Raw genomic sequence first — 54,414 nt, forward strand, 5'->3', positions numbered from 1 at the left:
GCCGATGGTAGTGTGGGGTTTCCCCATGTGAGAGTAGGTCATCGTCAAGATTAAATTCCGAAACCCCTATCTGCGTACGCAGGTAGGGGTTTTGTTTTGCCCGCAGGAAAACTGACGTTTAGGGTTTCTATGCAACTGCTCGGTGCATGGCTATCATGCGGGCCTCATTGTGAGGCGAGACTTGCATGCTGACGTTGTTAAAGCTTCTTAAGGATGGTCGATTCCATTCGGGCCAGGCCCTGGGCGTCGCCTTGGGCGTCAGTCGTAGCGCTGTATGGAAGCAGCTTCAGCATTTGGAGGCTGAGCTCGGCTTATCCATTCATAAAGTGCGCGGTCGCGGCTATCAGCTGGCTGCGCCATTGACGCTGCTTGATCCTGTCGAGATATGCGCGCGTGAGCCTTCCTGTGAGTGGCCCATCCTGGTCCTCGACTCAATTGACTCTACCAATGCTGAAGCTTTGCGCGCTATCGAGCGTGGCCAGATCGCGCCATTTCTGGTGCTTGCCGAGCGGCAAACGGCCGGTCGCGGACGGCGTGGACGCAAGTGGGTGAGTCCGTTCGCAGAAAACATCTATTACAGCCTGGTGTTGCGCATTGAGGGTGGGATGCGGCAACTGGAAGGCTTGAGTCTAGTTGTTGGGCTCGCCGTACTGCAGGCCTTGCGAGAGCTTGGTATTTCAGGCGCGGGTTTGAAGTGGCCTAATGATGTTCTGGTTGGTCAGAAAAAAATTGCTGGAATATTGCTCGAATTAGTGGGCGATCCTGCAGATGTGTGTCACGTAGTGATCGGTGTCGGGATCAATGTGAACATGCAGATGACTGATGAGGTTGACCAGCAGTGGACGTCCATGCGGCTCGAGTCGGGTAAGGCGGTTGATCGCAATCACCTGGTTGCGAAGTTGGGGGTGATGCTCCGGGCCTACTTGAGTCGCCACCAGGTCGACGGATTTCCGGCTATCCGGGCGGAGTGGGAGCAAAATCATCTATGGCAGGGGCGCGCCGTGTCGTTGATTGCTGGAGCTAGTCAGATAGATGGAGAGGTGTTGGGTATCGATGGTCAGGGTGCCTTGCGCTTGAAGGTGGATGGCGTGGAAAAAGTCTTTAGTGGTGGTGAGCTCAGCCTGAGGTTGCGTGATGATACTTGAGCTCGATTGTGGAAACAGTTTCATCAAGTGGCGTGTGCTCGGCGCGGATGTCGGGCGGGTGGTTGGTGAGGGTGTCGTTGATTCGGATCTCGCGCTGCTTGAGGGTTTGAAGGGGCTCAAGGGGCTCGCTCTCAAGCATTGTCGGTTAGTGAGTGTCAGAACCGCTGAAGAAACCGGAGCCTTGATCTCTTCGTTGACAGAGGCTTTCGGCGTTTCCGTGGTGTGCGCCACACCGGCTCGCGAAATGTCCGGGGTTCGTAATGGCTATGAAGAGTTCGAGCGGCTAGGACTTGATCGCTGGCTTGCAATGCTCGGAGGATTTCACCTGGCTTCAGGTGCTTGTCTGGTGCTCGACTTCGGTACCGCGGTCACTGCTGATTTTGTCGCTAGGGATGGCGAGCATCTTGGAGGCTTCATCTGTCCGGGAATGCCCTTAATGCGTAACCAGTTGCGTACTCATACCCGTAGAATCCGCTATGGCGACCTTGCTGCCGAGCGTGCTTTGGAGAGTCTTGTTCCTGGGCGTACTACCGTCGAGGCGGTCGAGCGAGGTTGTGTGCTGATGTTGAGGGGCTTTGTTCAGGCTCAGCTAGATTTGGCGCGCAGTTATTGGGGGGAGGATTTCGCTGTATTCCTCACAGGAGGAGATGCTGATCTGGTCTCCGAGATTGTGCCTGGGGCCAGGGTGGTTCCAGATCTGGTGTTTGTAGGGTTGGCTATGGCGTGTCCCTTGTCTTGAGGTTTTTATGCGTTGGTTGTTCCTGCTGCTGCTTGTTCTCAATGTGTTCTATTACGTCTGGCACCAACAGGAGGCCCCGCTTCGCGCGAAGGATGTGACCCCCTTGAGTATGTATCGGGGCTCTCAGCAGGACATTCGTTTGTTGAGTGAGGCGACTGATACGACCCGAGATAAAGGAAAATCCACGCAGACAGAAAGCAGTTGTCTCTATCTGGGCGGTTCTGCCCGGCAGGAAGTCGCTCAGGCAATCGAGCATCGATTGAGTGGCATGGACATCAAGTTTCAGCCCTTGCCGAAGGATCTCCCTGAATATGCGGGTTACTGGGTGCGTGTGGCGCCGGAAAGCCGGCGTTTGCTGGATGACTTGCAGTTGCAAAGCCTTTCTAAAGAATTCAACGAGTTAAAACATAAAATAATGCCGTGTGAGGGGGTTGCACCTGTCGAATAGTTTGCATAGAATGGCGCCCGCTTCGCAGTGAAGACCTTTTAAAGGTTGACGGTGCGAAGCGAGGTCAACGCAGCTAACCTCAGGTTTTTAATGAGAAAATGCTTGACAGAAGGCTGGCATAGTATAGAATGCCGGCTCGCTTAGGAGGGGTTCCCGAGCGGCCAAAGGGATCAGACTGTAAATCTGACGTCTACGACTTCGAAGGTTCGAATCCTTCCCCCTCCACCATTTTTAGCGAGAGCTGCAAGCTCCGCGGGTATAGTTTAGTGGTAGAACCTCAGCCTTCCAAGCTGATGATGCGGGTTCGATTCCCGCTACCCGCTCCAGGTTTGCAGGTCCTGCAAAGTGTTACGCTCTTGTAGCTCAGTTGGTAGAGCACACCCTTGGTAAGGGTGAGGTCAGCGGTTCAAATCCGCTCAAGAGCTCCATATAACAAGGCAGATATGAAAATATCTGCCTTTGTTTTAATGGCTTGTAGATGCGCGTTGTTGCCTGAGAGGGTGTTGTGCATCTTTGGTGCTGGTGTGCATGGCCAGGATCGATGAGTAAATTGTTGTAAAGTCTTTTTCGGGCCGGCATAATGGTCGGCCTGATTTTGTTTTAGGTCAGTAGCTCAATTGGCAGAGCGACGGTCTCCAAAACCGTAGGTTGGGGGTTCGATTCCCTCCTGACCTGCCAGATTCACCAGGTGTGTCTGGCTTTCTTTTCACAGGATCTTCATAGATGACTCCTAAAGCTGAAGCTCAAGGCTCTCGCTTCGATCTACTCAAGTGGCTGGTAGTAGTTGCTTTGGTGATTGTTGGCGTTGTTGGCAATCAGTATTACTCTGCTTCGCCGATCCTGTACCGCGTGCTCGCTTTGCTGGTCATTGCTGCTGTAGCTGCCTTTGTAGGCCTGCAGACGGTTAAGGGCAAGTCTTTCTTTGTACTGGTTAAGGAAGCGCGCACCGAGATTCGTAAAGTCGTTTGGCCAACTCGCCAAGAAACTACGCAGACCACGTTGATCGTTGTGGCTGTTGTTCTGGTTATGGCGTTGCTGTTGTGGGGGCTTGATTCCCTGCTCGGTTGGCTTGTTTCCTTGATCGTCGGCTAAGGGTGTCCCGTGGCTAAGCGTTGGTACGTTGTGCATGCTTACTCCGGTTACGAGAAGCATGTCATGCGTTCGTTGATCGAGCGCGTAAAGCTGGCTGGCATGGAAGATGGCTTCGGCGAAATTCTGGTTCCCACTGAAGAAGTGGTTGAGATGCGTAATGGCCAGAAGCGCAAAAGCGAACGCAAATTCTTCCCTGGTTATGTGCTGGTTCAGATGGACATGAACGAGGGTACTTGGCACTTGGTCAAGGATACTCCTCGGGTGATGGGCTTCATCGGTGGTACTGCCGACAAGCCTGCACCAATCACAGATAAAGAAGCAGAAGCGATTCTGCGTCGCGTTGCTGATGGTAGCGACAAGCCGAAGCCGAAGACGTTGTTCGAGCCGGGTGAGTCGGTACGTGTCAACGACGGGCCGTTTGCCGATTTTACCGGCACGGTTGAAGAGGTTAACTACGAAAAGAGCCGGATCCAAGTGGCGGTGCTCATTTTCGGTCGCTCTACTCCGGTAGAGTTGGAGTTCAGTCAGGTCGAAAAGGTCTAGCTGAGCAAGCATCCCAACCCCGCAGCCCTAGGCTGTGGGGTTTTGTCGTCACTGGGATAAACGCGCAAGTAACCGGGGAGCCTTTCGAGGCGTTTGAACCCGTAATTGGAGTGCCTCATGGCCAAGAAGATTACCGCTTACATCAAGCTGCAAGTGAAGGCCGCTCAGGCTAACCCAAGCCCACCTGTTGGTCCTGCTCTGGGTCAGCACGGCGTGAACATCATGGAATTCTGCAAGGCTTTCAACGCCCGTACTCAGGGTCTTGAGCCAGGTCTGCCGACTCCAGTGATCATCACTGTCTACAGCGACCGTAGCTTCACGTTCGAAACCAAATCCACTCCTGCTTCGGTTCTGCTGAAGAAGGCGGCTGGTCTGACTAGCGGTTCCGCTCGTCCGAACACCGTTAAGGTTGGCACTGTGACTCGTGCTCAGCTGGAAGAAATCGCGAAAACCAAAAACGCGGATCTGACTGCAGCTGATATGGAAGCAGCCGTGCGTACTATCGCCGGTTCTGCTCGTAGCATGGGCCTTAACGTGGAGGGTGTGTAATGGCTAAGCTGACCAAGCGTCAAAAGGCTATCGCCGGCAAAATCGAAGCAGGCAAGGCCTACAACTTTGTAGACGCTGCTGCTCTGCTGTCCGAGCTGTCGACTGTCAAGTTCAGCGAGTCGTTCGACGTAGCTGTGAACCTGGGTGTTGACCCGCGTAAATCCGACCAGGTCGTTCGTAGCGCTACCGTGCTGCCGCACGGTACCGGCAAGACCGTTCGCGTTGCTGTGTTCACTCAGGGTCCAGCTGCCGAGGCCGCTCTGGCTGCCGGCGCTGACCGTGTAGGTATGGACGACCTGGCTGCCGAAATGAAAGGCGGCGACCTGAACTATGACGTAGTGATCGCATCCCCGGATGCAATGCGCGTTGTAGGTCAGTTGGGTCAGATCCTCGGTCCACGTGGTCTGATGCCTAACCCTAAAGTCGGCACAGTAACTCCAGACGTAGCTACCGCGGTTAAAAACGCCAAGGCTGGTCAGGTTCGTTATCGCACCGACAAAAACGGCATCATCCACACTTCCGTTGGCAAAGTCGGCTTCGATGCCGTCAAGCTGAAGGAAAACGTTGAAGCCCTGATCGCTGATCTGAAGCGTATCAAGCCAGCTTCCTCGAAAGGTATTTACGTCAAGCGCGTTACCCTGAGCACTACTATGGGCCCAGGTCTGGTCATCGACCAGGGTTCGCTCGACGCGTAAGACGCAGGTTGGCGCAAGTAATTGCGCCAATTGAAAGATTGGGGTCCCTGCCTGGCGGGGGCTATCCAAGACCGTAGGCGACGCAAGTCTTAAACCTCAAGCCTACGCAGATGGTGCTCCCGGTTCCTTACCGAATCAGACACCAAAACGACATCCGGTTTCGACTGGATGAAACGGTAACAAGCAGGAGTTAAACCCGTGGCAATTAAACTCGAAGACAAGAAGGCCATCGTCGCTGAAGTCAACGAGGCTGCCAAAGTCGCTCTGTCCGCTGTCGTGGCTGATGCCCGTGGCGTAACAGTAGGCGCGATGACCGGACTCCGTAAAGAGGCTCGTGAAGCTGGCGTTTATGTACGTGTCGTACGTAACACCCTGCTCAAGCGCGCTGTTGCTGACACTGAATTCAGTGTCCTCAACGACGTGTTCACCGGCCCTACCCTGATTGCATTCTCCAAAGAACATCCAGGCGCTGCTGCCCGGATTTTCAAAGAGTTCGCCAAGGGTCAGGACAAGTTCGAGATCAAGGCAGCTGCGTTTGATGGCAAGTTCCTTGCCGCTAACCAGATCGACGTGTTGGCTACCCTGCCGACCCGCGACGAAGCTATTGCGAAACTGATGAGCGTGATCCAAGGCGCTACCAGCAAGCTGGCTCGTACCCTGGCAGCCGTTCGCGACCAGAAAGAAGCTGCTGCTGCCTAAGGCACAGCGAGACCTTTCAAAATCATATGTTTAATTTGATGGCTGCGTAAGCTGTCACCCCAATACAGGATTCAAGTCATGTCTCTGACTAACGAACAAATCATCGAAGCAATCGGCCAGAAAACCGTTCTGGAAGTTGTTGAGCTGATCAAAGCAATGGAAGAAACCTTCGGCGTTACCGCTGCTGTTGCTGCTGCTGGTCCAGCTGCTGCTGCCGCTGTTGTTGAAGAGCAAACTGAATTCAACGTCATGCTGACCGAAGCTGGCGAGAAGAAAGTTAACGTGATCAAGGCTGTACGTGAACTGACCGGTCTGGGCCTGAAAGAAGCCAAGGCTGTAGTTGACGGCGCTCCTGCCATGGTTCTGGAAGCTGTTGCCAAAGACGCAGCTGACAAAGCCAAAGCAGCTCTGGAAGAAGCAGGCGCTAAAGTCGAGCTGAAATAAGCATCGACTTTGCTCCTCCAGCCCGAGCGTTAAGCGAAAGGCTGATGGCTGGTGGCTCTTGCCACCGGCCTTTTTCCGTTATTGGCAGCCGACTGGGTCGGTGCTGGTAACGAGCTGTATCCACCCGATGTGGTGGCGCAAACCATGGGGTTTGCACGATTTTCTGGCTGCTCCCGTCGGGAGGGGCCAAACAAGCAGGTGACCAAGCTGGGGAACGCTGATGGCTTACTCATATACTGAGAAAAAACGTATCCGCAAGGACTTTAGCAAGTTGCCGGACGTCATGGATGTGCCGTACCTCCTGGCCATCCAGCTGGATTCGTATCGTGAATTCTTGCAAGCGGGAGCGACTAAAGATCAGTTCCGCGACGTGGGCCTGCATGCGGCCTTCAAATCCGTTTTCCCGATCATCAGCTACTCCGGCAATGCTGCGCTGGAGTACGTCGGTTATCGCCTGGGCGAACCGGCATTTGATGTCAAAGAATGCGTATTGCGCGGTGTAACTTACGCCGTACCTTTGCGGGTAAAAGTGCGCCTGATCATTTTCGACAAAGAATCGTCGAACAAAGCGATCAAGGACATCAAAGAGCAAGAAGTCTACATGGGTGAAATCCCCCTGATGACTGAGAACGGTACCTTCGTAATCAACGGTACCGAGCGTGTAATCGTTTCCCAGCTGCACCGTTCCCCGGGCGTGTTCTTCGACCACGACCGTGGCAAGACGCACAGCTCCGGCAAACTGCTGTACTCCGCGCGCATCATTCCTTACCGCGGTTCGTGGCTGGACTTCGAGTTCGACCCGAAAGATTGCGTATTTGTGCGTATCGACCGTCGCCGCAAGCTGCCTGCATCGGTACTGCTGCGCGCGCTGGGCTATACCACTGAAGAAGTGCTGGACGCGTTCTACACCACCAACGTCTTCCATGTGCAGGGTGAAAACCTCAGCCTGGAACTGGTGCCTCAGCGCCTGCGTGGTGAAATTGCTGTCCTCGATATTCAGGATGACAAAGGCAAGGTTATTGTCGAGCAAGGTCGTCGTATCACCGCTCGCCACATCAACCAGCTGGAAAAAGCCGGGATCAAAGAGCTGCAAGTGCCTCTGGACTACGTCCTGGGTCGCACTACCGCCAAGGTCATCGTGCATCCGGCTACCGGCGAAATCCTGGCAGAGTGCAACACCGAGCTGAACACCGAAATCCTGGCAAAAATTGCCAAGGCGGGCGTTGTTCGCATCGAAACTCTGTACACCAACGATATCGACTGCGGTCCGTTCGTCTCCGACACCCTGAAGATCGACTCCACCAGCAACCAATTGGAAGCGCTGGTCGAGATCTATCGCATGATGCGTCCAGGCGAGCCGCCAACCAAGGACGCTGCCGAGACACTGTTCAACAACCTGTTCTTCAGTCCTGAGCGCTATGACCTGTCTGCGGTCGGCCGGATGAAGTTCAACCGTCGTATCGGTCGTACCGAGATCGAAGGTTCGGGCGTGTTGTGCAAAGAAGACATCGTCGCGGTTCTGAAGACTCTGGTCGACATCCGTAACGGTAAAGGCATCGTCGATGACATCGACCACCTGGGTAACCGTCGTGTTCGCTGCGTAGGCGAAATGGCCGAGAACCAGTTCCGCGTTGGCCTGGTACGTGTTGAGCGTGCGGTCAAAGAGCGTCTGTCGATGGCTGAAAGCGAAGGCCTGATGCCGCAAGACCTGATCAACGCCAAGCCAGTGGCTGCGGCGGTGAAAGAGTTCTTCGGTTCCAGTCAGCTGTCCCAGTTCATGGACCAGAACAACCCGCTGTCCGAGATCACCCACAAGCGTCGTGTCTCTGCACTCGGCCCAGGCGGTTTGACTCGCGAACGTGCAGGCTTCGAAGTCCGTGACGTACACCCGACTCACTACGGTCGTGTATGCCCGATTGAAACGCCGGAAGGTCCGAACATCGGTCTGATCAACTCCCTGGCCGCCTATGCGCGCACCAACCAGTACGGCTTCCTCGAGAGCCCGTACCGCGTGGTGAAAGACGCTCTGGTCACCGACGAGATCGTTTTCCTGTCCGCCATCGAAGAAGCTGATCACGTGATCGCTCAGGCTTCGGCCACGATGAACGACAAGAAAGTCCTGATCGACGAGCTGGTAGCTGTTCGTCACTTGAACGAGTTCACCGTCAAGGCGCCGGAAGATGTCACCTTGATGGACGTGTCGCCGAAGCAGGTAGTTTCGGTTGCTGCGTCGCTGATCCCGTTCCTCGAGCACGACGACGCCAACCGTGCGTTGATGGGTTCGAACATGCAGCGTCAAGCTGTACCAACCCTGCGTGCTGACAAGCCGCTGGTAGGTACCGGCATGGAGCGTAACGTGGCTCGCGACTCCGGCGTTTGCGTCGTGGCTCGTCGTGGCGGCGTGATCGATTCCGTCGACGCCAGCCGTATCGTGGTTCGTGTTGCTGATGATGAAGTTGAAACCGGCGAAGCTGGTGTCGACATCTACAACCTGACCAAGTACACCCGCTCCAACCAGAACACCTGCATCAACCAGCGTCCGCTGGTGAGCAAAGGTGATCGGGTTCAGCGCAGCGACATCATGGCCGACGGTCCGTCCACCGATATGGGTGAACTGGCTCTGGGTCAGAACATGCGCATCGCGTTCATGGCATGGAACGGCTTCAACTTCGAAGACTCCATCTGCCTGTCCGAGCGTGTTGTTCAGGAAGACCGTTTCACCACGATCCACATCCAGGAACTGACCTGTGTGGCGCGTGACACCAAGCTTGGGCCAGAGGAAATCACTGCAGACATCCCGAACGTGGGTGAAGCTGCACTGAACAAGCTGGACGAAGCCGGTATCGTTTACGTAGGTGCTGAAGTAGGCGCAGGCGACATCCTGGTAGGTAAGGTCACTCCGAAAGGCGAGACCCAACTGACTCCGGAAGAAAAACTGCTGCGTGCGATCTTCGGTGAAAAAGCCAGCGACGTTAAAGACACCTCCCTGCGTGTGCCTACCGGCACCAAGGGTACTGTCATCGACGTACAGGTCTTCACCCGTGACGGCGTTGAGCGTGATGCTCGTGCACTGTCGATCGAGAAGACTCAACTCGACGAGATCCGCAAGGACCTGAACGAAGAGTTCCGTATCGTTGAAGGCGCTACTTTCGAACGTCTGCGTTCCGCTCTGGTCGGCCACAAAGCCGAAGGCGGCGCCGGTCTGAAGAAAGGTCAGGAAATCACCGACGAAGTTCTCGACGGTCTTGAGCACGGCCAGTGGTTCAAGCTGCGCATGGCTGAAGATGCTCTGAACGAGCAGCTCGAGAAGGCTCAGGCCTACATCGTTGATCGCCGCCGTCTGCTGGACGACAAGTTCGAAGACAAGAAGCGCAAGCTGCAGCAGGGCGATGACCTGGCTCCAGGCGTGCTGAAAATCGTCAAGGTTTACCTGGCAATCCGTCGCCGCATCCAGCCGGGCGACAAGATGGCCGGTCGTCACGGTAACAAGGGTGTGGTCTCCGTGATCATGCCGGTTGAAGACATGCCGCACGATGCCAATGGCACCCCGGTCGACGTCGTCCTCAACCCGTTGGGCGTACCTTCGCGTATGAACGTTGGTCAGATCCTTGAAACCCACCTGGGCCTCGCGGCCAAAGGTCTGGGCGAGAAGATCAACCGGATGGTCGAAGAGCAGCGTAAGGTTGCTGAACTTCGCACCTTCCTGGACGAGATCTACAACCAGATCGGCGGTCGTAACGAAGATCTGGATAGCTTCTCCGACCAGGAAATCCTGGATCTGGCGAAGAACCTGCGTGGCGGCGTTCCAATGGCCACTCCAGTGTTCGACGGCGCCAAGGAAAGCGAAATCAAGGCCATGCTGAAACTGGCAGACCTGCCAGAAAGCGGCCAGATGCAGCTGACCGACGGCCGTACCGGCAACAAGTTCGAGCGCCCGGTTACTGTTGGCTACATGTACATGCTGAAGCTGAACCACTTGGTAGACGACAAGATGCACGCTCGTTCTACCGGTTCGTACAGCCTGGTTACCCAGCAGCCGCTGGGTGGTAAGGCGCAGTTCGGTGGTCAGCGTTTCGGGGAGATGGAGGTCTGGGCACTGGAAGCATACGGTGCTGCTTACACTCTGCAAGAAATGCTCACAGTGAAGTCGGACGATGTGAACGGCCGGACCAAGATGTACAAAAACATCGTGGACGGCGATCACCGTATGGAGCCGGGCATGCCCGAGTCCTTCAACGTGTTGATCAAGGAAATTCGTTCCCTCGGCATCGATATCGATCTGGAAACCGAATAACACGTGACGCGAATCGAGAGCGGGGCAGGATTGCCCGCTCTCTGCTCCGCCAGGAGGAAAGGCCTTGAAAGACCTACTGAATTTGCTGAAAAACCAGGGTCAAGTCGAAGAGTTCGACGCCATCCGTATTGGATTGGCATCGCCTGAGATGATCCGTTCGTGGTCGTTCGGTGAAGTTAAAAAGCCGGAAACCATCAACTACCGTACGTTCAAACCTGAGCGTGACGGCCTGTTCTGCGCCAAGATCTTTGGCCCGGTAAAGGATTACGAGTGCCTGTGCGGTAAGTACAAGCGCTTGAAGCACCGTGGTGTGATCTGCGAGAAGTGCGGCGTTGAAGTCGCGCTGGCAAAAGTTCGTCGTGAGCGCATGGCGCACATCGAGCTGGCCTCGCCAGTAGCCCACATCTGGTTCCTGAAATCGCTGCCGTCCCGTATCGGCTTGCTGATGGACATGACCCTGCGTGATATCGAGCGCGTTCTCTACTTCGAGAGCTATGTCGTTATCGATCCAGGCATGACCACCCTTGAAAAGGGTCAGCTGCTCAACGACGAGCAGTACTTCGAAGCGCTGGAAGAGTTCGGCGACGATTTCGATGCCCGCATGGGTGCCGAAGCTGTCCGTGAACTGCTGCACGCTATCGACCTGGAGCACGAGATTGGCCGTCTGCGTGAAGAGATTCCGCAAACCAACTCCGAAACCAAAATCAAAAAGCTGTCCAAGCGTCTGAAGTTGATGGAAGCCTTCCAGGGTTCCGGCAACCTGCCAGAGTGGATGGTGCTGACCGTTCTGCCGGTTCTGCCGCCAGATCTGCGTCCACTGGTCCCATTGGATGGCGGTCGTTTCGCGACTTCCGACCTCAACGATCTGTATCGTCGAGTGATCAACCGTAACAACCGTTTGAAGCGCCTGCTTGATCTGTCCGCTCCGGACATCATCGTGCGCAACGAAAAGCGTATGTTGCAGGAAGCCGTCGACGCACTGCTCGACAACGGTCGTCGTGGCCGCGCTATCACCGGTTCCAACAAGCGTCCTCTGAAATCCTTGGCTGACATGATCAAGGGTAAGCAAGGTCGTTTCCGTCAGAACTTGCTCGGTAAGCGTGTTGACTACTCCGGTCGTTCGGTAATTACCGTAGGTCCGACCCTGCGTCTGCACCAGTGCGGTCTGCCGAAGAAGATGGCTCTCGAGCTGTTCAAGCCGTTCATTTTCGGCAAGCTGGAAATGCGTGGTCTTGCTACCACCATCAAAGCGGCCAAGAAGATGGTTGAGCGTGAGCTGCCAGAGGTTTGGGACGTTCTCGCTGAAGTGATTCGCGAACACCCGGTTCTCCTCAACCGTGCACCGACCCTTCACCGTCTGGGTATCCAGGCGTTTGAACCGGTACTGATCGAAGGTAAGGCTATCCAGCTGCACCCTCTGGTCTGTGCTGCGTACAACGCCGACTTCGACGGCGACCAAATGGCCGTGCACGTACCGCTGACGCTGGAAGCCCAGCTGGAAGCGCGTGCGTTGATGATGTCGACCAACAACATTCTGTCGCCAGCCAACGGTGAGCCAATCATCGTTCCTTCGCAGGACGTTGTATTGGGTCTGTACTACATGACTCGTGAAGCGATCAACGCCAAAGGCGAAGGTCGTGTGTTCGCGGATCTGCAGGAAGTTGACCGTGTGTTCCGTGCCGGCGAAGCCGCACTGCACGCCAAGGTCAAGGTGCGGATCAACGAAACCGTGAACGATCGTGATGGCGGCAGCGTGACCAACACTCGTATCGTCGACACTACCGTCGGCCGTGCGCTGTTGTTCCAGGTTGTGCCAAAAGGTCTGTCCTTCGACGTCGTCAACCTGCCGATGAAAAAGAAAGCGATCTCCAAGCTGATCAACCAGTGCTACCGCGTGGTTGGTTTGAAAGAGACCGTGATCTTCGCTGACCAGTTGATGTACACCGGTTTTGCCTATTCGACCATCTCCGGCGTTTCCATCGGTGTTAACGACTTCGTTATCCCGGATGAAAAAGCCCGCATCATCGGTGCCGCCACCGACGAAGTGAAAGAGATCGAAAGTCAGTACGCCTCCGGCCTGGTAACCCAGGGCGAGAAGTACAACAAAGTGATCGACCTTTGGTCCAAGGCGAACGACGAAGTATCCAAGGCGATGATGGCCAACCTCTCGAAAGAGAAAGTCATTGACCGCCATGGCGTCGAAGTTGACCAGGAATCCTTCAACTCGATGTACATGATGGCCGACTCGGGCGCACGGGGTTCTGCTGCGCAGATCCGTCAGCTCGCCGGTATGCGTGGCCTGATGGCCAAGCCGGACGGTTCCATCATCGAAACGCCGATTACTGCGAACTTCCGTGAAGGTTTGAGCGTACTTCAGTACTTCATCTCTACTCACGGTGCTCGTAAAGGTCTGGCGGATACCGCGTTGAAAACTGCGAACTCCGGTTACCTGACTCGTCGTCTGGTAGACGTGGCGCAGGATCTGGTTGTGACCGAGATCGATTGCGGTACCGAACATGGCCTGGTGATGACTCCGCACATTGAAGGCGGTGACGTTGTTGAGCCGTTGGGTGAGCGCGTATTGGGTCGTGTCATCGCCCGTGACGTATTCAAGCCAGGTACCGAGGAAGTTATCGTTCCTGCCGGCACTCTGGTAGACGAGAAGTGGGTCGAGTTCATCGAGCTGAACAGCATCGACGAAGTGATCGTGCGTTCGCCGATCAGCTGCGAAACCCGCTACGGCATTTGCGCCAAGTGCTACGGCCGTGACTTGGCTCGTGGTCACCAGGTGAACATCGGTGAAGCGGTCGGCGTTATCGCTGCCCAGTCCATCGGTGAGCCGGGTACCCAGCTGACCATGCGTACGTTCCACATCGGTGGTGCGGCAAGCCGGACCTCCGCAGCCGACAGCGTTCAGGTGAAGAATGGCGGTACCGTCCGTCTGCATAACCTGAAGCACGTTGAGCGAGTGGACGGTTGCCTGGTTGCTGTGTCCCGTTCCGGTGAGCTGGCAATCGCTGATGACTTCGGTCGTGAGCGTGAGCGCTACAAGCTGCCGTACGGTGCTGTGATTTCGGTTAAAGAAGGTGACAAGGTCGACGCTGGCGCAATCGTGGCCAAGTGGGATCCGCACACTCACCCAATCGTTACCGAAATGAAAGGTACCGTGACCTACGTGGGCATGGAAGAAGGCATCACGATCAAGCGTCAGACTGACGAATTGACCGGTATGACCAACATTGAAGTACTCGATGCCAAAGACCGTCCAGCTGCCGGTAAAGATATCCGTCCTGCTGTGAAGATGGTTGATGACAACGGCAAGGATCTCTTGCTGCCGGGTACCGACGTAATTGCTCAGTACTTCCTGCCTGCTAACGCCCTGGTCGGTGTAGCGGACGGTGCGAAAATCGCGATCGGTGATGTTATCGCTCGTATTCCGCAAGAGACTTCGAAGACCCGTGACATCACCGGTGGTCTGCCGCGTGTTGCCGACTTGTTCGAAGCCCGTCGTCCGAAAGAAGCCTCGATTCTGGCTGAAGTCAGCGGCACCATCGCGTTCGGTAAAGAGACCAAAGGCAAGCGCCGTCTGGTTATCACCCCGAACGACGGTAGCGATCCGTACGAAGAGCTGATTCCGAAGTGGCGTCACTTGAACGTCTTCGAAGGCGAACAGGTAAACCGCGGCGAAGTTATCTCCGACGGTCCGAGCGATCCACACGACATCCTGCGTCTGCTGGGTGTGAGTGCGCTGGCCAAGTACATTGTGAACGAGATCCAGGACGTTTACCGTCTGCAAGGCGTGAAGATCAACGACAAGCACATCGAGACCATCCTGCGTCAGATGCTGCGTAAAGTTGAGATCGCTGAATCCGGCGATTCCAGTTTCATCAAGGGCGACCAGATGGAATTGACTCACGTGCTGGTAGAGAACGAGCGTCTGAGCAATGAAGACAAATTTGTCTCCAAGTTCACTCGTGTTCTGCTGGGTATCACCAAGGCGTCGTTGTCCACCGAATCGTTCATCTCGGCGGCTTCCTTCCAGGAAACCACTCGCGTACTGACCGAGGCGGCGGTAACCGGCAAGCGCGATTACCTGCGCGGCCTGAAAGAAAACGTGGTCGTGGGTCGTCTGATCCCGGCCGGTACCGGTCTGGCTTATCACAGCGAGCGCAAGCGCCGCCGTGATGCTGACAAACCGTTGCGCGTGAGCGCCAGTGAAGTGGAAGCTGCACTGACCGAAGCGCTGAACTCGAGCGGTAACTGAGTTCTGCGGTAGTAAATGAGTGCAGGCCCTGATCGCTCCGTTCATCCAGTCGAGACAATTTGTCGAGGTTGGATGGGGGGGAGGTCGGGGCCTTGCCTTGACTGGGGGCAAGATCCTCTTTAGACTCTTGTACCCCTAAATTTGGCGGGGATTCGTTCCTGCCATTTTGCTTTTCTTGCAAGACAATAGCGTCGCAAGACAACAGTGGAGCTAGTAGATGGCAACTATCAACCAGCTGGTACGTCAGCCGCGTAAGCGTATCGTCGAGAAATCCGACGTGCCTGCGCTGCAGAACTGCCCGCAACGTCGTGGCGTATGCACCCGTGTGTATACCACTACGCCGAAAAAACCTAACTCGGCACTGCGTAAAGTATGCCGTGTGCGTCTGACCAACGGTTTCGAGGTTTCCTCGTACATCGGCGGTGAAGGCCACAACCTGCAAGAGCACAGCGTGGTACTGATCCGCGGCGGTCGTGTAAAAGACTTGCCAGGTGTTCGTTACCACACCGTTCGCGGCTCTTTGGATACTTCCGGCGTTAAAGGTCGTAACCAAGGTCGTTCGAAGTACGGTACCAAGCGTCCGAAGTAATAGTCGCTTGCAGCAAAAAACCGATTTCTATTTTTCTGAGTCGATAAGAGTAAGGTCGGAGGCGTCCCGAAAGGGCACCGATTCCGAGCGAACCTGAAGACCGTTTGAGGGCTTATCCATGCCAAGAAGACGCGTAGCAGCCAAGCGCGAAGTGCTTGACGATCCAAAATACGGAAGCCAAATCCTGGCCAAGTTCATGAACCACGTGATGGAAAGCGGCAAAAAAGCCGTTGCCGAGCGTATCGTTTATGGCGCGCTGGAAAAGGTTAAAGAACGCAAGAACAGCGACCCCCTGGAAATCTTCGAGAAAGCTCTCGACGCCATCGCTCCGCTGGTCGAAGTAAAGTCGCGCCGTGTAGGCGGTGCTACTTACCAGGTTCCGGTCGAAGTTCGTCCGTCCCGTCGTAACGCGCTGGCAATGCGCTGGTTGGTAGACTTCGCCCGTAAGCGCGGCGAGAAGTCTATGGCTCTGCGTTTGGCTGGCGAACTGTTGGACGCTGCTGAAGGTAAAGGTGCTGCTGTTAAGAAGCGTGAAGACGTGCACCGTATGGCTGAAGCCAACAAGGCTTTCTCGCACTACCGCTTCTAATTTTAGCTTCACTAATTTTGCGAGGGCTTTATGGCTCGTACTACTCCGATTAGCCGCTACCGTAACATCGGTATCGTTGCTCACGTGGATGCTGGTAAAACCACCACCACCGAGCGCGTCCTTTTTTACACTGGCAAAAGTCACAAAATGGGCGAGGTGCATGACGGCGCCGCGACCACAGACTGGATGGTGCAGGAGCAGGAGCGTGGTATTACCATTACTTCTGCTGCTATCACCGCCTTCTGGAAAGGTTCTGAGAAGCAGTACTCGCACGAACACCGTTTCAACGTTATCGATACCCCGGGCCACGTAGACTTCACTATTGAAGTTGAACGCTCCCTGCGCGTACTCGACGGCGCTGTCGTTGTGTTCTGCGGTACTTCGGGTGTTGAGCCTCAGTCGGAAACCGTATGGCGTCAGGCCAACAAGTACGGCGTTCCACGTCTTGTTTACGTAAACAAGATGGACCGTGCTGGCGCTAACTTCCTGCGCGTGATCGGTCAGATCAAGCAGCGTCTGGGTCACACTCCGGTGCCAATCCAGTTGGCTATCGGTTCCGAAGACAACTTCCAGGGTCAGATCGATCTGATCAACATGCAAGCTGTCTACTGGAATGACTCTGACAAGGGTATGGTCCCTGTTCGCAAGGACATTCCTGCCGAGCTGCAAGAGCTGGCTGAAGAGTGGCGCAGCAACATGGTCGAGGCTGCGGCCGAAGCCAACGAAGAGCTGATGAACAAGTATCTCGAAGGGGAAGAGCTCTCCATCGAGGAAATCAAGGCCGCTCTGCGTCAGCGTACTATCGCTGGTGAGATCGTTCTGGCTGTTTGCGGTTCTTCCTTCAAGAACAAGGGTGTTCCCCTGGTTCTCGACGCCGTTATCGACTTCCTGCCTGCTCCTACCGACATTCCTGCTATCAAGGGTTCCAACCCGGATAACGAGGAAGAGGAAATGGAGCGTCATGCAAGCGACGACGAGCCTTTCGCGGCTCTGGCGTTCAAGATCGCTACCGACCCATTCGTGGGTACCTTGACCTTTGTTCGGGTTTACTCGGGCGTGTTGGCCTCCGGCGACGGCGTGATCAACTCGGTAAAAGGCAAGAAAGAGCGCGTGGGTCGTATGGTGCAAATGCACGCAAACGCCCGTGAAGAAATCAAGGAAGTACGCGCTGGTGACATCGCGGCCTTGATCGGCATGAAGGACGTCACCACTGGTGAAACTTTGTGCAACGCTGACAAGCCAATCATCCTGGTTCGCATGGACTTCCCGGAGCCGGTTATTTCGGTTGCCGTAGAGCCTAAGACCAAGGATGACCAGGAAAAAATGGGTATCGCTCTGGGCAAGCTTGCTCAGGAAGACCCGTCTTTCCGCGTCAAAACTGATGAAGAGACTGGTCAAACGATCATCTCCGGCATGGGCGAGCTGCACCTGGACATCCTGGTTGACCGGATGCGCCGTGAGTTCAACGTCGAAGCCAACATCGGTAAGCCTCAAGTTTCGTACCGTGAGCGCATCACGAAGAGCTGCGAAATCGAAGGCAAGTTCGTTCGTCAGTCCGGCGGTCGTGGCCAGTTTGGTCATTGCTGGATCCGTTTTGCACCTGCTGACGAAGGTCAGGAAGGTCTGCAATTCCTGAACGAAGTAGTGGGTGGTGTGGTTCCTAAGGAATACATCCCGGCTATCCAGAAGGGTATCGAAGAGCAGATGAAGAACGGTGTTGTTGCCGGCTATCCGCTGATCGGCCTGAAGGCTACCGTGTTTGATGGTTCTTACCACGACGTCGACTCGAACGAGATGGCGTTTAAGGTGGCTGCTTCCATGGCGACCAAGCAACTGGCCCAGAAGGGTGGTGGTGAGTTGCTTGAGCCGATCATGGCGGTAGAGGTTGTTACGCCTGAAGACTATATGGGTGACGTGATGGGCGACCTTAACCGTCGTCGCGGCATGATTCTGGGTATGGAAGATACGGTTTCCGGTAAAGTAATTCGTGCCGAGGTTCCGTTGGGCGAGATGTTCGGTTATGCGACCGACGTTCGTTCCATGTCTCAGGGTCGCGCAAGCTACTCTATGGAATTCAAAAAATACAATACGGCTCCGTCGCACATCGTCGAAACCGTTACCAAAAAACAAGGCTGATTCAGTCCTTTAGGCAAGGAGTTAATTGTCGTGGCTAAAGAAAAATTTGATCGTTCCCTACCGCACGTCAACGTTGGCACTATCGGTCACGTTGACCACGGTAAAACCACTCTGACCGCTGCTCTGACTCGCGTCTGCTCCGAAGTTTTCGGTTCGGCTCGTGTTGACTTCGACAAGATCGACAGCGCACCAGAAGAGAAAGCTCGCGGTATCACCATCAACACCGCTCACGTTGAGTACAACTCGAAGATCCGTCACTACGCTCACGTTGACTGCCCAGGTCACGCTGACTATGTGAAGAACATGATCACTGGTGCTGCTCAAATGGACGGCGCTATCCTGGTTTGCTCGGCCGCTGATGGTCCGATGCCGCAAACCCGTGAGCACATCCTGCTGTCCCGTCAGGTAGGCGTTCCGTACATCGTGGTTTTCCTGAACAAGGCTGACCTGGTAGACGACGCTGAGCTGCTGGAACTGGTTGAGATGGAAGTGCGCGATCTGCTGAGCACTTACGACTTCCCAGGCGACGACACTCCAATCATCATCGGCTCCGCTCGTATGGCGCTGGATGGTCTGGACGATAACGAGATGGGCACCACTGCCGTCAAGAAACTGGTTGAAACTCTGGACAGCTACATCCCAGAACCAGTTCGTCTGACTGACAAGCCGTTCCTGATGCCAATCGAAGACGTATTCTCGATCTCGGGTCGCGGTACTGTTGTGACTGGTCGTATCGAGCGCGGTATCGTTCGCGTTCAGGATCCACTGGAAATCGTTGGTCTGCGTGACACTACCGTCACCACCTGCACCGGTGTTGAAATGTTCCGCAAACTGCTCGACGAAGGTCGTGCTGGCGAGAACTGCGGCGTGCTGCTGCGCGGCACCAAGCGTGATGACGTGGAGCGTGGTCAGGTTCTGGTTAAGCCAGGTACCGTTAAGCCGCACACCAAGTTCACTGCAGAAGTTTACGTTCTGAGCAAAGAAGAAGGCGGTCGTCACACTCCGTTCTTCAAAGGCTACCGTCCACAGTTCTACTTCCGTACTACTGACGTGACTGGTAACTGCGAGCTGCCAGAAGGCGTTGAAATGGTAATGCCAGGCGATAACATTCAAATGACTGTTACCCTGATCAAAACCATCGCAATGGAAGACGGTCTGCGTTTCGCTATTCGCGAAGGCGGCCGTACCGTTGGTGCTGGCGTTGTAGCTAAAATCATCGAGTAAGCTTCTCTTCTGAGATAGCTTCGATGCTTTGAAAAAGCCCCCGCTCAGCGGGGGCTTTTTTATTGGGTTGACACCTATCGGGGGCGTCTATAGAATTGCGCCTCCTTTTAACGGGCGTATTGCGCCCGGTGGGAATAGCAGCCGGAGTCTGAAATCCAATGCAAAATCAGCAAATCCGTATCAGGTTGAAGGCTTTTGACCATCGCCTGATCGACCAATCCACCCAGGAAATCGTGGAAACCGCGAAACGTACTGGTGCTCAAGTGCGTGGTCCAATTCCACTGCCTACCCGTAAAGAGCGGTTCACCGTTCTGGTCTCCCCGCACGTCAACAAAGACGCGCGTGACCAGTACGAGATCCGTACTCATAAGCGCGTTCTGGACATCGTCCAGCCAACGGATAAAACCGTTGATGCTCTTATGAAGCTTGATCTTGCGGCCGGTGTGGAAGTGCAGATCAGCCTCGGCTAAGACTCGGTCTTAGTCGTGTAACGCTCTGAAATGGGCGGCCATAGCGGGTGAAAGCCCCGTACACTCATGAGGTTTACAACATGACTATTGGTGTAGTCGGTCGTAAATGCGGTATGACCCGTATTTTCACCGAAGAAGGTGTCTCCATTCCGGTCACGGTCATTGAGATCGAGCCGAATCGCGTCACCCAGTTCAAAACTGAAGAGACCGATGGCTATCGTGCAGTGCAAGTCACTGTAGGCGAGCGTCGTGCTTCGCGTGTTACAGCTGCGCAAGCTGGCCACTTCGCTAAGGCGAACGTTGCCGCTGGTCGTACCGTGATGGAATTCCGCCTTGAAGAAGGCGAGTACCAGGCCGGCGATCTGATCAATGCTGAAATCTTCGCTGCTGGTCAACTGGTTGATGTAACCGGTCAGTCCAAAGGTAAAGGCTTCCAGGGTACGATCAAGCGTTGGAATTTCCGCGGGCAAGATAACACCCACGGTAACTCCGTATCCCACCGCGTTCCAGGCTCTATCGGCCAGTGCCAGACTCCTGGTCGTGTATTCAAGGGCAAAAAAATGTCCGGTCATATGGGCGCTGAGCGCGTGACCGTGCAGTCCCTCGAAGTAGTGCGCGTGGACGCTGAACGCAATCTGTTGTTGGTCAAGGGCGCTGTTCCTGGCGCTACTGGCGGCAACTTGGTTGTACGTCCAGCAGCCAAGGCTCGCGGTTAAGGGGAAGCTGACATGCAATTAAATGTAAATGACGCTCAAGCGATCGAAGTTTCCGAACTGACATTTGGCGGCGAATTCAACGAGACGCTGGTTCACCAAGCAGTCGTGGCCTACATGGCCGGCGGCCGTCAAGGTAGCAAGCAGCAAAAGACCCGTTCCGACGTTCGTGGTGGCGGTAAGCGCCCATGGCGTCAGAAAGGTACTGGCCGTGCTCGTGCCGGTACTATCCGTAGCCCAATCTGGCGTGGCGGCGGTACCACTTTCGCAGCTCGTCCTCAGGATCACTCCCAGAAGCTGAACAAGAAGATGTATCGCGCAGCAATGCGTTCCATCCTTGCTGAGCTGGTGCGTACTGATCGTCTGGTCGTGGTTCAGGATTTCGCTGTTGAAACGCCGAAAACCAAAGACCTGCTGGGCAAACTGAACAACATGAGCCTGACCGACGTTCTGATCGTGTCGGACGCTGTTGATCAGAACCTGTACCTGGCTGCTCGTAACCTGCCGCACGTTGATGTACGTGATGTGCAAGGTTCCGATCCAGTTAGTCTGATCGCATACGACAAGGTGTTGATCACCGTGTCGGCCGTGAAGAAATTCGAGGAGCTGCTGGGATGAACCAGGAACGCGTATTTAAAGTTCTGCTTGGCCCGCACGTTTCCGAGAAGGCTACGGTTCTGGCAGACAAGAAAGGCCAGTTCGTTTTCAAGGTTGCCACTGACGCAACCAAGCTGGAAATCAAGAAGGCCGTCGAAAGCCTGTTCAGCGTGAAAGTAGAGCGTGTTACTACCCTGAATGTTCTGGGTAAGAGCAAGCGCACTGCTCGCGGTCTGGGCAAGCGTAATGACTGGAAGAAGGCAGTTATCTCCCTTCAGCCAGGCCAAGATCTCGATTTCAGCAGCAGTGCTGAGTAAGGAAGGGGTGCATCATGGCAATCGTTAAATGCAAACCGACTTCCCCTGGCCGCCGTTTTGTGGTCAAGGTGGTCAACCAGGAGCTGCATAAAGGCGCTCCTCACGCACCGCTGCTCGAGAAAAAATCGAAGTCTGGTGGTCGTAACAACAATGGTCGTATTACCACTCGTCACATCGGTGGTGGCCATAAGCAGCATTATCGTCTGGTCGATTTCCGTCGCAACGACAAAGATGGCATCGCTGCCACTGTTGAGCGTATCGAATACGATCCAAACCGTACTGCTCACATCGCTCTGCTGCTGTACGCAGATGGCGAGCGTCGCTACATCATCGCGCCTAAAGGCGTGAGTGCTGGCGACCAGCTGATCGCAGGTGCTCTGGCACCGATCAAGCCGGGCAACGCTCTGCAACTGCGTAACATTCCAGTTGGTAGCACCGTACACGGCATCGAATTGAAGCCAGGTAAAGGCGCGCAAATCGCTCGTTCCGCTGGTGCTTCGGCTCAGCTGATCGCTCGTGAAGGTGTCTACGTGACCCTGCGTCTGCGTTCTGGTGAGATGCGTAAAGTGCTGGCTGAATGCCGCGCGACCCTGGGCGAAGTCTCGAACTCCGAGCACAGCCTGCGTTCGCTGGGTAAAGCTGGTGCCAAACGCTGGCGTGGCGTTCGCCCAACCGTTCGTGGTGTTGCCATGAACCCGGTTGACCACCCACATGGTGGTGGTGAAGGTCGTACCTCTGGTGGTCGTCATCCGGTATCGCCATGGGGCTTCCCGACTAAGGGCGCGAAGACTCGTGGTAATAAGCGTACCGACAAAATGATCGTCCGTCGTCGCAAGTAAATAGAGGGATACGACAGTGCCACGTTCTCTGAAAAAAGGTCCTTTTATCGATCTTCACCTACTGAAGAAGATCGAAGTGGCGGCGGAAAAGAACGATCGCAAACCAGTTAAAACCTGGTCGCGTCGCTCGATGATCCTGCCACAAATGGTCGGTCTGACCATCGCAGTACACAACGGTCGTCAACACGTCCCAGTTCTCGTTAACGAAGACATGGTCGGCCACAAACTGGGCGAGTTCGCCGGTACCCGCACATATCGTGGGCACGTGGCAGACAAGAAAGCCAAGCGTTAAGGGGTTAGGAAATGGAAGTAGCCGCTAAGTTGTCGGGCGCTCGAATCTCCGCCCAGAAAGCCCGCTTGGTCGCCGACCAGATCCGCGGGAAGAAGGTGGGCGAAGCGCTCAACCTGTTGGCTTTCAGCAGTAAGAAAGCCGCCGAGATCATGAAGAAAGTGCTGGAGTCGGCCGTAGCCAACGCCGAGCATAACGAAGGCGCAGACGTTGATGACCTTAAGGTCAGCACCGTTTTCGTCAACGAAGGGCGTTCGCTGAAGCGCATCATGCCACGTGCCAAAGGCCGTGCTGATCGCATCGTCAAGCGGTCTTGCCATATCACTGTCAAGGTTGCTGACAAGTAACGGAGTCGAAGAGATGGGTCAGAAAGTACATCCCATTGGCATTCGCCTGGGAATCGTCAAGGAGCACACCTCCGTCTGGTACGCAGACGGTCGGACTTATGCGGACTACTTGTTCGCTGATCTGAAGGTGCGTGAGTATCTCCAAGACAAACTAAAAAGCGCGTCCGTAAGCCGTATCGATATCCATCGTCCGGCCCAAACTGCACGTATCACCATCCACACCGCTCGTCCAGGTATCGTTATCGGGAAGAAAGGTGAAGATGTTGAGAAACTGCGTCAGGACCTGACCAAGCAAATGGGTGTGCCTGTGCACATCAATATCGAAGAGATCCGCAAGCCGGAGCTCGACGGTATGCTGGTTGCGCAGAGCGTAGCTCAGCAGCTGGAGCGTCGCGTAATGTTCCGTCGCGCTATGAAGCGCGCTGTTCAGAACGCCATGCGCATTGGTGCCAAAGGCATCAAAATCCAAGTGAGCGGTCGTCTCGGCGGTGCTGAAATCGCACGTACTGAATGGTATCGCGAAGGTCGTGTGCCTCTGCACACCCTGCGTGCCGACATCGACTATGCCAACTACGAAGCTCACACCACTTATGGTGTGATCGGTGTAAAGGTTTGGATCTTCAAAGGCGAAGTAATTGGTGGTCGCCAAGAAGAACTGAAACCACAAGCACCAGCGCCTCGTAAAAAAGCTGCTAAGTAAGGGGTACGCCAAATGTTGCAACCAAAGCGTACGAAGTTCCGCAAGCAAATGACTGGTCACAACCGTGGCCTGGCATTGCGCGGTAGCAAAGTCAGCTTCGGCGAGTTCGCGCTGAAGTCTGTTGCTCGTGGTCGTCTCACCGCTCGTCAGATCGAGTCAGCGCGTCGTGCACTGACCCGTCACGTTAAACGTGGCGGCAAGATCTGGATCCGTGTATTCCCGGACAAGCCTATTTCCAAAAAGCCACTCGAAGTTCGGATGGGTAAAGGTAAGGGTAACGTGGAATACTGGGTTGCCCAGATTCAGCCAGGCAAAGTCCTGTATGAAATCGAGGGTGTTTCTGAAGAGCTGGCGCGTGAGGCTTTCGCCCTGGCTGCTGCAAAGCTGCCGCTCGCCACCTCCTTTGTTAAACGGACGGTGATGTGATGAAAGCGAATGAACTTCGTGAAAAATCCGCACAGCAGCTGAACGAGCAACTGCTCGGCCTGCTGCGCGACCAGTTCAATCTGCGTATGCAGAAAGCAACTGGCCAGTTGGGGCAGTCTCATCTGCTCTCGCAAGTTAAGCGTGACATCGCTCGCGTGAAGACTGTGCTCAACCAGCAGGCAGGTAAGTAATCATGGCTGAAGCCGAAAAAACTGTCCGTACGCTGACTGGCCGTGTTGTCAGCGACAAGATGGACAAAACCATCACCGTTCTGATCGAGCGTCGCGTTAAGCACCCGATCTACGGTAAATACGTTAAGCGTTCGACTAAGCTGCACGCGCACGACGAAACCAATCAGTGCCACATCGGCGACAAAGTCACTATTCGTGAAACTCGTCCTTTGGCCAAGACCAAGTCTTGGGCGCTGGTTGATGTTCTCGAACGCGCTGTGGAAGTCTAAGGACTAGGGGTCGGAGAAATTATATGATTCAGACTCAATCCATGCTCGATGTGGCCGATAACAGCGGCGCTCGCCGCGTTATGTGCATCAAGGTGCTGGGTGGCTCCCATCGTCGTTACGCTGGTATCGGTGACATCATCAAAGTTACCGTGAAGGAAGCAATTCCTCGCGGTAAGGTGAAAAAAGGCCAAGTGATGACTGCTGTTGTAGTCCGCACTCGTCACGGCGTTCGCCGTGCAGATGGCTCCATTATCCGCTTTGATGGCAACGCTGCTGTTCTTCTGAACAACAAGCAAGAGCCGATCGGCACCCGTATCTTTGGGCCAGTGACCCGTGAACTTCGTACTGAGAAGTTCATGAAGATCGTCTCGCTCGCCCCAGAAGTGCTGTAAGGAGATCCGACATGCAAAAGATTCGTCGTGACGACGAGATCATCGTGATCGCCGGCAAAGACAAAGGTAAGCGCGGTAAGGTGCTGAAGGTTCTTGCTGATGACCGTCTGGTCGTTGGTGGTCTGAACCTGGTCAAGCGTCATACCAAGCCTAACCCGATGTCGGGCGTACAGGGCGGTATCGTCGAGAAAGAAGCGCCACTGCACGCTTCCAACGTCGCCATCTTCAACGGCGAAACCAACAAGGCTGACCGCGTTGGTTTCAAAGTAGAAGACGGTAAGAAAATTCGTGTCTTCAAGTCGACCCAAAAAGCGGTTGATGCTTGAACACTGCTAGGTAGAAGACCATGGCACGACTAAAAGAGATTTACCGGAAGGAAATCGCACCGAAACTTAAGGAAGAACTTAAGCTTTCGAACGTGATGGAAGTTCCGCGCGTTACCAAAATCACCCTGAACATGGGTCTGGGCGAAGCGATCGGCGACAAAAAAGTCATCGAGCACGCTGTTGCTGACCTGGAAAAGATCACCGGCCAGAAAGTCGTTGTGACCTACGCTCGGAAATCCATCGCTGGCTTTAAAGTCCGTGAAGGTTGGCCGATCGGCGTCAAAGTGACCCTGCGCCGTGAGCGTATGTACGAGTTCCTGGATCGTCTGCTGTCGATCTCCCTGCCTCGGGTTCGCGACTTCCGCGGCCTGAATGCCAAGTCCTTCGATGGTCGTGGTAACTACAGCATGGGCGTTAAAGAGCAGATCATCTTCCCGGAAATCGACTACGACAAGATCGATGCTCTCCGCGGTCTGGACATTACCCTGACCACCACTGCCAAGAACGATGATGAAGGTCGCGCCCTGTTGCGTGCTTTCAAATTCCCGTTCCGCAACTGATTGGAGTAGGAAAATGGCCAAGATGAGCATGAAAAACCGCGAGCTGAAGCGTCAGCTCACGGTTGCCAAGTACGCCAAAAAGCGTGCAGCACTGAAAGCTATCATCGTTGATCTGAACGCAAGTCCAGAAGCGCGTTGGGAAGCTACAGTAGCCCTGCAGAAGCAGCCACGTGACGCAAGCGCTTCGCGCATGCGTAACCGCTGCCGCCTGACCGGTCGTCCACACGGCGTTTACCGCAAGTTCGGCCTTGGCCGTAACAAACTGCGTGAAGCTGCAATGCGTGGTGACGTACCTGGTCTGGTTAAAGCCAGCTGGTAAGCACTGTCGAAGTCTCGGTGTTCGGGGTCGCAAGATCCTGACCATCGGTGACCTTGAACTTGAATCAAGCCCCTATTGGGGCTTGATTCATTTGTGGGGTGTGTCTAGAATACCCGGCTCGCCTGAGCCCGTGTTTTTTTGCGCGGATGTACTCGGCGACACGTAGTAGCCGCAAGGCTAATTTTTTGTGTATTAGGAGCGTCTAGCCCATGAGTATGCAGGACCCGTTAGCGGACATGCTAACTCGAATCCGTAATGCCCAGATGGCTGAAAAGTCCGTCGTAAGCATGCCATCTTCTACTTTGAAGGTAGCTGTTGCCAAAGTCCTGAAGGACGAAGGTTACATTGCGGGTTATCAGATCAGCAGCGAAATCAAGCCACTGCTGTCCATCGAGCTGAAGTACTTCGAAGGCCGTCCGGTCATCGAGGAAGTGAAGCGCGTTAGCCGTCCAGGCCTGCGTCAGTACAAGTCCGTCGATGATCTGCCAAAAGTTCGTGGCGGTCTCGGTGTGTCTATCGTCTCCACCAACAAAGGTGTGATGACGGATCGTGCTGCGCGCGCTGCCGGTGTCGGCGGCGAAGTTCTTTGCACTGTGTTCTAAGGGGGGATAAGCATGTCACGCGTCGCTAAGAACCCCGTTAAGCTGCCAGCCGGTGTCGAAGTCAAATTCGCAGGCCAACAGCTTTCGGTGAAGGGTGCCAAGGGCACTCTCGAACTGAACATCCATTCGTCCGTTGAGATCGTTGAAGAGGCTGGTGAGCTGCGTTTCGCTGCTCGCAATGGCGATCAACAAACTCGCGCAATGGCTGGTACCACTCGTGCGTTGGTAAACAACATGGTCCAAGGCGTAAGCCAAGGCTTCGAGCGTAAGCTCCAGCTGGTCGGTGTTGGTTACAAAGCGCAAGCAAAAGGCACAGTGCTGAACCTGGCTCTTGGCTTCTCGCACCCAGTGGATTATGAACTGCCGGAAGGCATCACCGCTGAGACTCCTAGCCAGACCGATATCCTGATCAAGGGCATCGACAAGCAGCTGGTAGGTCAAGTGGCCGCCGAGATCCGCGACTTCCGTCCACCAGAGCCGTACAAAGGCAAAGGTGTGCGCTACGCGGACGAAGTCGTCCGTCGTAAAGAAGCCAAGAAGAAGTAGGGCATAGCAAATGACCGACAAAAAAGTTACTCGACTGCGTCGCGCTCGCAAAGCACGCCTGAAAATGCACGAACTCGAAGTCGTGCGTCTCTGCGTGTTCCGCTCGTCGCAGCACATCTACGCCCAGGTCATTTCGGCCGACGGCAACAAAGTCCTGGCAAGTGCCTCGACTTTGGATAAAGAACTGCGTGATGGTGCCACCGGCAACATCGACGCGGCCACTAAGGTTGGCCAGCTGGTCGCTACGCGTGCTAAAGCCGCTGGCGTCTCGCAGGTGGCTTTCGACCGCTCTGGCTTCAAGTACCACGGCCGCGTCAAGGCGCTGGCTGATGCTGCTCGTGAAGCTGGGCTGGAGTTCTAAGTTATGTCAAATAACGACCAAAAGCGCGACGAAGGCTACATCGAGAAGCTGGTTCAAGTTAACCGCGTAGCCAAAACCGTTAAAGGCGGCCGTATCTTCACTTTCACCGCGTTGACCGTGGTTGGTGATGGTAAAGGGCGCGTTGGCTTCGGCCGTGGCAAGTCGCGTGAAGTGCCTGCTGCGATCCAGAAGGCAATGGAAGCTGCTCGCCGCAACATGATCCAGGTTGATCTGAACGGCACCACTCTGCAGTACGCAATGAAGTCCGCCCACGGCGCTTCGAAGGTGTACATGCAGCCTGCTTCTGAAGGTACCGGTATCATCGCTGGCGGCGCTATGCGTGCTGTCCTCGAAGTTGCTGGCGTTCAGAACGTTCTGGCCAAGTGCTACGGCTCGACTAACCCGGTAAACGTGGTTCACGCCACTTTCAAGGGTTTGAAAGCAATGCAGTCTCCTGAATCCATTGCCGCCAAGCGTGGCAAAAGCGTCAAGGAGATCTTCTGATCATGGCTACCGTTAAAGTTACGCTGATCAAAAGCATGACCGGCCGCATCCCTAACCACAAACTGTGCGTTAAGGGTCTGGGTCTGCGTCGCATCGGTCACACTGTAGAAGTCCAGGATACTCCCGAGAATCGCGGGATGATCAACAAGGCTTACTACATGCTGCGTGTCGAGGGTTAATCGATGAAACTCAATGATCTGAGTCCAGCGCCGGGTTCCCGTCGCGAAAAGCATCGTCCGGGCCGTGGTATCGGTAGCGGTTTGGGTAAGACTGGTGGCCGTGGTCACAAAGGTCAAACCTCCCGCTCCGGTGGCACCATTGCTCCAGGCTTTGAAGGCGGTCAACAGCCGCTGCATCGTCGCCTGCCGAAGTTTGGTTTCGTTTCCCTGAAAGCCATGGACCGCGCAGAAGTGCGTCTGTCCGAGCTGGCTAAAGTGGAAGGCGACATCGTCACCGTGCAGTCCCTGAAAGATGCCAACGTGATCAACGTCAACGTTCAGCGTGTGAAAATCATGCTGTCCGGCGAAGTTACTCGCGCTGTCACCATCGGAAAGGGAATCGGCGCCACCAAAGGTGCGCGTGCGGCTATCGAAGCAGCTGGCGGCAAGTTCGAGGAATAAATGGCTAAGCAAGGTGCTCTCTCTGCGCTCGGCAAAGGCGGTATGTCTGAACTCTGGGCTCGTCTGCGTTTTCTGTTCCTGGCGATTATCGTCTACCGAATAGGCGCACACATCCCGGTTCCAGGTATCAACCCGGACCGACTCGCGGACCTGTTTCGACAGAATGAGGGGACCATTCTTAGCTTGTTCAACATGTTTTCCGGCGGCGCGCTGGAGCGGATGAGTATCTTTGCACTGGGGATCATGCCGTACATTTCGGCATCGATCATCATGCAACTGATGACCGCCGTCAGCCCGCAGCTGGAACAGTTGAAGAAGGAAGGTGAAGCTGGCCGTCGCAAGATCAGCCAGTACACCCGCTACGGCACTGTCGTCCTCGCTCTCGTCCAGGCTATTGGCATGTCCATTGGTCTGGCGGGGCAGGGCGTTGCGTTCACTGGTGACTTTGGCTTCCATTTCGTCGCGGTATCCACTTTTGTGGCTGGTGCGATGTTCATGATGTGGCTGGGTGAGCAGATTACTGAGCGTGGTGTTGGCAACGGTATCTCGATGTTGATTTTTTCGGGTATCGTCGCCGGTCTTCCGAGAGCGATCGGGCAGTCTTTCGAGTCTGCACGTCAGGGTGATATCAACATCTTCGCCCTGGTTGCCATCGGTTTGCTGGCAGTAGCGATTATCGGTTTCGTGGTGTTCATTGAGCGTGGCCAGCGTCGTATTGCTGTTCACTACGCCAAGCGTCAGCAGGGCCGTAAGGTCTTCGCTGCTCAAACTAGCCACTTGCCGCTGAAGGTGAACATGGCCGGTGTTATTCCGGCTATTTTCGCGAGCAGCATTTTGCTGTTCCCGGCTTCGTTGGGTGCCTGGTTCGGTCAGTCTGAAGGTATGGGCTGGTTGCAGGACATCTCGCAGTCGATCGCTCCTGGTCAGCCGTTGAATATTCTGCTGTTTAGTGCAGGGATTATTTTCTTCTGCTTCTTCTATACGGCGTTGATGTTCAATCCGAAAGACGTAGCGGAAAACCTGAAGAAGTCCGGTGCCTTTATTCCGGGCATCCGTCCAGGTGAGCAGTCTGCGCGCTACATTGATGGCGTTCTGACTCGCTTGACCATGTTCGGTGCTCTTTACATGACGGCCGTCTGCCTGTTGCCCCAGTTCCTGGTGGTTGCAGCAAACGTACCGTTCTACCTTGGCGGGACCTCGTTGCTGATCGTGGTCGTGGTTGTGATGGACTTCATGTCCCAAGTACAATCGCACCTCGTTTCGCACCAGTACGAATCCCTGATGAAGAAAGCCAACCTGAAGGGTTACGGCAGCGGCATGTTGCGCTGAGTACCCATAAGGTTCGAGGAGTTGGTGATGAAAGTTCGTGCATCGGTGAAAAAGCTGTGCCGTAACTGCAAGATTATTCGCCGCGAAGGTGTTGTTCGAGTAATTTGCAGCGCGGAACCGCGTCACAAACAGCGCCAAGGCTGAGTGTGATTGTGCTTCAAGCCCGGCAGCTAGTGCGCTGCCGGGTTGATTATTTGTTATTACAGCGATATTATCTCGCGCCCTATTTCTTGGCTTCCGGGGCGTAGGTAGCTGTCAATTGGAGTCCCACTGAATGGCCCGTATTGCAGGCGTTAACATTCCAGATAACAAGCATACTGTTATCTCGCTGACCTACATCTATGGTGTTGGTCGCACTACTGCACAGAAAATTTGTGCAGTGACTGGGGTAAACCCAGCGGCAAAGATCAAAGATCTGAGCGACGAGCAGATTGAACAGCTGCGTGGCGAAGTGGCGAAGTTCACCACTGAAGGTGACCTGCGTCGCGAAATCAACATGAAAATCAAGCGTTTGATGGACCTCGGTTGCTATCGCGGTCTGCGTCATCGTCGTGGTCTGCCAGTACGCGGTCAGCGTACCAAGACCAACGCGCGTACCCGTAAAGGTCCGCGTAAGCCGATCCGCAAGTAATCGCCCCAGCGAATCGACAGGAAATTAATCATGGCAAAACCTGCTGCTCGTCCTCGTAAAAAAGTTAAAAAGACAGTGGTTGATGGCATCGCCCACATCCATGCTTCTTTTAACAACACCATCGTGACCATCACCGACCGTCAAGGTAACGCTCTTTCCTGGGCTACCTCCGGTGGTTCGGGTTTCCGCGGTTCCCGCAAGTCCACCCCGTTCGCTGCTCAAGTAGCTGCTGAACGTGCTGGTCAAGCTGCGCTGGAATACGGCCTGAAAAACCTCGACGTTAACGTCAAAGGTCCAGGTCCAGGTCGTGAATCCGCAGTCCGCGCTTTGAACGGCTGTGGCTACAAGATCGCCAGCATCACCGACGTGACGCCAATCCCGCACAACGGGTGCCGTCCGCCGAAGAAGCGCCGCGTGTAATCCAGGAGATTGTAAAGAATGGCTCGTTACATTGGTCCAAAATGCAAACTCGCTCGTCGCGAAGGCACCGATCTCTTTCTGAAGAGCGGCGTGCGCGCGATCGAATCGAAGTGCAACATCGAAGCAGCACCTGGTATCCACGGCCAACGCCGCGGTCGCCAGTCCGACTACGGCACCCAACTGCGTGAAAAGCAGAAGGTCCGTCGTATCTACGGCGTTCTCGAGCGTCAATTCAGCGGCTACTACAAAGAAGCTGCTGGCAAGAAAGGCGCAACTGGCGAAAACCTGTTGCAACTGCTCGAATGCCGTCTGGACAACGTTGTATACCGTATGGGTTTTGGCTCTACTCGTGCCGAATCCCGTCAGCTGGTATCGCACAAGTCGATCAGCGTTAACGGTCAGACCGTAAACGTTCCGTCCTACCAGGTTCGTGCTGGTGACGTGGTCGCAGTTCGCGAGAAAGCAAAGAACCAACTTCGCATTGTCCAAGCTCTCGATCTGTGTGCCCAACGTGGCCGCGTAGAATGGGTAGAAGTAGACACTGAGAAGAAGTCGGGCGTTTTCAAGAACGTTCCTGCTCGCAGTGATCTGTCCGCCGACATCAACGAAAGCCTGATTGTCGAGCTCTACTCCAAGTAAGGGCTAGAAAATAGGTGCATCCATGCAGATTTCGGTAAATGAGTTCCTGACACCCCGCCATATTGATGTGCAGGTTGTCAGTCCAACCCGCGCCAAGATCACACTCGAGCCTCTCGAGCGTGGTTTTGGCCACACCCTGGGCAACGCGCTGCGCCGCATCCTGTTGTCCTCAATGCCCGGCTGTGCAGTAGTCGAGGCCGAGATTGACGGTGTGCTCCACGAGTACAGCGCCATCGAAGGTGTACAGGAAGACGTAATTGAAATCCTGTTGAACCTTAAAGGTCTGGCTATCAAGCTGCACGGTCGAGACGAAGTTACGCTGACCTTGTCGAAGAAGGGTTCGGGGGTGGTTACCGCTGCCGATATTCAGCTGGATCATGATGTCGAGATCGTTAACCCCGATCACGTAATCGCTAACCTGGCGTCTAACGGCGCCCTGAACATGAAGCTCACCGTAGCTCGTGGTCGTGGTTATGAACCGGCAGACTCGCGTCAGAGCGATGAAGACGAAAGCCGCAGCATCGGTCGCTTGCAGCTTGACTCTTCGTTCAGCCCGGTTCGCCGTATCGCATACGTGGTGGAAAACGCCCGTGTCGAACAGCGTACTAACCTGGACAAGCTGGTTATTGATCTGGAAACCAACGGTACCCTGGATCCTGAAGAGGCTATCCGCCGTGCTGCAACCATTCTGCAACAGCAGTTGGCTGCGTTCGTCGATCTCAAAGGTGACAGTGAGCCAGTGGTTGTCGAGCAGGAAGACGAGATCGATCCGATCCTGCTTCGCCCGGTTGACGATCTGGAACTGACTGTACGTTCGGCTAACTGCCTTAAGGCGGAAAACATCTACTACATCGGCGACCTGATTCAGCGTACCGAAGTAGAGCTGTTGAAGACTCCGAACCTTGGCAAGAAATCCTTGACTGAAATCAAGGACGTTCTGGCCTCCCGCGGTCTGTCCCTCGGCATGCGCCTCGACAACTGGCCGCCTGCAAGTCTTAAGAAGGACGACAAGGCGACTGCCTGATCGTCGTAATCACCGAACGTTGTGTTTGGTAAGGAATGAACCATGCGTCATCGTAAAAGTGGTCGTCACCTGAGCCGCACCAGCTCGCACCGCAAGGCCATGTTTCAAAACATGGCGGTGTCGCTGTTCGAGCACGAGCTGATCAAAACTACACTGCCAAAAGCCAAAGAACTGCGCCGCGTTGCTGAGCCGCTGATCACTTTGGCCAAGACAGACAGCCTGGCTAACCGCCGTCTGGCTTTCGACCGTACTCGTTCGAAAGCTATCGTTGGTAAGCTCTTCAACGACCTGGGCAAGCGTTACGCTACCCGTGAGGGTGGCTACCTGCGCATCCTCAAGTGCGGTTTCCGCGCTGGCGACAACGCGCCTATGGCGTACGTCGAGTTGGTTGATCGTGCTGTCGGCGGTGAAGCTGTATCCGCTGAGTAAGACGTCAGTCTGAAACAAAGAACCGGGCCTAGTGCCCGGTTTTTTGTGCCTGCAAGAAATGCGCTCTGCGTACAAGCTTCAAACCCTTCCCTATAGGCACTATATGCTTGGGTTGATCATTAGTAATTTTCTATTGATGTCTGCAAATTAATGAATTTGTGACTGTCATGTTGATGATCAATACTTCCCACCAAGCCGATTTAGCCGGCAGTTCAAGACTGACAGAGGAAGAGATCGCATGAGCCAAAACAAAACACTTACGACCGCCAGTGGCGCTCCTGTCGCCGACAACCAGAATTCCCGCTCCGCCGGCCCTCGTGGCCCTCTGCTGCTCGACGATTTCCACCTGATCGAGAAGCTTGCCCACTTCAACCGTGAAAACATCCCGGAGCGTCGCGTACACGCCAAAGGCTCGGGTGCTTACGGCACGTTCACTGTGACTCGCGATATCACTCAATACACCAGTGCCAAGCTGTTTGAGTCTGTCGGCAAACAAACCCCGACCTTCCTGCGATTCTCCACCGTGGGTGGCGAGCGCGGCTCGGCTGACACCGAGCGTGATCCACGTGGTTTTGCCCTGAAGTTCTACACCGAGGAAGGCAACTGGGACATCGTCGGCAACAACACGCCGGTGTTCTTCATCCGTGATCCGCTGAAATTCCCTGACTTTATCCACACCCAGAAGCGTCTGCCGCAAAGCAACCTGAAAAGCGCGCAGATGATGTGGGATTTCTGGTCGCATTCGCCTGAGGCGCTGCACCAGGTCACTATCCTGTTTTCGGATCGCGGCATCCCTGACGGTTACCGTCACATGCACGGCTTCGGCAGCCACACCTACAGCTTGATCAACGCCAATGGCGAGCGTCACTGGGTGAAGTGGCACTATAAAACCAAGCAAGGGATCAAGAACCTCGCTCCGGCAGAAGCGGCGCGCCTGGCCGGCACCGATCCGGATTACGCACAACGTGACCTGTTCGGCGCCATTGAGCGCGGTGACTTCCCGAAATGGAGTGTCAACATTCAGATCATGACCGAGGCTCAGGCCTCGACTCACTATGAGAACCCGTTTGACGTGACCAAGACCTGGTCGCAGAAAGAGTTCCCGTTGATCGAAGTGGGCGAGCTTGAGCTCAACCGCAATCCGCTGAACTACTTCGCTGAAGTCGAGCAGGCCGCGTTCGGTCCGAGCAACATGGTCCCAGGCGTCGGCCTGTCACCTGACCGCATGCTGCAGGGGCGTGTGTTCGCTTACGCGGATGCCCACCGGTACCGTGTGGGCACCAATCACCAGCAGCTGCCAGTGAATGCACCTCGCAGTCCGGTCAACACTTACCAGCGCGATGGTTCGATGGCGTTTGGCAGTAATGGCGGTGCGGTGCCGAACTACGAGCCGAACAGCTACGTTGAATCACCGAAACAGGCACCGCACTACGCAGAACCTGCCTTGGCCTTGAGCGGCGCGGCTGACCGTTACGATCATCGCGAAGATACCGACTACTACAGTCACGCGGGTGCGCTGTTCCGTCTGATGAACGATGAGCAGAAAGCGCTGCTGATCAACAACATTGCCGGTGCAATGGCTGGGGTTTCCGGCGACGTGGTTGATCGTCAGCTACAGCATTTCTTCAAGGCCGATCCGGCTTATGGAGAAGGCATCGCGAAGGCGTTGGGCGTACAGCTTAACGAAGTCTAAACGATAAGCAGAACCGCCCTCATTAGGGCGGTTTTTTGCGTTATTTGAACCCATTTTCTCAGAATATCTTCGCTTTTATTGCGGCGGGCGAGTGACCTTCAGGTCAGGTTGGTTCAAACTACAGACTTTCAAGCAGGGAGATGTAGGGCGATGCAAGGTCACCCAGACGTAATCGATTACCTCAACACGTTGCTGACAGGCGAACTGGCAGCGCGTGATCAATATTTCATCCATTCGCGGATGTACGAGGACTGGGGGTTCACCGAGCTCTACGAACGTATCAACCACGAGATGGAAGAAGAGGCTCAGCACGCTGATGCGCTGATGCGTCGGATCCTGATGCTCGAAGGTACGCCGCGCATGCGTCCGGACGATCTCGATGTCGGCACCACCGTGCCGGACATGCTCGCCGCTGACCTGCGTCTGGAATATAAAGTTCGTGCAGCTCTGTGCAAAGGCATCGAGCTTTGCGAGCGGCACAAGGACTATGTCACCCGCGAGATCTTGCGCATTCAGCTGAACGACACCGAGGAAGATCACACCTATTGGCTGGAGAAACAGCTGGGTTTGATCAAGTTGATCGGATTGGAGAATTACCTGCAATCGCAGTTCTGATTTTTAGGCCGACGACGCACAAAAAAGCCCCTGTCACCGACAAAGTGACAGGGGCTTTTTCATGGGCCTGATTCAGGCCTTGTCGCGAGCCAGCAGTGGTTTGAGGTAGTAGCCAGTGTGAGACTGCTTCATCTCGGACACGTCTTCCGGCGTGCCGACGGCAATAATCTGGCCGCCCTTGGAGCCGCCTTCCGGCCCCAGGTCCACCAACCAGTCGGCGGTCTTGATCACATCCAGGTTGTGTTCGATCACCACCACGGTATTGCCATGGTCGCGCAAGCGATGCAAAACATCGAGCAGTTGCTGGATATCCGCAAAGTGCAGGCCGGTAGTTGGCTCATCGAGGATATACAGGGTCTTGCCGGTATCGCGCTTGGACAGCTCGCGGGACAGTTTCACCCGCTGGGCTTCACCGCCCGACAGCGTCGTCGCCGATTGTCCCAGCTTGATGTACGAAAGGCCTACGTCCATCAGCGTCTGAAGCTTGCGCGCCAAGGCCGGAACTGCGTCGAAGAACACCCGGGCTTCCTCGATGGTCATCTCGAGGGTTTCGTGGATGCTCTTGCCCTTGTATTTGATCTCAAGGGTTTCGCGGTTGTAGCGCTTGCTCTTGCAGACGTCGCACGGGACATAGATGTCCGGCAGGAAGTGCATCTCCACTTTGATCAGGCCATCGCCCTGGCAGGCTTCACAGCGTCCGCCCTTCACGTTGAAGGAGAAACGCCCCGGCCCGTAACCGCGGGAGCGCGATTCCGGTACGCCGGCGAACAACTCGCGAATTGGCGTGAACAAGCCGGTGTAGGTCGCCGGGTTGGAGCGCGGTGTGCGACCGATCGGGCTCTGATCGATGTCGACGACTTTATCCAGGTGCTCAAGGCCCTTGATGCTGTCGTGAGCCGCCGCTTCCAGGGTCGTTGCCCCGTTGAGTGCGGTAGCGCTCAAGGGAAACAACGTGTTGTTGATCAGCGTCGATTTGCCCGAGCCGGACACGCCGGTCACGCAGGTCAGCAGGCCGATTGGAATCTCCAGATCGACATTGCGCAAATTGTTACCGCGAGCACCCTTGAGGGACAGCGATAGCTTCTTGTTACGGGGTGTGCGTTTGGCTGGAACGGCGATCTTCACCCGGCCCGACAAATACTTGCCGGTCAGCGAATCAGGGTGAGCCATGACTTCGTCCGGCGTACCTTCGGCAACGATATGTCCACCGTGCACACCTGCGCCCGGGCCAATGTCCACCACATAGTCAGCCAGACGAATCGCGTCTTCGTCGTGCTCGACCACGATGACCGTGTTGCCTATGTCACGCAGGTGCTTGAGGGTGCCGAGCAATCGGTCATTGTCTCGCTGGTGCAGGCCAATTGACGGTTCATCGAGGATGTACAGAACCCCCACCAGGCCGGCGCCAATCTGACTGGCCAGGCGAATGCGCTGGGCCTCACCGCCGGACAGCGTGTCGGCACTGCGATCCAGTGACAGATAGTCCAGGCCTACGTTGACCAGAAACTGCAGGCGTTCGCGGATTTCCTTGAGGATCTTGTCGGCAATTTCGCCACGGCGGCCGGTCAGCTTCAGCACGCCGAAGTATTCGCAGGCATCGCCGATCGGCAAGTTGGTCACCGCCGGCAAGGTCTTCTCGCCAACCCACACGTGTCGCGCCTCGCGACGCAGACGGGTGCCACGGCAATCCGGGCAAGGCTGGGTGCTGAGGAATTTGGCCAGTTCTTCGCGGACTGAAGCCGATTCGGTTTCGCGGTAGCGGCGTTCCAGGTTCGGCACGATGCCTTCGAACGGGTGCGAGCGTTTGACGATATCGCCGCGGTCGTTCAGGTACTTGAAGTCGACGTTCTGCGAGCCACTGCCGTGCAGGATGAATTTCTGTTGATCGGCCGGCAGTTCGTTGAACGGCACTTCGAGGCTGAACTTGTAGTGGGCGGCCAGCGAGCCAAGCATCTGGAAGTAATAGACGTTGCGCCGGTCCCAGCCGCGGATCGCGCCTTCGGCCAGGGTCAGTTCACCGTTCACCAATCGTTTGGTGTCGAAGAACTGTTTAACCCCCAGGCCATCGCAGGTCGGGCAGGCGCCGGCCGGGTTGTTGAAGGAAAACAGCTTGGGTTCCAGCTCGCTGATGGCGTGGCCACAGATCGGGCAGGCGAAGCGTGCGGAGAAGATGATTTCTTCGCCGGGCTCGTCGTCCATTGGCGCCACCAGAGCGATGCCGTCCGCCAGTTTCAGCGCGGTCTCGAACGATTCGGCCAGGCGCTGTTGCAGATCGGCGCGGACCTTGAAGCGGTCGACCACGACGTCGATCGAGTGCTTCTTCTGTTTATCCAGCTTCGGCAACTCGTCCAGCTCACAGAGCTTGCCGTTGACCCGGGCCCGCACAAAGCCCTGGGCGCGCAGTTCTTCGAAGACCGAGAGGTGTTCGCCCTTGCGCTCGCGGATTACCGGAGCCAACAGCATCAGTTTGCTGCCTTCCGGTTGCGCCAGCACCAGGTCGACCATCTGGCTGACGGTCTGGGCTTCCAGCGGAATGTCGTGGTCCGGGCAGCGCGGAATACCGACGCGAGCGTAGAGCAGGCGCAGGTAATCGTAGATTTCGGTAATGGTGCCAACCGTCGAGCGCGGGTTGTGCGAGGTCGACTTCTGTTCGATGGAGATCGCTGGCGACAGACCTTCGATGGTGTCGACGTCAGGCTTTTCCATCATCGACAGGAATTGCCGGGCGTAGGCCGACAGCGATTCGACATAGCGGCGCTGGCCTTCGGCGTACAGCGTGTCGAAGGCCAGGGACGACTTGCCGGATCCGGACAGGCCGGTGATGACGATCAGTTTGTCCCGTGGCAGGGTCAGGTCGATGTTCTTCAGGTTGTGGGTTCGGGCCCCACGAATCAGGATCTTGTCCAAAGTGGCCTCGCTCGGCGGGCGTCGAAAACGTAGGAGTATACGGCCAAATACTGGATGGATGCACACTATCAAATGAGGGGCGCGCAACCTTGCATGAAGATTGCGTCATCTGCGCGCGTCATAGCGTCGCTATATACCCCGTCAATCGATGGGACTGGTAGAATCGCCGCCGGTTCAGATGAGGTTTTTCCATGCACGATCCCCACAGCGAACGCATGAGTGGCAGTGAGACCCGCGCAGCAAGCGGTCTGGCCCTGGTGTTCGCCTTCCGTATGCTTGGCATGTTCATGGTGTTGCCGGTGCTGGCGACCTATGGGATGGACCTGGCAGGCGCGACCCCGGCCCTCATCGGGTTGGCGATTGGCGCTTACGGCCTGACCCAGGCGATTTTTCAGATTCCCTTTGGCTTCATTTCCGACCGCATCGGTCGTCGCCCGGTGATTTACCTGGGGCTGATCGTCTTCGCCCTGGGCAGCGTGCTGGCGGCCAATGCCGATTCGATCTGGGGCGTCATCGCCGGACGCATCCTGCAGGGCGCCGGGGCGATTTCTGCGGCGGTCATGGCATTGCTGTCGGACCTGACCCGGGAACAGCATCGGACCAAAGCCATGGCCATGATCGGCATGACGATCGGTCTGTCGTTCGCGATTGCCATGGTGGTAGGGCCATTGCTGACCCGTGCCTTCGGCCTCTCGGGGCTATTCTTCGCCACCGGCGGCATGGCGCTGCTCGGTATCGTCATCGTGATGTTCATGGTGCCGCGCGCCACCGGGCCATTGCAGCACCGCGAGTCCGGTGTCGCGCGTCAGGCACTGATCCCGACGCTCAAGCACCCGGACCTGCTGCGCCTGGACCTGGGCATTTTTGTGTTGCACGCGATGTTGATGTCGAGCTTCGTTGCATTGCCCCTGGCGCTGGTCGAAAAAGCCGGTTTGCCCAAGGAGCAGCACTGGTGGGTGTACCTCGCTGCGCTGCTGATTTCCTTCTTCGCCATGATCCCGTTCATTATCTACGGCGAGAAGAAACGCAAAATGAAACGAGTTTTATTGGGCGCGGTGCTGACGCTGATGCTCACTGAGCTATTCTTCTGGCAGTTCGGCGACAGCTTGCGGGCTCTGGTAATCGGCACGGTGGTGTTTTTCACCGCGTTCAATCTGCTGGAAGCGTCCTTGCCGTCGCTGATCAGCAAGGTTTCACCGGCAGGCGGCAAAGGCACGGCGATGGGGGTTTATTCCACCAGTCAGTTCCTCGGTTCGGCACTGGGCGGGATCCTCGGCGGCTGGCTGTTTCAGCACGGCGGTTTGTCGGTTGTGTTCCTGGGATGTGCCGGGCTGGCTGCACTTTGGCTGGCCTTTGCTGTTACCATGCGTGAACCACCTTACGTCACGAGCCTGCGCTTGCCGTTGTCGCCCGAGGCGATCCGCGAAGCGGGTCTGGTTGAGCGCCTGAAGGCCGTCGTAGGGGTAACAGATGCGGTGATCGTTGCTGATGAAGCGGCGATTTACATCAAATTGGACACAGAACTATTGGATCGCACGACCCTTGAGCGCCTGGTGAACAACCCGGCCGAGGCAGCGTGCGTAGCCTAGGAGAACGTTATGGCCCGTGGGGTTAACAAAGTCATATTGGTCGGCACTTGCGGCCAGGATCCCGAAGTTCGCTACTTGCCTAACGGTAACGCCGTGACCAACCTGAGTCTGGCGACCAGCGAACAGTGGACCGACAAGCAAACCGGTCAGAAGGTCGAGAAGACCGAATGGCACCGTGTTTCGATGTTCGGCAAAGTGGCCGAAATCGCCGGCGAATACCTGCGTAAAGGTTCGCAGGTCTATATCGAAGGCAAGCTGCAGACCCGCGAGTGGGAAAAAGACGGTATCAAGCGTTACACCACTGAAATCGTGGTCGACATGCAAGGCACCATGCAACTGCTGGGCGGCCGTCCACAACAGGGCGACCAACAAGGCGGGAATAACTACCAGCAATCCGCTCCAGCCCCACGCCAGCAGGCTCCGCGTCCGCAGCAGTCGGCACCGCAACAGTCGCGCCCGGCTCCACCGCAGGCTGCTCCGCAACCGGCTCCGGATTTCGACAGCTTTGATGACGATATTCCGTTCTAGGACTTACCTGAGACTTTTTTGTAAAGTTTAGGTCTGGAACCCCCGATCAGTCCTCTCGACTGGTCGGGGGTTTTCTTTTGCGCACCATATTGTAGGAGCCGGCTTGCTGGCGATGAACGATAACTCGGTTTGCCTGGTTAACCGCGGCGCCTGGATCGCCAGCAAGCCGGCTCCTACAGGGCGGTCATGTTGGCCCGCGCCATGTGCAGTTTTTTGTAGCTCTCGATCAAGCGCAAATGCCTGTCGAGCCCTTCCAGTTTCATGCTGGTCGGCGTCAAGCCATGGAAGCGCACGCTGCCGTCTACCGATCCAATCGCTGCATCCATCCGCTCGTTGCCAAACATCCGGCGGAAGTTGGCCTCGTAGTCTTCCAGTTCCAGGTCTTCGTCCAGCTTCATCTCCAGCACCACATTGACCGCCTGATAGAACAAGCCGCGCTCAACCGTGTTGTCGTTGTACTGCAGGAACATTTCTACCGCTTCTTTCGCCTCTTCAAACCGCTGCAAGGCGAGATAAATCAGCAGCTTCAACTCCAGAATCGTCAGCTGACCCCAGGCGGTATTGTCGTCAAATTCGATGCCGATCAAGGTGGTGATGTCGGTGTAGTCGTCCAGCTCACTTTCCACCAGACGCTCAACCAGCGCTTGCAGCTCTTCTTCGTCCAGGCGATGCAGGTTCAGGATGTCGGCGCGGAAGAACAGCGCTTTGTTGGTGTTGTCCCAGATCAGATCGTCTACTGGATAAATTTCCGAATAGTCTGGCACCAGGATGCGGCAGGCCGTTGCACCGATATGCTCGTAGACCGCCATGTACACTTCTTTGCCCATGCCTTCGAGAATGCCGAACAAGGTCGCGGCTTCCTCGGCATTGGAGTTTTCACCCTGGCCGGAGAAGTCCCATTCCACGAATTCGTAATCCGATTTTGAGCTGAAGAAGCGCCACGACACCACGCCGCTGGAGTCGATAAAGTGCTCGACGAAGTTATTCGGCTCGGTCACCGCATGACCTTCAAATGTCGGCTGGGGCAGGTCGTTGAGGCCTTCGAAGCTGCGGCCCTGCAGCAATTCGGTCAGGCTGCGTTCCAGCGCCACTTCCAGGCTCGGGTGCGCGCCGAACGAGGCGAACACACCGCCGGTACGCGGGTTCATCAACGTGACGCACATCACCGGGAATTCACCTCCCAGGGACGCATCCTTCACCAGCACGGGGAACCCTTGCTCTTCCAGTGCCTGAATCCCGGCCAGTATTCCGGGGTACTTCGCCAGCACGTGAGCCGGCACATCCGGCAGGGCAAATTCACCTTCGATGATTTCGCGTTTTACCGCGCGCTCGAAGATCTCCGACAGGCACTGCACCTGGGCTTCGGCCAGCGTGTTACCGGCACTCATGCCGTTGCTCAGGAACAGGTTTTCAATCAGGTTGGACGGGAAATACACCACCTCGCCGTCGGACTGGCGCACGTAAGGCAGTGAGCAGATGCCGCGCTCTTCATTGCCCGAGTTGGTGTCGATCAGGTGGGAGCCACGCAGCTCGCCGTCGCGGTTGTAAATCTTCAGGCAGTACTCGTCGAGGATTTCGGCCGGCAGTGCATCTTTACGGCCAGGCTTGAACCAGCGTTCGTCCGGGTAGTGCACAAACGCTGCGTCGGCGATGTCTTCGCCCCAGAACTGGTCGTTGTAGAAGAAGTTGCAGTTGAGTCGCTCGATAAACTCGCCCAACGCCGACGCCAACGCGCCTTCCTTGGTCGCACCCTTGCCGTTGGTAAAGCACATCGGCGAGTGCGCATCGCGGATATGCAGCGACCACACATTGGGCACGATATTACGCCACGAGGCGATTTCAATCTTCATGCCCAGGTCCGCCAGAATGGCCGACATGTTGGCGATGGTTTGCTCCAGCGGCAGATCCTTGCCGGCAATATAGGTGCTCGCCTCTGAGCTGGAAGCAGGCATCAGCAACGCCTGGGCATCGGCGTCGAGGTTGTCCACTTCTTCGATCACAAACTCAGGCCCGGCTTGCACCACTTTCTTCACGGTGCATCGGTCGATGGAGCGCAGGATGCCCTGGCGGTCCTTGTCGGAGATGTCCGCCGGCAACTCGACCTGGATCTTGAAAATCTGGTTGTAGCGGTTTTCCGGGTCAACAATATTGTTCTGCGACAGGCGGATGTTATCCGTGGGGATATTGCGCGTGTTGCAGTACAACTTCACAAAATACGCCGCACACAGCGCCGACGAAGCCAGGAAGTAGTCGAACGGACCCGGTGCCGAGCCATCGCCCTTGTAGCGGATAGGTTGATCGGCCACCACCGTGAAGTCATCGAACTTGGCTTCAAGTCGCAGGTTGTCGAGAAAGTTGACCTTGATTTCCATGGGGGATTACCAGAATAACGGCTAAACGAATGGCCGCCATTATCCGGCATTTGCGCAGTAAGTCTTGTGGGTGTCTGACGATATGTCGACACCAGGCTTTTTTAGTGGGCAATGAAGGGCTCAGTCGAGTATCAGATGCGGCAAGAACCGGCTCGAATCCTTGGTAATCAAGCTGTTGTCCTCACGCACGCCGATGCCGGCCGCCTGATCCCCGATCACCCAGGAGCCGATCAGCGTGTAGCTGTCGCCAAATTTCGGCAGCGGGGCAAACTCCTGAAGGATAAACGGCGCATCAGTGTAGGGGCCGTCCTCTTTTACGATCAGGCCATCGGCAGTTTGCAGCTCAATGTTCGCGCCTTCCCGTGAGAAGAATGGCTTGCGCACCCAACCTTTGGGCACCGCTTTACTCGGATCGGAGTCCAGGTGCGCCGCGAGCAGGTTCGGGTGACCTTGGTTGAACTCCCACAGCAGCGGCAGGATGCCCTTGTTGGAGATGATGGATTTCCAGGGCGGTTCGAAAAACTGCGTATCGCTCTGGGCAATCGCTGCGCCGAAGGGTTCGTGGAAGATGAACTCCCAGGCATGCAGTTTGAACAGGTGAGGGATCCAGCGATCTTCGAGGTCAACGAAACGTCCGTCACTGGTGAGGCCAATGTCTTCGATGTCGATGTGCCGCGATTCGATGCCGACCTTTTCCGCGACCAGGCGCAGGTAATCGGTGGTGCCCTTGTCTTCGACCGAGTCTTTCATCGAGGCGAAATAGAAGGGCTGTTTGAGCTGCAGTTGGGCAAAAGCCTGATGCAGCTTGGTGTCGATGCTGTTGAACTGGTCGGCGTGCCTGGGCAGCAAGCCACGCTCGATGCATTGTTCCAGCCAGCCCCACTGAAACGCCGCGGCCTCATACAGGCTGGTCGGCGTGTCGTAGTTGAGTTCCAGCAGCTTGGCTGGCCCGCTGCCGTTGTAGGAGAAGTCCATGCGCCCATACAGGTGCGGGTGGCCTTCGAGCCATGAAGTGCGAACCATGTCGAAGAACGGCGCGGGGATGCTCAGGCGCTCCAACAACTCTTCGCTTTGCACCACTCGCGCCACCAGGTCCATGCACATCTCATGAACTTCGGTGGTCGGGTCTTCGAGGTCGTTCTCGATCTGCTTGAGCGTGAACTGGTAGTACGCGCTCTCGTCCCAATAGGGTTCGTCGTCGATGGTATGGAACAGAAAACCGAGGCTTTCGGCGGTCTGTTTCCAGTCATGACGCTCTGCGCAGAGGATTTTCTTCATGGCCTTGTTCCCTTAGCTACTCGAACCGCCAAAACTCTTGCCTGATCCACCCCAGCCACTGCGTGCGCTGGCCTGGCTGCCGAACCCGCCGCGGGAGGTGGACGATGCAACGGACACCGGCTTGCTGCGGGTGATGGTGTCGGTGTAACTGCCACTGCTGCCGTAGCGCGCCTGATTGGACCTGTTGAAGGTTGAACCTGACGATACCCGCTGACTGAGTGTCGAGGACGAGTAGTCACCGCGATCATCGCGATAGCGGTAGACCGGTTCGGAGTAGTAGCTGTTGCGGTTGCTGCTGAGCATGTTGCCGATCAGCAGCCCGGTCAGCAGGCTACTGCCGGAGAAACCCGACCCTGCGGCATTCGCTTCCGATGCGGGCAATTTAGCCTTGGCCGCGTCCACTTCGGACTGCGTCACCTCGCCATCGGCACTCAGTTCGAAACCGCCGAGCTTGGGGATGAATTTGCCGGCGGAATCCTGCTGGCACCAGTCGGCGACAAAGTCGGCGTCGCAATCAGCCTGGTTGTCGTACACCGGCGCAATGCTTCGATGCTGGGCCATGGCCTTCATATAGGCGTCAGAACAGATGTCGACCGGGAGTTTTTCATCGGCGCACTGCTGGACGGACTGGAAGTTGTACTTTTTGTGTATCTCGTAGGTTTTTTCCGTCGGCCCGCAGCCTGATATCGCCATGGCGACCGATGCCGCCAGCGAGAGCTGAACGTACTTGCTTCGTTTCATCGCAATCTCCGTGGCGCAATCAGTTCTGGGAAGGGGTCATGCACGCGGCGTTCAACATGCCGACGCTGATGGCCACTGCCGCGACATAGATACCCGCAGCGATTTCGCCTTTCTTGATGCGTTCAGAGGCGCCTTTGAGCACCAGGCTGGTCACCAGGAACGCCAGCAGTTGTACGAAAGCGGCGATCACCGCCCAGACGACGAAGTCCAGAATGCTGATCGAGTAGGCGATCACATTGCTGGCCGGAATGGCGAATCCGATGATGGCGCCGCCCAGGGCGATGGCGGCCGCAACGTTGCCCGCACGGATCAACTCGAATTCCCGGTGCGGTGTGATGCGGGTGTAGATGAACTGGAACAGCGCGAACAACGCGGCGGCGCCGAGGATGTACAAAACAAACCCGAGCACGGCGGCTTTGTTCAGGGAGATAGAGAGCGCTTCAAGCATGGACTTCTTCCTTTTTAAAAAGTGTTCAGGTCGGTGGTGTACAGCGATATACCCAGCGAAGTGCTCAAGCTGATGGTGCCTTCGGCGTCTTCTTCGACGGAAAACAGCAGGAATTCCCGGCGATCGGTCAGGCCGGTTTCGCGGGCGTACAACATCGAACAGTGCTGGATGCTGTATGTTTCGTCCGGATTCTTCAGGTGTTCGCTCAACGGCACCAGTTCGGTCTGGCCGTTCTCGGTGCCCCATTCGCGGGTGTATTCGACACCGTTGAGGGTGTAGGTCGGCAGCCCGATCAGGCTTTGAGGGCCGGCCAGCCGCCGCAGCTCCGCTTCACTGTTGATGGTGACGTAGCTGAGGTAGTTGAACAGGATCACCGACTCGACCTGCCCGGCGATGTCGCCGGTGGTGTGCACTTGCAGCCAGTAGTCTTCGTCGTTCATGTAATAGCGCGACAACCAGGTCGACTGCCCGAGCTCAATGGTGCCGGCGCTCCAGATCTGCTGGGAGCCGGGAATGGTTACCGCGGTTTTTTCGTCGAGTAACAGTTTCAGGGTCGTGTCGAACATCACGCCCTTGCCCATTGCCAGGCCCAGCGGGCCGGTGACTGGCAGGTTATCGTTGGCTGTCCATTTCGAATCGGTATTCGTGCCCGCGTTCGGGGCCTCAAGCCCCAGCAACTGTTTAAACCATCCCATTGGAGATTTCCTTGAGGCGAGTAGAGGCGATGTAGAAGAGTTCGCCGCCCTTGACGCGAGTGGCGCCGGGCGGGTTGATTGAAGGCTGTCGGGCGCCTTTGGCGCGGTAGCCGATAAGGGTCGCGTTATGGCGTTCTTTCATCTGTGCGTATAGATCGCCGAACGTTGTTTCAAAGGTTTCGGGCAGTCTCATCAGGTATTGGGTGGCGCCTTGGCCCACGCACAGCAATTCATTGATGACCACTGACGAGCCCGGATCCTGAGAGGCGCGCACCAACATCTCGATGGCCATGCTTGAGGTGCATTCCAGGCTGGGCGCGTAGGCGCTGGCGAGCGCGGCGATTTCACTTTCATTGAAGTGGGCGACCACATGCCCGACCGGGCTCAGTTGATTGACCGCCAGCACGGTGGCCAGGGTCAGATCATCTGAATGGGTACGCACCAGTACGCGTTCGGCGCCAGGCACGCCGGCACGCAGCAAAAGCGCGGCGGATGACAGGCTTTCACCTTTGATAAAGGCGGCCTTGCCCGGCATGGGGTTTTCTTCGAGGTCGCAATCGCAAATGACGATCAGGTTGTCATTGGACGTTTCGTCCTGCAGCAGCAACTCAATAACCCGCTCGCTGGACGCGCCTTCCCAGCCGATGAGAACGGTATGGCCGACCTTGCCGGTGAAATCGCCTTTGCCCTTCATGCCTTTTCTCCATACATCGATGACACTGCTGGTGGTTTTGCCGATGGCCGCCGTCAGCAGCGCAATGCCCCCGAGCATGACCCAGGTAGCCACGAAAATCCGTCCCGCGGCTGTCTGTGGCGCAAGATCGCCGTAGCCGACGGTGAGCGTGGTGGTGAGATAGAAGTAGGTGAACGTGGCGGGAGCGATGAGGTGTTGTTCGCCCAGAAACGCCAGGCCGAGCCAGGCCGTGCTCAGGTGTACGCCCAGCGCAATGGCCAGGCCGGCCCAGCCGAAGCGATGGAAGAAGGACGCCGCGTACGCGCGCAATAAAAGGAAAATCGACATTACATCCCTGACTCCTTGGGGGCTCATTCCTGGCGACGTAATCACTCGGGCATCTGAGTGCTCGAGTGTGGTTACCGGGCGGCATTAAACCTGCTGCGCGGCGTAGATAACAGTACCTTGGCTGCAATATACCCGGCGATTGCAGCAAAAATATGCCCTTCGAAGGAAATGCCCCGGCGCGGAAGGAAGCCAACAATCAGCCCACCATAGAGCAGGGCCACGACACTGGCCGTTATCAGGTTGCTCCAGCTCCTCTGAAACCAGGCGCGCGACAGGAGATACGCCCACAGCCCGAACACCCAGCCGCTGGCACCGATATGCACGCCGGCAAAACCGAACAGCCAGATCAGCGAACCGCCCAGCAAAATGATGATGGCGCTGACGGCCATGAACCGGTTGAGCCCTTCGGCGATGACCAGGGTGCCGAGGATCAAAAAGGCAATCAGGTTGGCACTCAGGTGCGCAAAGGATGTGTGCAAGAAAGGCGAGGTGATGATGCCGACCAGTCCGTGCAAGGTTCTCGGAACCAGGCCGAAGGCGTTAAGGCTGTAGCCGGTCGCCACATTGAGCAGTTGCAGCGCAACCATGAAGATGGCCAAGCCGGCGACTGTCTTGAAACCCTTCAGGGTATCCATCCTTGACCTCAATTCGGCAGTAAAGAAGGGCGATCAATTAATGCCTGCCAGTTAAGAGATAGAACAAGCACTGAGTAAAGTTGTGGCGAGGGAGCTTGCTCCCGCTGGGCCGCGAAGCGGCCCCTCTTATCCCCAAAAAGAAGGGACTGCTGCGCAGTCCAGCGGGAGCAAGCTCCCTCGCCACAGGGTCAGTGCACTTGACTGACTGGCATCAGGGCAATGAATGCCCTTTCTGCTGGGGTATTGCTTACTCGGCCGATTTTTTCTTCAGGCGTTCCAGGATCGCATTGGCGCTGCCTTCGTCCGGCGTGATGCCGGCTTCGCGCAGTTTGCGCTCCAGGTCGGTGCCGGTCGACGCATCGGCCAGTTCGTCCTGGGCTTGCAGTTCAGCGGCGCGTTGCTGCTGCTTGGCCTGCAGGCGGTTCAGTGTACCGACGGCGGTTTCCAGCTTGCCGTTGGCGCCGCCACTGGCGATCGAGGCGCTGACCTGGGCTTTCTGTACACTTTCACGAGCCTTGGCCATGTCCACTTGCTGGCGCAGGCTTTTGATGCGGTTTTCAGCCTTGGTGATGTCTTTGCGCATGTTGTCGGCGTAACCGCCGAATTCGGTGGCCTGCTTTTGCTCGACATCCAGTTCATTGGTCAGGGTCGAAATGGCTTCGGCCACTTCCAGTGCCAAGTCTTCGCGGTTGGCCTGGATCGCGGCCAGGGCTTTGGATTCCAGGTCCTTGATCTTGGCGTTGTACTCGCTGACGCGGTCAGCCGACAGTTTGTGCTTGGCCATGATGGTGACCAGCTCACGCTTGGCGTTGGCCAGCGCGCTGTCAGCATCGCGAATTTCCTGGTCGAGAATGCGCAGGGCCTGTTGGTCGACGATCGATTCGCCGACTTCGTTGGCACCGCCACGCAGCGCGGTGAACAATTTGCTCCAGATGGACTGAGTCATTGGATATATCCTGTTCCCGAATAATTAATTGAAGAAGCGTTCAAAGGCTTCGCTGGCGCGCTGGACGTTGTCGACGAGGGTTTTGATCTCAGTCACAACGTTGGTCAGGCTGGAGTCGGAGCTCAGCGCGCCGAACATGTTGTAAACGACCTGCCCGTTGGGCATGGACTCGATACCGATCGAGGACAGCGGGAACATTTCCCGGCTGCGCAAAACGGCATCATTGAATGCCGGGACGTTGTTGATCGATTCGACATCGACCAGGACCGTATCGACGATGATCTGATCGCCAACCACCGCGATGTAAATCGGCAAGCCACCGAAATCGTTCATTTCCAGCTTGATGCTGGATTCGGAGCCTTGAACGAGGGAGAGGGTGATTTCGTTCGCAACCACTTCGTCGAGGGCCTGGAGGGCGCTGTAGAGGCGATCGATGTTCCAGTTATTACCTGCGCTCATGTAATTCTCCGACATGAATGAGCCAGCCAGAATCGGTTGGCGTAGCTGTTTCTCCATCTGCTTGAGCAGGCTTCGATTTTCGGGAAGCACCCAAGTCTCGTGTTTCACATAGCCGGCGGCACCCAGGCCCGCGCGCATCTGCTTCATGTAGAAGCTCGATGGTTTTTTCGCGGAGGGTTTCGAGCGCTCTCCTTTGCGGCTCGCTGAATCGGTAACAGACCCGGTAGGCGGATCTGATGGAGAGCTGCTTTTCATGGTGCTGATCCCGTTGTGAAAAAACTCACGCGTGATAACACTACAGGCTATTTTTGCAGCCCTCAATAGCTCACGCGTGAGATTTTTTCGACGGTTGCGCAGGTGTATGAAAAAGAAGGGAAGCAGCATGATTCCGATCAGTTAAGCGCAATCCTGTGGAACGAGCTTCTCATCTAACCAGCCAGAAAGTCATCGGTGGACACCACGCTGGCATAGGCAAAACCCAAAGCCGACATGAACGCGGCATGCACATGGGCGGCCGGGACGGTGACGCCGTTGAACTCCAGATCAAGGGTGGCACAGGCGTCGTGGATCACCGTGACCGTATAGCCGAAGTCCGCTGCGGCACGGGTGACGCCGTCGATGCACATGTGGCTCATGCTGCCGACGACCACCAGGTGTTCGATACCTTGCTGGTCGAGGATGGCCTTGAGTTCGGTTTCGCGGAACGCGTTGACGAAGTGCTTGAGCACCACCGGTTCATCGGCGCGGTTGAGGACTTTGGGGTGCAGCTTCGCGCCGTCGGAGCCCGGGGTGAAGAACGGCGCGGCGTCGGAGGTGAATTCGTGGCGGATGTGCACCACCGCGTCACCGGCCTCGCGAAAGGCCTGGATCAGCCGTGCAGCGTTGTCTGCGGCGGCATCGGCGCCCGCCAAAGGCCACTTGCCCTGGGGGAAGTAGTCGTTCTGGATATCGACTACGATGAGTGCTTGCTTGGCCATGAGTGTTTCCTCGAAGTGCTTGTTGGGTGTGATTCAAGTATCAGGTTCTGCAGGCCGTCCGAGGATTGGCCGCACCGACAATAGAAGGGGGAAAACTGACAATGGGCGTAGAAAGGGCAGTCGTCGAATTGGGCGTGCTGATCTATCCCGGCGCGCAGATGGCGGCGGTGCATGGGCTGACGGATCTGTTCGGGGTGGCCAACCGGATTGCCGCCGAGCATCAGACGGCGCAGTTGCCGTTGTTGCGGGTCAGTCATTGGCGGGTCGAGGGCGATCAGGTGCCAGAGCGGGTCTATGACAGTCAACCCGGCCCGGCCGAAGCGTTGGTCGCGGTGTTGATCCCGCCGTCGATTGGCGGCTTTTCCGAGGGCCAGGCACCGCAGGGGCTGATCCGCTGGATTCGTCAGCAACACGCCAGTGGTGCGACGTTGGGCGGGGTTTGCGTGGGGTCGATCCTGTTGGCTGAAAGCGGCCTGCTCGACGGCCGTAGCGCCACCACTCATTGGACCTCTGCCAAAGCCTTCGCCGAGCGTTACCCGGCGATCAAGCTCAAGGCCGACACGCCCATCGTCGACGACGGCGATCTGATCACCACCGCCGGGCTGATGGCCTGGTCAGAGCTGGGATTGCGCCTGGTGAACCGTTTACTGGGGCCGAGCATCGCCACCAGCACGGCACGCTTTCTGGTGGTGGAGCACAGCGACAGCGGGAGCGAATGCGGCAGTAATTTTTCACCGATTCTCAGCCATGGCGATGCCTCGATTCTCAAGGTCCAGCATTGGCTGCAAAGCACCGGGGCGGTCGATGTCTCGCTGGCGGCAATGGCCGAACGGGCGGAGCTGGAAGAGCGCACCTTCCTGCGGCGATTCCGTGCGGCGACCGGGTTGAAACCCACCGAGTACTGCCAGCACCTGCGCGTCGGCAAGGCGCGCGAGATGCTCGAATTCACCAACGGCACCATTGATCACATTGCCTGGACCGTGGGTTATCAGGACCCGAGTGCGTTTCGTGCGACGTTCAAAAAGATTACCGGGCTGGCGCCGAGTGATTACCGGACGCGGTTTGGCGTGACGCCGCCAGCTGTTGTGGCCCGGTAGCCAGAGCACGCCAGATCAAGAAAATGTGGGAGGTTTGAGTCGTGCAAAATGCCGGAGTCCTGAAGGGCGTCGTGCATAATCAAACAGGCGTAATGCCATTACTGTCTGGGCAACCGGCTGATTTAACAGTCGTTCTTCATCAGCCGCCATTGGCCTGATCCCTGCACCCCTCCAGCTACATTTATCCAACGCAGATTGAAGGGGGACGCATGACCCCAACAAATCGCAAGAAACTGGTACTCGCCCATTCGGTACGGCCCGATGCCCCGTTGCACGAAGTTGAAACCAATCGGGCGCTGGCTCGTTGGCTGGCGCAGATCGTCGGGCTCGAATACGGCGGCAGTTACGACCCGCAACTGCACAGCGGTCGTGACCGCTATCTGTTGCCGACCCAGACGCTGGTGGGCGCCGCTACCGCCCGGAAGCTGGGCGTCAAAGGGCCGGAGGATTTGTGGGGCGGTTACGTCGACCACGATTTCATCTGCACCAAAGCCATCAGTCATGGGCTGTTGAACCGCTATGCGTTCGCGCCCGAAGGCTGGGCAACGTTGTTTTGCGAACGGGTGCGCAGCGTCGTGCTCGATGGCCTCAGCGTGTTCTCCCTGGACGATGCGCGCCCGGCGGCGGAGCACCTGCTCTACAGCGGCCCGATCCGCATCAAGCCTATTCACGCCTGCGCCGGACGCGGTCAGGAAGTGATCAAGAGCCTCGACCAGTTCGACGCCATCCTCGCTCGCCCCGAGGCCAAGACACTGTTCACCGAAGGCGTGGTGTTGGAACAGGACTTGACCGAGGTGATCACCCACAGCGTCGGCCAAAGCTTCATCGGCGACAAAGTGCTGAGTTATTGCGGTGATCAATACTTGACCGAAGACGCTCAGGGCGAGCAGGTTTATGGAGGGTCCAATCTGTTGGTGGTGCAGGGTTATTACGAGGACCTGCTGGCGCTGGAACTGCCGGATGACGTGAGGCTGGCGATCCAGCAGGCACAGGTATTCGACAGTGCGGCGGATGAAGCCTACCCCGGTTTCTATGCTTCGCGGCGCAACTACGACATCGCCCAGGGGCTGGACTGCAACGGCCGACAACGCAGCGGCGTGCTCGAACAATCCTGGCGTTTGGGCGGTGCCAGCAGCGCCGAAGTCGCAGCGTTGCAGAGCTTCGTCCACGACCCCGGCCTGCGTGCGATTCGCGTGTCCTCGGTCGAAACCTATAGCGATCAATCGCTGCCGGCGAACGCTATCGAGGTGTACCGCGGGCCGGCGGAACACAGTGATTTTCTTCTCAAGTACGTGACGGTCAAATCCTATGACGGCTAGAAGCGAAACCATTCAGATCGACATCGACGATGAACAGATGAGCGGGACCTTTCTCAGCCCCAAATCGAAAGTCCCGGGGGTGCTTTTCGTCCACGGCTGGGGCGGTAGCCAGGAGCGCGACCTGGAGCGGGCCAAAGGCATTGCCGGGTTGGGTTGTGTGTGCCTGACGTTCGACTTGCGTGGCCATACCGGCGGGACCGGCATTCCGTTGTCCAGGGTCACCCGCGAAGACAACCTGCGCGACCTGCTGGCAGCCTACGACCGCTTGCTCGCCCACCCGGCGCTCGACACCTCTGCGATCGCGGTGGTCGGCACCAGTTATGGCGGTTATCTGGCGGCGATCCTGACGACGTTGCGTCCGGTGCGCTGGTTGGCGCTGCGGGTACCGGCATTGTATCGCGACGACTTGTGGCACACGCCCAAGCGTGAGTTGGACAAAGCCGACTTGCGCGACTATCGCGGCACGCTGGTGCGCGCCGACAGCAATCGCGCGTTGCACGCCTGCTCGCAATTCACCGGGGATGTGTTGCTGGTGGAGTCCGAGACCGATGCCTATGTACCCCACGCGACGATCATGAGTTACCGCGCCGCGTGTCAGCAGACTCACTCGCTGACTCACCGGATCATCGATGGTGCGGATCACGCCTTGAGCGACCCGGTTTCGCAACAGGCGTACACCTCGATTCTGGTGGATTGGATCACCGAGATGGTGGTGGGTGAGCGGTTGAGCATCATTCAATCGAGTTGAGAGAGGCGGTGGTCTTGCGGTCGTTCGCAGGCAAACCACATCTCACCGAGGTTTCTTCGAGATCCGCAACGACTTGGCCTTGGCTTCCACCACCAGGTACATCACCACGGTTATCAGCAGCGGCAGAATGAAATAGATCGCCCGATAAGCGATCAACCCCGCCACCAGGCTGCCCCGCGATACTTCGTGCTGCAGCAGCGCCACGAACACCGCCTCCAACACACCGAGCCCGGCCGGGATATGGGTGATGACCCCGGCAATGGCGCTGATCAGCAACACGCCAAGCACCGGCGGATAGTCCAGTTTGCTCGGCAGCAACGTGAAGATCACCGCCGCCATCAGCGCCCAGTTCAGTGCGCCGAGGGCCAGTTGCAGGATTGCCATGCGCAGCGACGGCAGAATGATATCTACGCCGCGAACCGACCATTTCCGGCGCCTGGAATACCGGCAGGCCGCCAGATATCCCATGCTCAACAACAGCAACAAAATCCCCACGTCCTGCAGTGCATTGCTGCTCACTTTCCAGCCCGGCGGCATTCGCATCAGGCCGCTGCTGAACACCGCGCCGGCAATCACCATGTAGCCGAACCAGTTGGTCGCCAGGCTCAGCCCGAGGATTTTTGCGATGTTGCCTTTGCTCACGCCGAGCCGCGAATACAGCCGATAACGCATGGCGACGCCGCCGACCCAGGCGCTCAGGTTGAGGTTGAAGGCATAGCTGATGATCCCCACCGGGAGGATCTGCCGCCAAGTCAGGTTCTGCCGGATGTAGGTGCGCCCGATCAGGTCGAAACAGGCATAGACCAGAAAGCTTGCCAGGGTCACACCTGACGCAATGATCAACGTGCGTACTTTGAAATCAGCCAGGGTATCGAACACTTCGTTCCATTCGATGCGCTGGGCGAGCATCGTGAACAATACGATCAGCGCCAGGAAAAACAGCATCGTCAGCGGCCTTTTCCAGCGGTGCCAGTGGTGTTTGCCCGGCGTGTCGGAGTGCGACGCAGGCTGCGCTTGGGAATGGCTCATGCCTTGG

General features: G+C 56.5%; 63 protein-coding genes and 4 tRNA genes (1 of these 67 only partly in view). 54 read left to right on the plus strand and 13 right to left on the minus strand.

Annotated features, from left to right (window positions below; translation table 11 throughout):
- Positions 1-185 precede the first annotated feature (185 nt).
- The 49 genes from birA (at position 186) to bfr (ending at position 35,618) form a co-directional block, all read left to right on the plus strand.
- Positions 186-1,145 (plus strand): bifunctional biotin--[acetyl-CoA-carboxylase] ligase/biotin operon repressor BirA, encoded by a 960-nt coding sequence (birA, locus tag AC07VO_RS17495; protein WP_018925649.1) that lies wholly within the window; start codon positions 186-188, stop codon positions 1,143-1,145.
- Positions 1,135-1,884, plus strand: coding sequence for a pantothenate kinase (locus AC07VO_RS17500; protein ID WP_086945157.1), 750 nt, complete (start codon positions 1,135-1,137; stop codon positions 1,882-1,884). Before birA ends, AC07VO_RS17500 begins: the two co-directional genes overlap by 11 nt.
- 7 nt (positions 1,885-1,891) lie before the next feature.
- Positions 1,892-2,332: a hypothetical protein gene (locus AC07VO_RS17505; RefSeq protein WP_064620713.1), complete on the plus strand. Its 441-nt coding sequence runs from the start codon at positions 1,892-1,894 to the stop codon at positions 2,330-2,332.
- A 143-nt stretch (positions 2,333-2,475) separates the two neighbouring features.
- Positions 2,476-2,560, plus strand: a tRNA-Tyr gene (locus AC07VO_RS17510).
- A gap of 24 nt (positions 2,561-2,584) precedes the next feature.
- A tRNA-Gly gene (locus AC07VO_RS17515) sits at positions 2,585-2,658 on the plus strand.
- A gap of 26 nt (positions 2,659-2,684) precedes the next feature.
- Positions 2,685-2,760: transfer RNA gene (locus tag AC07VO_RS17520), tRNA-Thr, on the plus strand.
- Between the two features lie 174 nt (positions 2,761-2,934).
- Positions 2,935-3,010 (plus strand) — tRNA-Trp (locus AC07VO_RS17525).
- A gap of 45 nt (positions 3,011-3,055) precedes the next feature.
- The gene (gene secE, locus AC07VO_RS17530) at positions 3,056-3,424 is read left to right on the plus strand and encodes a preprotein translocase subunit SecE (RefSeq protein ID WP_007933728.1); all 369 of its coding nucleotides are present in this window, start codon (positions 3,056-3,058) and stop codon (positions 3,422-3,424) included.
- A gap of 9 nt (positions 3,425-3,433) precedes the next feature.
- Positions 3,434-3,967: a transcription termination/antitermination protein NusG gene (gene nusG / locus AC07VO_RS17535; RefSeq protein ID WP_007933727.1), complete on the plus strand. Its 534-nt coding sequence runs from the start codon at positions 3,434-3,436 to the stop codon at positions 3,965-3,967.
- Positions 3,968-4,084: 117 nt separating this feature from the next.
- Positions 4,085-4,516, plus strand: coding sequence for a 50S ribosomal protein L11 (gene rplK / locus AC07VO_RS17540; RefSeq protein ID WP_007933726.1), 432 nt, complete (start codon positions 4,085-4,087; stop codon positions 4,514-4,516).
- The gene (gene rplA / locus AC07VO_RS17545) at positions 4,516-5,211 is read left to right on the plus strand and encodes a 50S ribosomal protein L1 (RefSeq protein WP_007933725.1); all 696 of its coding nucleotides are present in this window, start codon (positions 4,516-4,518) and stop codon (positions 5,209-5,211) included. The genes rplK and rplA overlap by 1 nt, the downstream gene beginning before the upstream one ends.
- Positions 5,212-5,409: 198 nt before the next feature.
- Positions 5,410-5,910, plus strand: coding sequence for a 50S ribosomal protein L10 (gene rplJ, locus AC07VO_RS17550; protein ID WP_018925653.1), 501 nt, complete (start codon positions 5,410-5,412; stop codon positions 5,908-5,910).
- 78 nt (positions 5,911-5,988) lie between these two features.
- Positions 5,989-6,354, plus strand: a complete 366-nt coding sequence (rplL, locus tag AC07VO_RS17555) for a 50S ribosomal protein L7/L12 (RefSeq protein WP_018925654.1) — start codon at positions 5,989-5,991, stop codon at positions 6,352-6,354.
- A gap of 220 nt (positions 6,355-6,574) precedes the next feature.
- Complete coding sequence (rpoB, locus tag AC07VO_RS17560) at positions 6,575-10,648, plus strand: DNA-directed RNA polymerase subunit beta (RefSeq protein WP_018925655.1); 4,074 nt, start codon at positions 6,575-6,577, stop codon at positions 10,646-10,648.
- A gap of 64 nt (positions 10,649-10,712) precedes the next feature.
- Entirely contained in the window at positions 10,713-14,912 is a 4,200-nt protein-coding gene (gene rpoC, locus AC07VO_RS17565; RefSeq protein ID WP_007933713.1) for a DNA-directed RNA polymerase subunit beta', read from the plus strand.
- 217 nt (positions 14,913-15,129) lie between these two features.
- Positions 15,130-15,501 (plus strand): 30S ribosomal protein S12, encoded by a 372-nt coding sequence (gene rpsL / locus AC07VO_RS17570; protein ID WP_003186084.1) that lies wholly within the window; start codon positions 15,130-15,132, stop codon positions 15,499-15,501.
- Positions 15,502-15,619: 118 nt separating this feature from the next.
- Positions 15,620-16,090 (plus strand): 30S ribosomal protein S7, encoded by a 471-nt coding sequence (rpsG, locus tag AC07VO_RS17575; RefSeq protein WP_002555493.1) that lies wholly within the window; start codon positions 15,620-15,622, stop codon positions 16,088-16,090.
- Positions 16,091-16,120: 30 nt separating this feature from the next.
- Positions 16,121-18,226, plus strand: a complete 2,106-nt coding sequence (gene fusA / locus AC07VO_RS17580) for an elongation factor G (protein WP_007933703.1) — start codon at positions 16,121-16,123, stop codon at positions 18,224-18,226.
- Positions 18,227-18,256: 30 nt separating this feature from the next.
- A complete protein-coding gene (gene tuf / locus AC07VO_RS17585) occupies positions 18,257-19,450 on the plus strand; it encodes an elongation factor Tu (RefSeq protein WP_007933700.1) in 1,194 nt (397 codons plus the stop codon).
- Between the two features lie 158 nt (positions 19,451-19,608).
- Positions 19,609-19,920 carry a 30S ribosomal protein S10 gene (rpsJ, locus tag AC07VO_RS17590; RefSeq protein WP_003186070.1) on the plus strand — a complete coding sequence of 104 codons (312 nt, stop codon included), beginning with the start codon at positions 19,609-19,611 and terminating at the stop codon, positions 19,918-19,920.
- 80 nt (positions 19,921-20,000) lie between these two features.
- The gene (rplC, locus tag AC07VO_RS17595; protein ID WP_003186059.1) at positions 20,001-20,636 is read left to right on the plus strand and encodes a 50S ribosomal protein L3; all 636 of its coding nucleotides are present in this window, start codon (positions 20,001-20,003) and stop codon (positions 20,634-20,636) included.
- 12 nt (positions 20,637-20,648) lie between these two features.
- Entirely contained in the window at positions 20,649-21,251 is a 603-nt protein-coding gene (gene rplD, locus AC07VO_RS17600; RefSeq protein WP_003228735.1) for a 50S ribosomal protein L4, read from the plus strand.
- Entirely contained in the window at positions 21,248-21,547 is a 300-nt protein-coding gene (gene rplW / locus AC07VO_RS17605) for a 50S ribosomal protein L23 (protein WP_002555488.1), read from the plus strand. Before rplD ends, rplW begins: the two co-directional genes overlap by 4 nt.
- 14 nt (positions 21,548-21,561) lie before the next feature.
- Complete coding sequence (gene rplB, locus AC07VO_RS17610; protein ID WP_003186055.1) at positions 21,562-22,386, plus strand: 50S ribosomal protein L2; 825 nt, start codon at positions 21,562-21,564, stop codon at positions 22,384-22,386.
- A gap of 16 nt (positions 22,387-22,402) precedes the next feature.
- Entirely contained in the window at positions 22,403-22,678 is a 276-nt protein-coding gene (gene rpsS, locus AC07VO_RS17615) for a 30S ribosomal protein S19 (protein WP_002555486.1), read from the plus strand.
- 11 nt (positions 22,679-22,689) lie between these two features.
- Positions 22,690-23,022: a 50S ribosomal protein L22 gene (gene rplV, locus AC07VO_RS17620; protein ID WP_003103908.1), complete on the plus strand. Its 333-nt coding sequence runs from the start codon at positions 22,690-22,692 to the stop codon at positions 23,020-23,022.
- A gap of 13 nt (positions 23,023-23,035) precedes the next feature.
- Positions 23,036-23,722 carry a 30S ribosomal protein S3 gene (rpsC, locus tag AC07VO_RS17625; protein ID WP_003176422.1) on the plus strand — a complete coding sequence of 229 codons (687 nt, stop codon included), beginning with the start codon at positions 23,036-23,038 and terminating at the stop codon, positions 23,720-23,722.
- Positions 23,723-23,734: 12 nt separating this feature from the next.
- Positions 23,735-24,148 carry a 50S ribosomal protein L16 gene (gene rplP, locus AC07VO_RS17630; RefSeq protein WP_003228729.1) on the plus strand — a complete coding sequence of 138 codons (414 nt, stop codon included), beginning with the start codon at positions 23,735-23,737 and terminating at the stop codon, positions 24,146-24,148.
- Positions 24,148-24,339 (plus strand): 50S ribosomal protein L29, encoded by a 192-nt coding sequence (rpmC, locus tag AC07VO_RS17635; protein ID WP_002555481.1) that lies wholly within the window; start codon positions 24,148-24,150, stop codon positions 24,337-24,339. Before rplP ends, rpmC begins: the two co-directional genes overlap by 1 nt.
- 2 nt (positions 24,340-24,341) lie before the next feature.
- Complete coding sequence (rpsQ, locus tag AC07VO_RS17640) at positions 24,342-24,608, plus strand: 30S ribosomal protein S17 (protein ID WP_003176419.1); 267 nt, start codon at positions 24,342-24,344, stop codon at positions 24,606-24,608.
- Between the two features lie 23 nt (positions 24,609-24,631).
- Positions 24,632-25,000 (plus strand): 50S ribosomal protein L14, encoded by a 369-nt coding sequence (gene rplN, locus AC07VO_RS17645; protein WP_002555479.1) that lies wholly within the window; start codon positions 24,632-24,634, stop codon positions 24,998-25,000.
- An 11-nt stretch (positions 25,001-25,011) separates the two neighbouring features.
- The gene (gene rplX / locus AC07VO_RS17650) at positions 25,012-25,326 is read left to right on the plus strand and encodes a 50S ribosomal protein L24 (protein ID WP_007896770.1); all 315 of its coding nucleotides are present in this window, start codon (positions 25,012-25,014) and stop codon (positions 25,324-25,326) included.
- Between the two features lie 20 nt (positions 25,327-25,346).
- Positions 25,347-25,886 (plus strand): 50S ribosomal protein L5, encoded by a 540-nt coding sequence (gene rplE, locus AC07VO_RS17655; protein ID WP_003210069.1) that lies wholly within the window; start codon positions 25,347-25,349, stop codon positions 25,884-25,886.
- 13 nt (positions 25,887-25,899) lie between these two features.
- Positions 25,900-26,205, plus strand: coding sequence for a 30S ribosomal protein S14 (rpsN, locus tag AC07VO_RS17660; RefSeq protein ID WP_003176414.1), 306 nt, complete (start codon positions 25,900-25,902; stop codon positions 26,203-26,205).
- A gap of 209 nt (positions 26,206-26,414) precedes the next feature.
- Positions 26,415-26,807 (plus strand): 30S ribosomal protein S8, encoded by a 393-nt coding sequence (rpsH, locus tag AC07VO_RS17665; protein WP_003186040.1) that lies wholly within the window; start codon positions 26,415-26,417, stop codon positions 26,805-26,807.
- 12 nt (positions 26,808-26,819) lie between these two features.
- Positions 26,820-27,353, plus strand: a complete 534-nt coding sequence (gene rplF, locus AC07VO_RS17670; protein ID WP_003176412.1) for a 50S ribosomal protein L6 — start codon at positions 26,820-26,822, stop codon at positions 27,351-27,353.
- A gap of 10 nt (positions 27,354-27,363) precedes the next feature.
- A complete protein-coding gene (gene rplR, locus AC07VO_RS17675) occupies positions 27,364-27,714 on the plus strand; it encodes a 50S ribosomal protein L18 (protein ID WP_003186037.1) in 351 nt (116 codons plus the stop codon).
- A gap of 3 nt (positions 27,715-27,717) precedes the next feature.
- Positions 27,718-28,218: a 30S ribosomal protein S5 gene (gene rpsE, locus AC07VO_RS17680; RefSeq protein WP_003186035.1), complete on the plus strand. Its 501-nt coding sequence runs from the start codon at positions 27,718-27,720 to the stop codon at positions 28,216-28,218.
- A gap of 2 nt (positions 28,219-28,220) precedes the next feature.
- On the plus strand, positions 28,221-28,397 hold the full coding sequence (gene rpmD, locus AC07VO_RS17685; RefSeq protein ID WP_003176408.1) for a 50S ribosomal protein L30: 177 nt from the start codon (positions 28,221-28,223) through the stop codon (positions 28,395-28,397).
- A 3-nt stretch (positions 28,398-28,400) separates the two neighbouring features.
- Complete coding sequence (gene rplO, locus AC07VO_RS17690; RefSeq protein WP_003228720.1) at positions 28,401-28,838, plus strand: 50S ribosomal protein L15; 438 nt, start codon at positions 28,401-28,403, stop codon at positions 28,836-28,838.
- Positions 28,839-30,167 carry a preprotein translocase subunit SecY gene (gene secY, locus AC07VO_RS17695; RefSeq protein WP_003228718.1) on the plus strand — a complete coding sequence of 443 codons (1,329 nt, stop codon included), beginning with the start codon at positions 28,839-28,841 and terminating at the stop codon, positions 30,165-30,167.
- 27 nt (positions 30,168-30,194) lie between these two features.
- Positions 30,195-30,311: a 50S ribosomal protein L36 gene (rpmJ, locus tag AC07VO_RS17700; protein ID WP_002555468.1), complete on the plus strand. Its 117-nt coding sequence runs from the start codon at positions 30,195-30,197 to the stop codon at positions 30,309-30,311.
- A gap of 130 nt (positions 30,312-30,441) precedes the next feature.
- Positions 30,442-30,798: a 30S ribosomal protein S13 gene (gene rpsM / locus AC07VO_RS17705; protein WP_003186020.1), complete on the plus strand. Its 357-nt coding sequence runs from the start codon at positions 30,442-30,444 to the stop codon at positions 30,796-30,798.
- Positions 30,799-30,828: 30 nt separating this feature from the next.
- Complete coding sequence (rpsK, locus tag AC07VO_RS17710) at positions 30,829-31,218, plus strand: 30S ribosomal protein S11 (protein WP_002555466.1); 390 nt, start codon at positions 30,829-30,831, stop codon at positions 31,216-31,218.
- Positions 31,219-31,236: 18 nt separating this feature from the next.
- The gene (gene rpsD, locus AC07VO_RS17715) at positions 31,237-31,857 is read left to right on the plus strand and encodes a 30S ribosomal protein S4 (RefSeq protein ID WP_003176404.1); all 621 of its coding nucleotides are present in this window, start codon (positions 31,237-31,239) and stop codon (positions 31,855-31,857) included.
- A gap of 22 nt (positions 31,858-31,879) precedes the next feature.
- The gene (locus AC07VO_RS17720; protein ID WP_003186012.1) at positions 31,880-32,881 is read left to right on the plus strand and encodes a DNA-directed RNA polymerase subunit alpha; all 1,002 of its coding nucleotides are present in this window, start codon (positions 31,880-31,882) and stop codon (positions 32,879-32,881) included.
- Between the two features lie 42 nt (positions 32,882-32,923).
- Positions 32,924-33,310 carry a 50S ribosomal protein L17 gene (rplQ, locus tag AC07VO_RS17725; RefSeq protein ID WP_007924175.1) on the plus strand — a complete coding sequence of 129 codons (387 nt, stop codon included), beginning with the start codon at positions 32,924-32,926 and terminating at the stop codon, positions 33,308-33,310.
- 238 nt (positions 33,311-33,548) lie between these two features.
- Positions 33,549-35,003: a catalase gene (locus AC07VO_RS17730; RefSeq protein WP_086945158.1), complete on the plus strand. Its 1,455-nt coding sequence runs from the start codon at positions 33,549-33,551 to the stop codon at positions 35,001-35,003.
- Between the two features lie 150 nt (positions 35,004-35,153).
- On the plus strand, positions 35,154-35,618 hold the full coding sequence (gene bfr / locus AC07VO_RS17735) for a bacterioferritin (RefSeq protein ID WP_018925657.1): 465 nt from the start codon (positions 35,154-35,156) through the stop codon (positions 35,616-35,618).
- A 72-nt stretch (positions 35,619-35,690) separates the two neighbouring features.
- Here bfr and uvrA read toward each other — a convergent pair whose 3' ends face one another.
- A complete protein-coding gene (uvrA, locus tag AC07VO_RS17740; RefSeq protein WP_018925658.1) occupies positions 35,691-38,525 on the minus strand; it encodes an excinuclease ABC subunit UvrA in 2,835 nt (944 codons plus the stop codon).
- Positions 38,526-38,716: 191 nt separating this feature from the next.
- On the opposite strand from uvrA, the gene AC07VO_RS17745 reads away from it, so the two are divergent.
- Together AC07VO_RS17745 and AC07VO_RS17750 are read left to right on the plus strand one after the other, a co-directional pair.
- Positions 38,717-40,114, plus strand: coding sequence for an MFS transporter (locus AC07VO_RS17745; protein ID WP_019650831.1), 1,398 nt, complete (start codon positions 38,717-38,719; stop codon positions 40,112-40,114).
- A 9-nt stretch (positions 40,115-40,123) separates the two neighbouring features.
- Entirely contained in the window at positions 40,124-40,642 is a 519-nt protein-coding gene (locus AC07VO_RS17750; RefSeq protein ID WP_064620707.1) for a single-stranded DNA-binding protein, read from the plus strand.
- Positions 40,643-40,815: 173 nt separating this feature from the next.
- Here AC07VO_RS17750 and AC07VO_RS17755 read toward each other — a convergent pair whose 3' ends face one another.
- From AC07VO_RS17755 to AC07VO_RS17800, 10 genes are all read right to left on the minus strand, one after another.
- Positions 40,816-43,014, minus strand: coding sequence for an OsmC domain/YcaO domain-containing protein (locus AC07VO_RS17755; protein ID WP_086945159.1), 2,199 nt, complete (start codon positions 43,012-43,014; stop codon positions 40,816-40,818).
- 120 nt (positions 43,015-43,134) lie between these two features.
- The gene (locus AC07VO_RS17760) at positions 43,135-44,292 is read right to left on the minus strand and encodes a glutathionylspermidine synthase family protein (RefSeq protein WP_086945160.1); all 1,158 of its coding nucleotides are present in this window, start codon (positions 44,290-44,292) and stop codon (positions 43,135-43,137) included.
- Between the two features lie 12 nt (positions 44,293-44,304).
- Positions 44,305-45,033: a DUF1190 domain-containing protein gene (locus AC07VO_RS17765; protein ID WP_018925662.1), complete on the minus strand. Its 729-nt coding sequence runs from the start codon at positions 45,031-45,033 to the stop codon at positions 44,305-44,307.
- Positions 45,034-45,052: 19 nt separating this feature from the next.
- Positions 45,053-45,481: a DUF350 domain-containing protein gene (locus AC07VO_RS17770; protein WP_086945161.1), complete on the minus strand. Its 429-nt coding sequence runs from the start codon at positions 45,479-45,481 to the stop codon at positions 45,053-45,055.
- Between the two features lie 14 nt (positions 45,482-45,495).
- The gene (locus tag AC07VO_RS17775; protein WP_086945162.1) at positions 45,496-46,176 is read right to left on the minus strand and encodes a DUF2491 family protein; all 681 of its coding nucleotides are present in this window, start codon (positions 46,174-46,176) and stop codon (positions 45,496-45,498) included.
- Positions 46,163-47,197 carry an ion channel gene (locus AC07VO_RS17780; RefSeq protein WP_086945163.1) on the minus strand — a complete coding sequence of 345 codons (1,035 nt, stop codon included), beginning with the start codon at positions 47,195-47,197 and terminating at the stop codon, positions 46,163-46,165. Before AC07VO_RS17780 ends, AC07VO_RS17775 begins: the two co-directional genes overlap by 14 nt.
- A 71-nt stretch (positions 47,198-47,268) precedes the next feature.
- Entirely contained in the window at positions 47,269-47,832 is a 564-nt protein-coding gene (locus AC07VO_RS17785) for a rhomboid family intramembrane serine protease (protein WP_086945164.1), read from the minus strand.
- 247 nt (positions 47,833-48,079) lie between these two features.
- Positions 48,080-48,778: a PspA/IM30 family protein gene (locus AC07VO_RS17790; RefSeq protein WP_007933675.1), complete on the minus strand. Its 699-nt coding sequence runs from the start codon at positions 48,776-48,778 to the stop codon at positions 48,080-48,082.
- 24 nt (positions 48,779-48,802) lie between these two features.
- Positions 48,803-49,492, minus strand: a complete 690-nt coding sequence (locus AC07VO_RS17795; protein WP_064620689.1) for a YjfI family protein — start codon at positions 49,490-49,492, stop codon at positions 48,803-48,805.
- 173 nt (positions 49,493-49,665) lie between these two features.
- Positions 49,666-50,214, minus strand: coding sequence for a cysteine hydrolase family protein (locus AC07VO_RS17800; RefSeq protein WP_018925668.1), 549 nt, complete (start codon positions 50,212-50,214; stop codon positions 49,666-49,668).
- Positions 50,215-50,315: 101 nt separating this feature from the next.
- Here AC07VO_RS17800 and AC07VO_RS17805 point away from each other — a divergent pair, with 101 nt between their 5' ends.
- The 3 genes from AC07VO_RS17805 (at position 50,316) to AC07VO_RS17815 (ending at position 53,378) form a co-directional block, all read left to right on the plus strand.
- Positions 50,316-51,311 (plus strand): GlxA family transcriptional regulator, encoded by a 996-nt coding sequence (locus AC07VO_RS17805; RefSeq protein WP_086945166.1) that lies wholly within the window; start codon positions 50,316-50,318, stop codon positions 51,309-51,311.
- A 209-nt stretch (positions 51,312-51,520) separates the two neighbouring features.
- Complete coding sequence (locus tag AC07VO_RS17810; protein WP_086945167.1) at positions 51,521-52,630, plus strand: DUF3182 family protein; 1,110 nt, start codon at positions 51,521-51,523, stop codon at positions 52,628-52,630.
- A complete protein-coding gene (locus AC07VO_RS17815; protein ID WP_018925671.1) occupies positions 52,620-53,378 on the plus strand; it encodes an alpha/beta hydrolase family protein in 759 nt (252 codons plus the stop codon). Before AC07VO_RS17810 ends, AC07VO_RS17815 begins: the two co-directional genes overlap by 11 nt.
- A 42-nt stretch (positions 53,379-53,420) precedes the next feature.
- On the opposite strand, the gene AC07VO_RS17820 is transcribed toward AC07VO_RS17815, so the two are convergent.
- Both AC07VO_RS17820 and clsB read right to left on the minus strand, forming a co-directional pair.
- Positions 53,421-54,407, minus strand: coding sequence for a lysylphosphatidylglycerol synthase domain-containing protein (locus AC07VO_RS17820; RefSeq protein ID WP_086945168.1), 987 nt, complete (start codon positions 54,405-54,407; stop codon positions 53,421-53,423).
- A protein-coding gene (gene clsB / locus AC07VO_RS17825; protein ID WP_086945169.1) for a cardiolipin synthase ClsB crosses the window boundary here: on the minus strand, positions 54,404-54,414 show its 3' end. It continues 1,276 nt past the right edge of the window; the window shows 11 of its 1,287 coding nt (coding positions 1,277-1,287); the start codon falls outside the window, past its right edge — the gene reads right to left on this strand; its stop codon occupies positions 54,404-54,406. Before clsB ends, AC07VO_RS17820 begins: the two co-directional genes overlap by 4 nt.

The sequence above is a fragment of the Pseudomonas sp. GW821-FHT03E01 genome (assembly GCF_059420765.1).

Excerpts from the sequence above, each read along its gene's own strand:
- rpmC (WP_002555481.1), top strand. The coding sequence starts at position 24,148 with ATGAAAGCGAATGAACTTCGTGAAAAATCCGCACAGCAGCTGAACGAG.
- secE (WP_007933728.1), top strand. The coding sequence starts at position 3,056 with ATGACTCCTAAAGCTGAAGCTCAAGGCTCTCGCTTCGATCTACTCAAG.
- rplK (WP_007933726.1), top strand. The coding sequence starts at position 4,085 with ATGGCCAAGAAGATTACCGCTTACATCAAGCTGCAAGTGAAGGCCGCT.
- rplA (WP_007933725.1), top strand. The coding sequence starts at position 4,516 with ATGGCTAAGCTGACCAAGCGTCAAAAGGCTATCGCCGGCAAAATCGAA.
- AC07VO_RS17505 (WP_064620713.1), top strand. The coding sequence starts at position 1,892 with ATGCGTTGGTTGTTCCTGCTGCTGCTTGTTCTCAATGTGTTCTATTAC.
- AC07VO_RS17795 (WP_064620689.1), bottom strand. The coding sequence starts at position 49,492 with ATGAAAAGCAGCTCTCCATCAGATCCGCCTACCGGGTCTGTTACCGAT.
- AC07VO_RS17770 (WP_086945161.1), bottom strand. The coding sequence starts at position 45,481 with ATGCTTGAAGCGCTCTCTATCTCCCTGAACAAAGCCGCCGTGCTCGGG.
- rpsJ (WP_003186070.1), top strand. The coding sequence starts at position 19,609 with ATGCAAAATCAGCAAATCCGTATCAGGTTGAAGGCTTTTGACCATCGC.
- AC07VO_RS17500 (WP_086945157.1), top strand. The coding sequence starts at position 1,135 with ATGATACTTGAGCTCGATTGTGGAAACAGTTTCATCAAGTGGCGTGTG.
- rplV (WP_003103908.1), top strand. The coding sequence starts at position 22,690 with ATGGAAGTAGCCGCTAAGTTGTCGGGCGCTCGAATCTCCGCCCAGAAA.
- AC07VO_RS17785 (WP_086945164.1), bottom strand. The coding sequence starts at position 47,832 with ATGGATACCCTGAAGGGTTTCAAGACAGTCGCCGGCTTGGCCATCTTC.
- rplL (WP_018925654.1), top strand. The coding sequence starts at position 5,989 with ATGTCTCTGACTAACGAACAAATCATCGAAGCAATCGGCCAGAAAACC.
- AC07VO_RS17810 (WP_086945167.1), top strand. The coding sequence starts at position 51,521 with ATGACCCCAACAAATCGCAAGAAACTGGTACTCGCCCATTCGGTACGG.
- rpsD (WP_003176404.1), top strand. The coding sequence starts at position 31,237 with ATGGCTCGTTACATTGGTCCAAAATGCAAACTCGCTCGTCGCGAAGGC.
- rpmJ (WP_002555468.1), top strand. The coding sequence starts at position 30,195 with ATGAAAGTTCGTGCATCGGTGAAAAAGCTGTGCCGTAACTGCAAGATT.
- rplC (WP_003186059.1), top strand. The coding sequence starts at position 20,001 with ATGACTATTGGTGTAGTCGGTCGTAAATGCGGTATGACCCGTATTTTC.
- AC07VO_RS17780 (WP_086945163.1), bottom strand. The coding sequence starts at position 47,197 with ATGTCGATTTTCCTTTTATTGCGCGCGTACGCGGCGTCCTTCTTCCAT.
- rpsQ (WP_003176419.1), top strand. The coding sequence starts at position 24,342 with ATGGCTGAAGCCGAAAAAACTGTCCGTACGCTGACTGGCCGTGTTGTC.
- rpsG (WP_002555493.1), top strand. The coding sequence starts at position 15,620 with ATGCCAAGAAGACGCGTAGCAGCCAAGCGCGAAGTGCTTGACGATCCA.
- rpoB (WP_018925655.1), top strand. The coding sequence starts at position 6,575 with ATGGCTTACTCATATACTGAGAAAAAACGTATCCGCAAGGACTTTAGC.
- rpsM (WP_003186020.1), top strand. The coding sequence starts at position 30,442 with ATGGCCCGTATTGCAGGCGTTAACATTCCAGATAACAAGCATACTGTT.
- rplQ (WP_007924175.1), top strand. The coding sequence starts at position 32,924 with ATGCGTCATCGTAAAAGTGGTCGTCACCTGAGCCGCACCAGCTCGCAC.
- AC07VO_RS17820 (WP_086945168.1), bottom strand. The coding sequence starts at position 54,407 with ATGAGCCATTCCCAAGCGCAGCCTGCGTCGCACTCCGACACGCCGGGC.
- AC07VO_RS17775 (WP_086945162.1), bottom strand. The coding sequence starts at position 46,176 with ATGGGATGGTTTAAACAGTTGCTGGGGCTTGAGGCCCCGAACGCGGGC.
- rplO (WP_003228720.1), top strand. The coding sequence starts at position 28,401 with ATGAAACTCAATGATCTGAGTCCAGCGCCGGGTTCCCGTCGCGAAAAG.
- rplD (WP_003228735.1), top strand. The coding sequence starts at position 20,649 with ATGCAATTAAATGTAAATGACGCTCAAGCGATCGAAGTTTCCGAACTG.
- birA (WP_018925649.1), top strand. The coding sequence starts at position 186 with ATGCTGACGTTGTTAAAGCTTCTTAAGGATGGTCGATTCCATTCGGGC.
- AC07VO_RS17745 (WP_019650831.1), top strand. The coding sequence starts at position 38,717 with ATGCACGATCCCCACAGCGAACGCATGAGTGGCAGTGAGACCCGCGCA.
- rplX (WP_007896770.1), top strand. The coding sequence starts at position 25,012 with ATGCAAAAGATTCGTCGTGACGACGAGATCATCGTGATCGCCGGCAAA.
- secY (WP_003228718.1), top strand. The coding sequence starts at position 28,839 with ATGGCTAAGCAAGGTGCTCTCTCTGCGCTCGGCAAAGGCGGTATGTCT.
- rplP (WP_003228729.1), top strand. The coding sequence starts at position 23,735 with ATGTTGCAACCAAAGCGTACGAAGTTCCGCAAGCAAATGACTGGTCAC.
- rpsH (WP_003186040.1), top strand. The coding sequence starts at position 26,415 with ATGAGTATGCAGGACCCGTTAGCGGACATGCTAACTCGAATCCGTAAT.
- AC07VO_RS17800 (WP_018925668.1), bottom strand. The coding sequence starts at position 50,214 with ATGGCCAAGCAAGCACTCATCGTAGTCGATATCCAGAACGACTACTTC.
- rpsE (WP_003186035.1), top strand. The coding sequence starts at position 27,718 with ATGTCAAATAACGACCAAAAGCGCGACGAAGGCTACATCGAGAAGCTG.
- AC07VO_RS17765 (WP_018925662.1), bottom strand. The coding sequence starts at position 45,033 with ATGAAACGAAGCAAGTACGTTCAGCTCTCGCTGGCGGCATCGGTCGCC.
- rplB (WP_003186055.1), top strand. The coding sequence starts at position 21,562 with ATGGCAATCGTTAAATGCAAACCGACTTCCCCTGGCCGCCGTTTTGTG.
- rpsL (WP_003186084.1), top strand. The coding sequence starts at position 15,130 with ATGGCAACTATCAACCAGCTGGTACGTCAGCCGCGTAAGCGTATCGTC.
- rplE (WP_003210069.1), top strand. The coding sequence starts at position 25,347 with ATGGCACGACTAAAAGAGATTTACCGGAAGGAAATCGCACCGAAACTT.
- rplR (WP_003186037.1), top strand. The coding sequence starts at position 27,364 with ATGACCGACAAAAAAGTTACTCGACTGCGTCGCGCTCGCAAAGCACGC.
- AC07VO_RS17755 (WP_086945159.1), bottom strand. The coding sequence starts at position 43,014 with ATGGAAATCAAGGTCAACTTTCTCGACAACCTGCGACTTGAAGCCAAG.
- AC07VO_RS17760 (WP_086945160.1), bottom strand. The coding sequence starts at position 44,292 with ATGAAGAAAATCCTCTGCGCAGAGCGTCATGACTGGAAACAGACCGCC.
- AC07VO_RS17750 (WP_064620707.1), top strand. The coding sequence starts at position 40,124 with ATGGCCCGTGGGGTTAACAAAGTCATATTGGTCGGCACTTGCGGCCAG.
- AC07VO_RS17720 (WP_003186012.1), top strand. The coding sequence starts at position 31,880 with ATGCAGATTTCGGTAAATGAGTTCCTGACACCCCGCCATATTGATGTG.
- rpmD (WP_003176408.1), top strand. The coding sequence starts at position 28,221 with ATGGCTACCGTTAAAGTTACGCTGATCAAAAGCATGACCGGCCGCATC.
- AC07VO_RS17790 (WP_007933675.1), bottom strand. The coding sequence starts at position 48,778 with ATGACTCAGTCCATCTGGAGCAAATTGTTCACCGCGCTGCGTGGCGGT.
- rpsN (WP_003176414.1), top strand. The coding sequence starts at position 25,900 with ATGGCCAAGATGAGCATGAAAAACCGCGAGCTGAAGCGTCAGCTCACG.
- AC07VO_RS17815 (WP_018925671.1), top strand. The coding sequence starts at position 52,620 with ATGACGGCTAGAAGCGAAACCATTCAGATCGACATCGACGATGAACAG.
- rplF (WP_003176412.1), top strand. The coding sequence starts at position 26,820 with ATGTCACGCGTCGCTAAGAACCCCGTTAAGCTGCCAGCCGGTGTCGAA.
- rpsC (WP_003176422.1), top strand. The coding sequence starts at position 23,036 with ATGGGTCAGAAAGTACATCCCATTGGCATTCGCCTGGGAATCGTCAAG.
- rpsK (WP_002555466.1), top strand. The coding sequence starts at position 30,829 with ATGGCAAAACCTGCTGCTCGTCCTCGTAAAAAAGTTAAAAAGACAGTG.
- rplN (WP_002555479.1), top strand. The coding sequence starts at position 24,632 with ATGATTCAGACTCAATCCATGCTCGATGTGGCCGATAACAGCGGCGCT.
- AC07VO_RS17730 (WP_086945158.1), top strand. The coding sequence starts at position 33,549 with ATGAGCCAAAACAAAACACTTACGACCGCCAGTGGCGCTCCTGTCGCC.
- AC07VO_RS17805 (WP_086945166.1), top strand. The coding sequence starts at position 50,316 with ATGGGCGTAGAAAGGGCAGTCGTCGAATTGGGCGTGCTGATCTATCCC.
- bfr (WP_018925657.1), top strand. The coding sequence starts at position 35,154 with ATGCAAGGTCACCCAGACGTAATCGATTACCTCAACACGTTGCTGACA.
- rplW (WP_002555488.1), top strand. The coding sequence starts at position 21,248 with ATGAACCAGGAACGCGTATTTAAAGTTCTGCTTGGCCCGCACGTTTCC.
- fusA (WP_007933703.1), top strand. The coding sequence starts at position 16,121 with ATGGCTCGTACTACTCCGATTAGCCGCTACCGTAACATCGGTATCGTT.